We start from the raw sequence: 56,993 nt of genomic DNA, 5'->3' as shown, positions 1-56,993 counted from the left end.
CGAGCGTGATAGCGTAGACGATGCCGAGCCATTCGACATAGTTCTCGAACGTCTTGCCGGCGCATTCGGCGACATAGCGATGCTCGACGGGGAAGGGCGGCACGATCGTCGTCGGCACCAGCAGGAGGTCGTAGGTCTTGAAGAACTCGACGGCGCGCGCGGTCATGCCGACGCGCTGGGCCTCGGCGCGCTCAAGCTGCTCGACGGTGAGCTTGAGGCCTTCCTCGATGTTCCAGATCACCTCGGGCTTGAGCAGGTCACGCTTGGTCCGGAGAAGTTGCGCCTTGCTGATCGCGAAATCGAAAGCGCGCAGCACGTGGAAGCATTCATGCGCCTCGCGCCAGTCCGGATGCGCCTCCTCGACGATGACGCCGGCCTCGGCGAAACGTTCAGCTGCCTTGCGCGTGGTCGCCTTGACCTCGGGATCGACCGGCGTGATGCCGAGATCGGGCGAATAGGCGATGCGCTTCGGCTTCTTGCCGGACTGCGCCGCCGAGAGAAACGAAGTCAAAGGCGCCGGCAGCGACAGCGGATCGGCGGCATAGTCGCCGCTCATGGCATCCAGCAGCAGCGCGAGATCCTCGACGTTGCGCGCCATCGGACCCTGCACGCCCAGATTGCGGTCGATGCCTGCCTTCGGCGTATGCGCGACACGGCCGATGCTCGGCCGCATGCCGACGATGCCGCAGAAGCTCGCCGGGCTGCGCAGGCTGCCGCCCATGTCTGAGCCCTGCGCGAGCCAGGCCATGCCGGTGGCGAGCGCAACTGCTGCGCCGCCGGAGGACCCGGCCGCAGATTTCGAAGTATCCCAGGGATTGAGGGTCGCGCCGAATACCTCGTTGAAGGTGTTGGCGCCGGCGCCGAATTCCGGTGTGTTGGATTTGGCGTAGACGACCGCGCCGTTGGCCTCGAGGTTCTCGACCATGAGGTCGGATTTCGCCGGGATGTTGTCCTTGAAGATCGGCGAGCCCTGGGTGTTCAGCACGCCCGCAACGTCGGTCAGATCCTTGATCGGCACCGGCAGGCCCGCGAGCAGCCCGCGTGCGCCGGCCGGCTTCTGCATCAGCGCCTTGGCGTGATCCCGGGCGCGATCGAAGCACAGCGTCGGCAGCGCGTTGACCTTGCTGTCGACTTCACTGATGCGCTTCTCCAGCACATCCAGCAGCTCGAGCGGGGAGATGTCGCCGGACCGCAATTTGTCGACGACGGTGCACGCGGTTTCGCGAATCAGCTCTTGAGACAATTAGTTTACTCCTGTGCTTCTTCTAGGCTCCCTCGTTGCGAGGAGCGAAGCGACCAAGCAATCCAGACCTTTTGCGTAGAGGCATTCTGGATTGCTTCGCTGCGCTCGCAATGAGGAGGGATAGACCTACCCCCACCCGGCGCTGATGCCGCCATCGACGGTATAGATCACGCCCGACGTATAGCCCGAGCGAGCCGACGCCAGGAACGCCATGAGGTCGCCGATCTCGCGCGCATGCGCAGGGCGCCCGAGCGGCAGACTCTTCTGGAATTCGCTGTAGCGGCTCTCGTCGCCAAATTGGTGCTTTGCCCGCGTCTTGAGCAGGGTGACGTGGCGGTCGGTGCCGACAGGGCCGGGATTGATGCCAACCACACGGATGTTGTCGGCGAGACTTTTTCCACCGAGGGCACGGGTGAACGCCATCAGCGCAGCATTGCCGGCGCTGCCGCAGATGTAATTGCCATCAAACTTCTCGCCGGCCGCGCCGATGTCGTTGACGATCACGCCGCCACCCTTGGCTTTCATCTGCGCGTAGATCTGCCGGGTGAGGTTGATGTACCCGAACACCTTCAATTCCCAGGCGTGCCGCCAGGTCGCCTCGTCGATCTTGTCGATGGACCCGCCGGGGATGTCGCCGGCATTGTTGACGAGGATGTCGATGCCGGCGGCCTCCTTGGCGAGCCGCGCAATGTCCTCGGCTTTGCGCAGATCGACGACACTCGTCGCGGCGTCGATCTGGTGCGCGGAACGCAACCGCTCGGCCAGCGCCTTGAGCTGCTCGCCGCTGCGGGCGGCAAGCAGCAGATGCGCGCCTTCCTCGGCAAACGCCTCGGCGGCGGCCGCGCCGATGCCCTTGGATGCGCCCGTGATCAGGACGCGCTTACCGCGCAGATGCAGATCCATGAGGGGTACTCGCAGGATGGGAACAGGATCAGATCAGTAGGCGCTCGGTCGCGCCACGGTCAACATTGCAGTGCAGCGTTGCACTGCCGCCGCGTTTGGTCCATTGCAGTGCAATCAAAAGGCGGCTGCCGAAACCAACCAAGGACGTTCTCGATGAGCAAGAAACAATACCGGATCGCAGTCATTCCCGGCGACGGCATCGGCAAGGAAGTGATGCCTGAGGGCCTGCGCGTTCTGGAAGCGGCGGCGAAGAAGCACGGCGTGTCCCTGCAATTCGACCATTTCGACTTCTCGTCCTGGGATTATTACGAGAAGCACGGCCAGATGATGCCGGATGACTGGAAGGAGAAGATCGGTAAGCACGATGCGATCTATTTCGGCGCGGTCGGCTGGCCGGCCAAGATTCCGGACCACGTCTCGCTGTGGGGCTCGCTGATCAAATTCCGCCGCGAGTTCGACCAGTATGTGAACCTGCGTCCCGTGCGGCTGATGCCCGGCGTGCCGTCGCCGCTGGCGAATCGCAAGCCCGGCGACATCGATTTCTGGGTGGTGCGCGAGAACACGGAAGGTGAATATTCCTCCGTCGGTGGCCGCATGTTCCCGGACACCGAGCGCGAGTTCGTGACGCAGCAGACGGTGATGACTCGCACCGGCGTTGACCGCATCCTGAAGTTCGCCTTCGAGCTCGCGCAGTCGCGGCCGAAGAAGCACCTGACCTCGGCGACGAAGTCGAACGGCATCTCCATCACCATGCCCTATTGGGACGAACGCGTGGAGGCGATGGCCAAGAAGTTCCCGGGCGTGAAATGGGACAAGTACCACATCGATATTCTCACCGCGAACTTCGTGCTGCATCCGGACTGGTTCGACGTCGTGGTCGGCTCCAATCTGTTCGGTGACATCCTCTCCGATCTCGGCCCGGCCTGCACCGGCACCATCGGCATCGCGCCGTCTGGTAACATCAATCCCGAGCGCAATTTCCCATCGGTGTTCGAGCCGGTGCACGGCTCGGCTCCCGATATCGCGGGGCAGGGCATCGCCAACCCGATCGGCATGATTTGGTCGGGCGCGATGATGCTCGAGCATCTCGGCGAGAAGGAAGCCGGCAAGTCGATCGTCGACGCGATCGAGCGCACGCTCGCCGAACGCACGCTGCGGACGAAGGATCTCGGCGGCAATGCCGACACCACCGCCTGCGGCAAGGCGGTGGCGGAGATGGTAGACTAGTTCGCTGTTTTACCCTCTCCCCTCGTGGGAGAGGGTGGCTTCGATGCGAAGCATCGAAGACGGGTGAGGAGGAGTCTATCTCCGCAGAAGCAGACCTCTCATTGTGGGTTTTTGCTCGCTGCGAGAACCCCTCATCCGGCGCTTCGCGCCACCTTCTCCCACAAGGGGAGAAGGGAAGACAAGCGTGCCTCGCTCTGCTTAGCCCGCAATCTTCTCAATCGTCGCCTGATCGAGCCCGAACCGCTTTCCGGCGTCCAGAATCTCCTGCCAGGTATTCGGATCCACAGGAATGCCCTCGGCCAGCCGCTTCTTCTTGGTCTCGCGCTCGGGCTCGCCGGCGATCTTCACCTTGTCGACACCCGGGGCGGGGGGCGAGCCGGTGTGCCAGGCGACGAAGCTCTCGACTTCGCGCGCGAGGTTCTCGCCGGTGCCGAGCTTGTTCGGATCGATGATGATCGAGAGCATGCCGTTGAGGACGCGGCGCTTGCTGTCGGCCGGGCCTTTGACGACCTGCCCGCCCGAAAGTGCGCCGCCGAGAATTTCGCACACCAACGCCAACCCAGAACCCTTATGCTCGCCGAACGGCAGGATGGCGCCGTGCGGCGCGATCACGGTGTAGCGCGGGTTCGTGGTTGGCCTGCCTTCGTTATCGATGATGGTGCCGGGATCGAGCGCGACCCCCTTGTTGTAGGCGACGCGGGTCTTGCCCTGCGCAATCTTGCTGGTGGCGAAGTCGAGCACGATCGGCTCGTGGCCTGCGCGCGGGATGCCGACGCAGAACGGATTGGTGCCGTGGCGCGCATCGCTGCCACCCCAGGGTGCCACTATCGGACGCGAGATCACGTTGACGAAGTGGATCGACACCAGCCCGTGCTCAATGCACTGCTCGGCCCAATGGCCGATGCGCCCGATATGGTGCGAGTTGGAGAGGCCGACGACGCACACGCCGTTGCGCTTGGCGCGCTCGGCGCCCAGCTCCATCGCCTCCTGGCCCATCACCTGGCCATAGCCGGTGAGGCCGTCGAGGGTGAGCAGGGGGCCAGTGTCCATCACGATCTTGACGTGCTGGTTGACCGCGAGGCCGCCCTCGGCGACCGCCTCGGCATAGCGCGGAATCATGCCGACGCCGTGCGAGTCGTGGCCTTTCAGGTTCGCCTCGACGAGGTTGGTGGAGACCAATTCGGCTTCGCGATCGGTGGATCCGCCCGCCTTGGCGATGGCATGGATGACGCTGGTGAGCTTCTCTGCCTTGATGGTGCGGTAATCGGCCATTGTTGTTGCTGTTATCCCTTCACGATCCGGCGGCAGTGCTCCCACGCCGCGCCAATCAGGTTCTCGCTCGCCTCCGGCGTGCGGAAGGCGGAATGCGCCGACAGCGTCACATTCGGCAATTTTGTCAGCGGATGGCCGCCGGGCAGCGGCTCGATGTTGAAGACGTCGAGGCCGGCATGCCGGATGTGGCCCGATTTCAGGGCATCGATCATGGCGGCTTCGTCCACGATCGCGGCGCGAGCGGTGTTGATGAGGATGACACCGCGTTTCATCGCAAAGATCTTCTCGCGCGTGATCATGCCGCGCGTCTCGTCACTGAGCAGCAGATGCAGCGACACGACGTCGCTCCTTGCCAGCACGGTATCGAGATCGGTGAATTCTACGCCAGGATGGCTCTTCGGCGAGCGGTTCCAGGCGATCACCTTCATGCCGCTGCCGGACGCAATGCGCGCCACTTCCGCGGCGATGCCGCCGAAGCCGATCAGCCCGAGCGTCTTGCCGGTGAGCTGCATACCGTCCTCGCGCAGCCAATTGCCGCCGCGCATCTCGCGATCCATCATCGCGATGACGCGGGCCGAGGCCCACATCAGCGCGATCGCGGATTCCGCCACCGCCGTGTCGCCGTAGCCCTTGATCAGATGCACGGAGATGCCGAGCTCGGCCAGTTCCTCCGGGTTCATGTAGCTGCGCGCGCCGGTGCCCAGGAACACGACGTGCTTGAGGCCGGTGCACTTCTTTGCGACGTCGGTCGGAAGCGAAGTGTGATCAATGATCGCGATTTCGGCGCCGTCGAGAATCTCCGGATATTGCTCCGGCTTGATATCAGGATTCCTGTGGATCCGCACTTTGGGATCGCCGGGCTTCTCCAGCCGCTCCATGATCACCGCCAGCGTTTCATTGGCGTCGACGAAAACTCCGCGCATGGTTCTCTCCGGTCAGGACGCGACGCCGGCGATCGCCAGCACGGTGTGCATGAGCACGTTGGTCCCCGCGGCACAGTCCGCTTGCGTGGCATCCTCCAATTCGTTGTGGCTGATGCCGTCCTTGCAGGGCACGAACACCATAGCCGCCGGCATGACGGTGTTGAGGTTGCAGGCGTCGTGGCCAGCCCCGGAGGTGATGCGGCGAGAGGAATAGCCGAGCATCTTCGCCGCGTTCTCGACCGTCGCAATCAGCTTGGGATCGAAATGCGTCGGCGGCTTGCGCCAGACCAGGTCGACCTTGACCTCGACCTTGCGGCGCGCAGCGATCTCGGCAATCGCGGCGCGCAAATCGCGATCGAGCGCGTCCATAATGGCGCCATCCGCGCTGCGGCAATCCATGGTGAAGGCGATCTCGCCGGGAATGACGTTGCGCGAGGGATTTGCGATCACGGCCTCGCCGATGGTGCCGACCGCGTTCGGACCATGTTTCTTCGCAATCGCCTCCATCGCCAGCACGATCTCCGACAGTGTCGCCAGCGCGTCGCGCCGCAGCGGCATCGGTGTCGAGCCTGCATGGCTCTCGAAGCCGGAAATCTTGCCGTCGTACCACAGCACGCCCTGGCCGGAATCGACCACGCCGATGGTCTTGCCTTCGGCCTCCAGGATCGGGCCCTGCTCGATGTGCAATTCGACGAAGCAGCGGAGCTTCTGGAAACCGACCGGCTTGTCGCCGCGATAACCGATGCCGTCGAGCGCCTGCCTGACGGTCATGCCTTCAGCGTCCTTGCGCGACAAAATGTCATCGGTGGTGAAATCGCCGACATAGGCGCCAGACGCCATCATCGCCGGTGCGAAGCGCGAGCCTTCCTCGTTGGTCCAGTTGACGATGCAGATCGGCGCTTCCGTCTCAATGCCGGCATCGTTCAGCGTGCGGATCACTTCCAGTGCGCCGAGCGTACCCAAAATGCCGTCATACTTGCCGCCGGTCGGCTGGGTGTCGAGATGCGAGCCGATGCCGACGGGCGGCTTTGTCATGTCGCGCCCCTTGCGCAGGCCGAACATCGAGCCGAGCGCATCGACATGCACCTCCAGGCCCGCGTCTTCGCAGGCCTTGCGGAACCAATCGCGGACCTGCTTGTCCTCGGAGCTGAGCGTCAGCCGCCGCACGCCACCCTTGGCCGTCGCGCCGAACTGCGCGGTCTCGTGGATGGAGCCCCAGAGGCGGACGGGATCGATCTGCAGGTTGGTGGCGGCTCGGCTCATGCGGTCAGTCTCTCAATTGTCCGGCGCCTTTTTCAATGACGCGCCAGCGCGGGCGCGTCAACCGCGAGGCTGCTCTGCGCAATCTGCCGCGCCAGCTCCGCGACGCGCTCGATAGCCACGACGTCGGGCGAGGCGAGCCAGCTCGCGGTGAAGGTCAGCGGCGCGATCGCGAGATCGGTGTCGAGCAGTTGCAGCCTCCCGTCGGCGAGTTCGTTCTCGACGATGGCGTCGGGGATCACGGCGATGCCGAGCCCTTCGACCGCCATGTGGATGACCGTGGCCAGCGAGGCGGAGGCATGCAGTCGGATTGGCGGCAGCTCGGGCCGGTCGAACACCTCGCGCACGACCTCGTAAGGCTTGGTCTTGCGCGGGAAGGTAATGATCGGAAATCGCGCGAGCTCCGCCGGCGTCACCGGCCCCTTGCCGAGGCCGAGCGAGGGGCTGGCGAGGAAACCGATCGGATAATCGGCGAGCACGCGGTTGTGCACGCCGGAAGCGGACAGCGGTCCCACGACGAACGCCAGCTCAATCTCCTGTGCGAGCAGACGCGCGGTGAGGTTCGGCGTGATGTCGACCTCGATCTCCAGCGACAGGTTCGGATAGACCTCGTTCATGCTCTTCACCAGGCGGGGCAGCCAAGTGTGCACGATGGTCTCGGCGACGCCGAGTCGCATCACGCCGCGCATCGCCGAACGGTCGCCGATCTCCGCCATCATCGCGGCGCGCAGCCCGATCAGCTTCTCCGCATAGACCATCATCTGCCGGCCGCTCGGGGTCGGCGAGGCCACGCGATGATCGCGGTTGAGGAGCTTTACGCCCATCTCGCGCTCGAGCTGGGCGATGCGCTGGGAGATCGCCGGCTGGGTCGTGTTGAGCCGTTGCGCGGCGCCCCGAAAGCTGCCGAGCTTCACAACCCAGAGAAATGTCTCGATCGATCTGAAGTCCAGCATTGGAAGGATCTTCCCATTCGATAAAGAAAATTTATCGAGTTTGATTAGAAACGACGATTAGACTTTATAGCATGCTTGGTGTTGGCTTGTCTTTGTCGAGTTTATAGGCAGGTCGATCCCATGACTGTTTTGGTGGCAGCGCAGCAAACTGAAACGCCCGACACGCTCCCGAGCCGCAAGGCGCGGCTTGCCTATCGCGAAGGGCAGGTCGCCTCCACCGCCGGCGTTGCGCCCGGCTTCGTCCAGGGCAATCTGGCAATCCTCCCGGCGGAATGTGCCAGCGCCTTTCACCGCTTCTGCCAGCTCAATCCGAAGCCGTGCCCGATCATCGGCATGTCCGACGTCGGCAGCCCGCACATCCCCTCGCTCGGCGTCGATCTCGACATCCGCACCGACGTGCCGCGCTACCGCGTCTGGCGTGACGGCGAGATCGTCGACGAGCCGACCGACGTGAAGAGCTACTGGCGCGACGATCTCGTGACCTTCGTGCTTGGCTGCTCCTTCTCGTTCGAAGAGGCGCTGCTCGAGGAGGGAATGCCGATCCGTCACATCGAACAGAACGTGCGCGTGCCGATGTACCGCACCAACATCGCTTGCGGCGAGGCTGGCCCCTTTGCCGGCCCGATGGTGGTGTCGATGCGTCCGTTCAAGCCGGCGGACGTGATCCGCGCGGTGCAGATCACCTCGCGATATCCCGCCGTGCACGGTGCGCCGGTGCATCTCGGCCATCCGCATCTGATCGGCATCAAGGACATTGCCAAGCCTGACTACGGTGATCCCGTTCCGGTCGCCGATGACGAGATCCCGGTGTTCTGGGCTTGCGGCGTGACGCCGCAATCGGTGATCAATGCCGCCAAACTGCCGTTCGCGATCACGCATTCGCCCGGCCTGATGCTGGTGACGGATCTCAAGAACAGGACCATGGCCGTGATTTAATGGGCAGCGTATGCTGCTTGTTCAGGCTTTACCGCATCCATCAATCACTTCATTCGATCAGTCGAAATTCAGTACAGGGAACTTTGCCATGACGATCTCTCGCCGCGACGTGTTGTTAGGAGCTACCGCTACGGCCGCGCTGGTGCCGCTGGCAGCGCGCGCACAGACCTCGGAAGTCGTGATCGGCGTGATCTATCCGTTCTCCGGCGGCAGCGCGCAGCAGGGCGTCGATGCGCAGAAGGCCTATGAAACCGCGCTCGAAGTCATCAACAAGGACACCGATTTCGACCTGCCGCTGGCGAAAGGTGAAGGCCTGCCGGGCCTCGGCGGCGCCAAGGTCCGCCTCGTGTTCGCCGACCACCAGGCCGATCCGCAGAAGGGGCGTGCCGAGGCCGAGCGCCTGATCACGCAGGAAAAGGTCGCCGCCATCATCGGCACCTATCAGAGCGCGGTCGCCGTCACTGTCAGCCAGATCTGCGAGCGCTACCAGATCCCGTTCGTCTCCGCCGACAATTCCTCGCCGAGCCTGCATCGCCGCGGCTTGAAATATTACTTCCGTGCCGCGCCGCATGACGAGATGTACTCGGCCGCGATGTTCGACTTCTTCGATGCCATGAAGAAGAAGGGCACCAAGATCGAGACGCTTTCGCTGTTCCACGAGGACACCATCTTCGGCACCGACTCCGGCAACGCCCAGGCCAAGATCGCCGGCGAGCGCGGCTACAAAATCGTCACCGACATCAAGTACCGTGCCAACTCGCCCTCGCTCTCGGCCGAGGTGCAGCAGCTCAAGACCGCCAATGCCGACGTGCTGATGCCGTCGAGCTACACCACCGACGGCATCCTCTTGGTCAAGACCATGGCCGAGCTCGGTTACAAGCCGAACGCGATCGTGGCGCAGGATGCCGGCTTCTCCGAGAAGGCGCTTTATGATGCCGTCGGCGACAAAGTCGAAGGCGTGATCTCGCGCGGCACCTTCTCGCTCGACCTCGCGCAGAAGCGCCCGATGGTCGGCAAGATCAACGAGATGTTCAAGGCGAAGTCGGGCAAGGACTTCAACGACCTCACCTCGCGCCAGTTCATGGGCCTGATCATCCTCGCCGATGCCATCAGCCGCGCCAAGTCGACCGACGGCGAGAAGATTCGCGATGCGCTGGCGGCGACCGACATCCCGGGCGAGCAGACCATCATGCCCTGGAAGCGGGTCAAGTTCGACGAGATGGGCCAGAACAACGACGCCGACCCGGTGCTGCTGCAATATGTTGGCGGCAAGTTCGTCACCATCTTCCCGCCGCAGGCCGCGATCGCCGAGGCGATCTGGCCGATGAAGTAAGACGCTGCTGAAGCAGGACAGAAGATCGAGGTCGTCGTGAATGCCTCGTCATTGCGAGGAGCGTAGCGACGAAGCAATCCAGACTGCCTCGGCGGTGAGATTCTGGATTGCTTCGCTTCGCTCGCAATGACGGAGCAAACGATGACGTTTCGAACGGGGGATCAGAGGTGACAGCCCAAGCCATTATCCAAAGTCTCGCGAGCGGCCTGCTCATGGGCCTGCTCTATGGACTGATCGCGGTCGGCCTCGCGCTGATCTTCGGCCTGATGGACGTCGTGAACTTCGCTCATGGCGAGTTCCTGATGATCGCGATGTATGTGAGCTTCTTCCTGTTCGCGTTCTTCGCCATCGATCCCCTTTTGTCGGCGCCGCTGGTCGCCGCGGCGCTGTTCGTGTTCGGAGCGGTGGTCTATCTATTGATTGTCCGCTTCGCCATGCGGGCCAAAGCCAATGCCGGCATGGTGCAGATCTTCTCCACCTTCGGCCTTGCCATCGTGATGCGCGGCCTGGCGCAGTTCTTCTTCACGCCGGATTATCGCAGCATTCCGCAGTCTTGGCTCGGCGGCAAGACCATCTCGGTCGCCGGCATCTTCCTGCCGGAGCCGCAGCTGATCGGCGCGCTGGTCTCGATTCTCGCTTTCGCCGGACTCTATTTCTTCATCAATCGGACCGATTTCGGCCGCGCGCTGGAAGCGACGCGTGAGGATCCCGGCGCGGTGGCTCTCGTCGGCATCGACAAGAACCGCGTGTTTGCGCTGGGCTGGGGCCTTGGCGCCGCGCTGGTCGGTCTTGCCGGCGCCATCATGGCGGTGTTCTTCTACATCTACCCCGATGTCGGCGCGTCCTTCGCGCTGATCGCCTATGTTACGGTGGCGCTGGGCGGCTTCGGCAGCGTGTTTGGGGCCTTTGCCGGCGGGATCATTGTCGGCCTCGTGGAGGCCGTCACCGCCTTGGTGCTGCCGCCCTCGCTGAAGTCGGTCGGCATCTACGCCGTCTACCTGCTCGTCGTCTTCATCCGGCCGCGTGGCCTGTTCGGGTCGATGTGATGGACAATAAATTTGCCGCGCGGCGCCGCCGCGACCTCATCATTGCCGCAGTATTGGCCGGGCTCGCAGCGCTGGCGCCGTTGCTCGTCAAGGACGTCTACGTTCAGAACATCCTCATCCTGACCTTGATGTATGCGGCGCTGTCGCAGAGTTGGAACATCCTCTCCGGCTATTGCGGACAGATCTCGCTGGGACACGCGCTCTATTTCGGCATCGGCGCCTACACCACCGAACTCTTGTTCACCAAGTTCGGCGTGCTGCCCTGGTTCGGCATGCTCGGCGGCGGCGTGATTGCCGCCCTGATCGCGATGGGGCTCGGCTATCCCTTCTTTCGCCTGCGCGGCCATTACTTCGTGATCGCGACCATCGTCATTGCCGAGATCGGCCTGTTGCTGTTCCAGAACTGGGAGTGGGCGGGAGCGGCGATGGGGATCACCATTCCGATCCGCGGCGACAGCTGGCTGAAATTCCAGTTTCTGCGCACCAAACTGCCATACTTTTATTTCGCGCTGGCATTGTGCTGCCTCGCCTGGTTCGTCACCTGGTGGCTGGAGGACTCCAAATGGGGCTTTTGGTGGCGCGCGGTGAAGGACAACCCGGAGGCGGCCGAAAGCCTCGGCGTCGTCGTGTTCAACTCCAAGATGGGCGCGGCAGCCGTCTCCGCCTTCCTCGTCGCCATCGGCGGCGCATTCTATGCGCAGTTCCTTGCCTATATCGATCCTGAGAGCGTGATGGGCTTCCAGTTCTCGCTGCTGATGGCACTGCCGGCCGTGCTCGGTGGCATCGGTACCCTCTGGGGGCCGGTGTTGGGGGCCGCCATCCTGATCCCGATGACGGAGCTGACGCGCTCCTATATCGGCGGTTCCGGGCGCGGCGTCGACCTCATCGTCTACGGCACCCTGATCGTGCTGATCTCGCTGGCGTTGCCGCAGGGTCTGGTGAGCCTGCTCTCACGTACCAAGGCGAAGGGGGCCACACGATGACCGCGCTCCTCGAAACCCGTGGCGTCTGGCAGCGTTTTGGCGGGCTCGTCGCCAACAGCGATGTCTCGATCTCGGTCGGCCGCGGCGAGATCGTCGGCCTGATCGGCCCGAACGGCGCCGGCAAGTCGACGCTGTTCAATCTCATCGCGGGGGTGCTGCCGCCGACGCAAGGCTCGATCTGGTTCGACGGCGAGGATGTTACCCGCATGCCGGCGGCCGAGCGCTGCCAGCGCGGCATCGGGCGCACCTTCCAGGTGGTCAAGAGCTTTGAGACCATGACGGTCATCGACAACGTCATCGTCGGCGCCTTGGTTCGCAACACCGTGATGCGTGAGGCGCGCCGCAAGGCGCATGAGGTGCTCGAATTCACCGGCCTTGCCGCGCGCGCCGATGTGCTCGCAAGCGACCTCGTGCCGGCCGAGAAGCGCCGCCTCGAAGTCGCGCGTGCGCTGGCAACCGAGCCAAAGCTGCTGCTGCTCGACGAAGTCCTCACCGGCCTCACGCCGACCGAGGCGCAGACTGGCGTCGCCTTGGTGCGCAAGGTGCGCGATGCCGGCATCACCGTGCTGATGGTCGAGCACGTCATGGAGATCGTGATGCCTTTGGTCGATCGCGCCATCGTGCTCGACCTCGGCAAGGTGCTGGTCGAAGGCAAGCCTGCTGAGGTCGTCCGCGATCCCAAGGTGATCAGCGCATATCTGGGAGATCGTCATGCTGTCGGTGCGTGAAGTCACGACCGCCTACCAGGGCCTGGTCGCGATCTCCGCGGTCTCGATCGAGGTTCAGAAGGGCGAGATCGTCTGCGTTGCCGGTGCCAATGGCGCGGGCAAGTCGACGCTGCTCAAGTCCATTGCCGGCGCCGAGCGGCCGCGTTCGGGCACGGTGACATTCGACGGCAAGCGTCTCGATGGCATGGCGCAGCATCACATCACGGCCACCGGCATTGCCTATGTGCCCGAGAACCGCCGCTTGTTCCCCCGTCTGTCGGTGCGCGACAATCTGCGCCTCGGCAGCTATCTCTATCGCGGCGAGGCGAACCGTGAGGAGCCGCTCGATCTCGTCTTCCAGCTTTTCCCGCGTCTGGCCGAACGCCTGGAGCAGCGCGCCGAGACGCTCTCCGGTGGCGAACAGCAGATGCTCGCGATCGGCCGCGCTCTGATGACGCGTCCGCGGCTGTTGATGCTGGACGAGCCTTCGCAGGGTATCATGCCGAAGCTGGTCGACGAGATCTTTCAGGCCGTGAAGCGCATCCGCGATGCCGGCATGACCGTGCTGATCGTCGAGCAGCGCATGGCCGAGTGCCTCGAGATCGCCGATCGCGCCTACATCCTGCAAACCGGCCGCGTGCTGATGCAGGGTGCGGCCGCGGAGATCAAAGGCAATCCGGCCGTCCGCAAGGCGTATCTGGGGCTGTAACTGTGGCGTGTGCGGCATTCACGCTCCGCACACTCGGTGTCATCGCCCGCGAAGGCGGGCGATCCAGTATTCCAGAGGCGTCAGTGAAATACGGACAAGCCGCGGCGTACTGGATTCCCCGCCTTCGCGGGGAATGACAGCGCTGGGTGAGGCGGCGTTAGGGCGCCGATGACCGCACGACACTAATGCCCATCCCTATGCTCCGGCAGCGTCACTCCAAACACCTTCACCAGATCCGTCACCTGATCCGGCGAGAGGTATCGTGGGTTCATCCCGCGCAGCAACAGATACAGCTTCGCCGTCTCCTCCAGCTCCTCGGTCGCAAACACGGCCGCTTCCAGCGTGTCGCCGGCGACGACCGGGCCGTGATTGGCGAGCAGCACCGATGAATATTTCCCCGCCAGCCCTTTGATCGCATCCGCGACCGCACGATCGCCAGGGCGATAATACGGCACGAGCGCGGTGGCGCCGCATTTCATTAGATAATAGGCCGTCATCGGCGGCAGCGCGGCGCGCGGGTCGATGTCGGGCAGCATCGAGAGCGCAACCGAATGGGTCGAGTGCAGGTGCACGATCGCGCGCGCGCTCCCGCGCGTGTCGTAGAGCGCAGTGTGCAGCGGAACTTCCTTGGTCGGCGCATCGCCCGAAACCAGCCGGCCCTGATCGTCGAGCCGCGACAGCCGCGCCGGATCGAGGAAGCCAAGCGAGGCGTTGGTCGGCGTCACCAGCCAACCGCCGCCGTCCAGCCTGACGCTGATATTGCCGGAGGAGCCCGGCGTCAGCCCGCGCTCGAACAGCGACCGCCCGAAGCGGCAGATATCCTCGCGCAGCCGTGTCTCGTTGCTCATGGCCGTCATGCCTGCTTGTCTCACGCTTTGGCAGCGCGGCCAAGCCGTGTTATCGGTTCGCCGAGCCGCCGCAAAGGGCGGCGGTCCGGGAAACGTTCGCAAGGGTCAGTTGCATGTCCGCCTCCACGTCACAAAATCAGCGCATCGTCGTGATCGGGCTCGGCTCGATGGGCTTTGGCATGGCGACCTCGCTGAAACGCGCCGGCCATGCCGTCACCGGGTGCGACGTCTCCGACGATGCCGTCGCGCGTTTCGTGGAGGACGGCGGCGCGGGCGCCAAGACGCCGGCTGACGCTGCCAAGGACGCCGACATCGTCGTCAGCGTCGTGGTCAACGCTGCCCAGACCGAAGCCATCCTGTTCGGCAAGGATGGCGCCGCCGAGACCATGCCGAAGGGCAGCGTCTTCATATCCTCGGCCACCATGGACCCGGATGTCGCGCGGCGTCTTGCCAAGCAGTTTGAGGCGACCGGCCGGCATTATCTGGATGCGCCGATCTCCGGTGGGGCGCAGCGCGCCGCGCAAGGCGAGCTGACCATCCTCGCGTCCGGTAGCTCCACCGCTTTTGCCAAGGCGCGTCCAGCTCTCGATGCCATGGCCGCAAAGGTCTATGAGCTCGGTGACGCCGCAGGGCAGGGCGCCGCGTTCAAGATGATCAACCAGCTCCTCGCTGGCGTGCACATTGCCGCCGCCAGCGAAGCGATGGCGTTCGCGGCCAAGCAGGGCCTCGACATTCGCAAAGTCTATGAGGTGATCACAGCCTCCGCCGGCAATTCCTGGATGTTCGAGAACCGGATGCCGCACGTGCTCGATGGCGACTACACGCCGCGCAGCGCGGTCGAGATCTTCGTCAAAGACCTCGGCATCATCCAGGACATGGCGCGCAGCGCCAGATTCCCGGTGCCGGTCTCCGCCGCCGCGCTCCAGATGTTTCTGATGACGTCAGCCGCGGGCATGGGCCGTGACGACGACGCTTCGGTGGCGCGGATGTATGCGCAGGTCACCGGCGTCAAGCTGCCCGGCGACAAGTAGAGCTGAGAGGATTCCGATGCCCCGTTTTGCCGCCAATCTCTCGATGATGTTCACCGAGGTGCCGTTCCTCGACCGCTTCGATGCCGCCGCGCAAGCGGGCTTCACCGCAGTCGAGTTTCTCTTTCCCTATGAGCATCCGGCCGAGGCGGTCGGCGAGCGGCTCAAGCGCAACGGTCTGACCCAGGCGCTGTTCAACCTGCCGCCGGGCGACTGGAATGCCGGCGACAAGGGTTTTGCCGCGTTACCGGCGCGGTTCTCCGATCTGAAGGCGAGCCTGGGGAGGGCATTGCCGTACGCCCAGGCGACTGGCGTCAAGCGCCTGCACCTGATGGCCGGCATCGCCAATCGGGGCGAGCGCGTCGCGATCGAGGCCTTCTACAAATCGGTGACGTGGGCCGCGGAGTTCTTCGCGCCGCACGGCATCGATATCGTGATCGAACCGATCAATGCACGCAACGTGCCCGGCTACTTCCTCAACGATTTCGGCTTCGCCCGCGACCTGATCCAGGAGTTGAGGCTGCCGAACCTAAAACTCCAGTTCGACATCTATCACTGCCAGATCATCCACGGCGACGTCACCATGCGGCTGCGCGAGATGATGCCGATCATCGGCCACATCCAGATCGCCAGCATCCCCTCGCGCAACGAGCCTGACGGCGAGGAGCTGAACTATCCGTTCCTGTTCACTGAGCTCGACCGGCTCGGCTATGCCGGCTTCGTCGGCTGCGAATACAATCCGCGCGGCAAGACAACGGATGGGCTCGCCTGGTTCGAGCCTTACGCGGGAGTGAAGCCGTGATACTTGCGTTGGGCTGCATCGCCGACGACTACACCGGCGCCTCCGACCTCGCCAATACGCTGACGCGAGCGGGCCTGCGTACCGTGCAGACGATCGGTGTGCCCGCGAACGATCTCGCGCTGCCCGAGGTCGACGCCGTCGTGGTGTCACTGAAGAGCCGTTCGATCGACGCCAGCGTTGCCGTGTCGCGCTCACGCGCGGCGGAGACATGGTTGCGCGGCCGCGGCGCGGGCCACGTGCTGTTCAAGATCTGTTCGACCTTCGATTCCACCGATGCCGGCAATATCGGGCCGGTGATGGACGCCTTGCGCGCCGAATGCGGCGAAAGCGCCGTGCTGGTGACGCCGGCCTTTCCGGAAACAGGACGCACCGTCTACCAGGGCAACCTCTTCGTCGGCGCCGTGCCGCTGAACGAGAGCCCGCTGAAGGACCATCCGCTCAACCCGATGCACGATTCCAACCTGGTGCGCGTCTTGGCGCGCCAGAGCAAGACGCAAATCGGCCTCGTCGATCTCGCCACAGTCTCGCGCGGTGCAGACGCCGTGCGGGCGCGCCTGGCCGAACTCGCGGACAAGGGCATCGGTGCCGCGATCATCGACGCCGTGTTCGACCGCGACCTCGAGACGATCGGCCTCGTCGCCGCCGAACATCGGCTCTCGGTCGGCGCCTCCGGCATCGGCCTTGGCCTCGCTCGTGCGCTGGTGTCGACAGGCAAGGTCAAGTCGACGGCGGCAGGCGGGACGGGCGCCGCGGTTGGCGGGCCGGCGGCCTGCCTTGCCGGAAGCTGCTCCCAGGCAACGCTTCAGCAGATCGCCAATGCCGAGCGTGTCATGCCGGTGTTACATCTTGATCCCGAGCAGATCGTCGCGGGGGGCGGCGAAGCGCAGCGGGCGCTGGCCTGGGCGAGACCGCGGCTGGCGGATGGCCCTGTCCTGATCGCCTCGAGCGCGACACCGGAAGCCGTTGCCGCCGTTCAGGCGCGTCACGGCCGCGATGCGGCCGGGCATGCCATCGAGCAGGCCATGGCCGACATTGCCGAAGGCCTGGTGCAGGCGGGCGTTCGGCGCTTGATCGTCGCGGGTGGCGAGACGTCAGGCTCCGTGGTCGACCGGTTGAGGATTCCCGGATTTCTCGTAGGAGTGGAAATCGCGGCGGGTGTCCCGGTGTTGCGCGCGGTCGGTGCAGAGACAGGCGAGATGCTGCTTGCGCTAAAGTCCGGAAATTTCGGTGGCCCGGAGTTTTTCACGGACGCGCTTAAGCTCATGCGCTGAGCGCAGAGCATTGTTAGCTGCCTGTTCATTTCTTTCGGCTTTCCGTACTCGTACGGAGTCGTAGTTAACATCTGCGCAGGTGCTCTGGTGTCGGATGTCGGTGCTGCTCCTTTTGTTTGATTCGTAGTTCCCGGACGCGCACCGGCCAGCACAAAGAGACCCAGTTCATGTTCGCCACTATTTCCATCCGCGCCAAGATCATCAGTGTCGTGGCATTCCTGCTGGTCGCAATGACCGGCATGGGTCTGCTCGCCGTCATGAAGATGCGGTCGATGAATGCCAACACCGTCGACATCACCACGAACTGGATGCCCAGCGTGCGCGTGCTGGGCGAACTGCGCGCCGGCGTGATCACCTATCGCAACGTGATCCGCGAGCACATGCTGTCCGAAACGTTGGAAGAGAAGCTGGCGGCGGAAAAAACGCTTGGGACCGTGATCGAGGCGAATACCAAGCTTCGGCAGTCGTATGAAGCCATGATCACGTCGCTTGAGGAACGGGCGCTCTACAGCGAGTGGTCCAAGCTGTGGGAAGACTACAAGAAGGGCACACAGGAGGTGATGGCCCTGTCGCGCAAGGAGGCCGGCAAGATTCCGCACGAAGCGCACGAGTTGAACAGCAAGACGGTCAACAAGATCGGGCTGCAGGCGGACGAGATTTTGAGGCGGGACATCGAGCTCAACACCAAGGGCGCGGATCAGGCCGCGCGAGACGCTGACGACAGCTATGATCATGCCTTCATGCTGGTCTCACTCATTCTCGGTGCGGCGGTCGTCATTGGTATCGGCGTCAGTTTTTATCTTGTTCGTGACGTCTCCCGGGGCATCAGCTCCATCACCGATCCCATGCAGGCGCTGGGCAAGGGTGACCTCAGTGCCGAAGTCCCGCATCGCGGCGAGAAGACCGAGATCGGCGCCATGGCCGATGTGCTCCAGGTCTTCAAGGAGGCGCTGATCGCCAAGAGGGCGGCGGACGAAGCTGCCGCGGCCGACGCCGAAGCCAAGATCGAGCGCGGCCGCCGCGTCGACAGCATCACCCGCGAATTCGAAACGATGATCGGCGAGATCGTCCAGACCGTCTCGTCGGCCTCGACCCAGCTCGAAGCCTCCGCCTCGACGCTGACCTCGACGGCCGACCGCTCGCAGCGGCTGGCGACCACAGTTGCCGGAGCTTCGGAGGAAGCCTCGACCAACGTGCAGTCGGTGGCCTCGGCGACCGAGGAGATGGCCTCGTCAGTCGGTGAGATCAGCCGTCAGGTGCAGGAATCGGCGCGGATGGCGGGCGACGCCGTCGGCCAGGCGCGCGCGACCACCGAGCGCGTCAGCGAACTGTCCAAAGCGGCGTCCCGCATCGGCGACGTCGTCGAGCTCATCAACACCATCGCCGGCCAGACCAATCTCTTGGCGCTGAACGCCACTATCGAGGCCGCGCGCGCCGGTGAAGCCGGCCGCGGCTTTGCGGTGGTCGCCTCCGAGGTGAAGGCGCTGGCCGAGCAGACAGCGAAGGCGACCGGCGAGATCGGCCAGCAGATATCCGGCATCCAGGCGGCGACGAACGATTCAGTCGGCGCCATCAAGGAGATCTCCTCGACCATCGAGCGCCTGTCGGAGATCTCGTCGGCGATCGCGGCGGCCGTGGAAGAGCAGGGCGCGGCAACCCAGGAGATCGCGCGCAACGTGCAGCAGGCGGCGCAGGGCACCCAGCAGGTCTCCGCCAACATCACCGACGTGCAGCGCGGCGCGACCGAGACCGGCACGGCCTCCTCGCAGGTGCTCTCGGCGGCGCAGATGCTGTCGAACGATTCGAACCGGCTGAAGAATGAAGTCGGCAAGTTCCTGTCCGACGTGCGCGCCGCCTGAGGCACGCGGCCGCATGGCTGCGATGTAGATTTCGCAGTGCGGTAGCAGGGAAGTGAATGCGCGAAGGCCGCCGGAGGTTAGCGTTTCCGGCGGCGCTCGGGTAAAGGGAGATGGGGGTCGCCCCGGGGGCGGATTTCCACATTCTTGCTTGACCTGGAATTGCCTGGCGCATGATTGCTCTGGTCCGTATTGCCCTGAGCCGGCCCTATACTTTCGTCGTGCTCGCGCTGCTGCTGCTGATCATTGGGCCGCTGGCGGCGCTGCGGACACCGACTGATATCTTCCCGGACATTCGCATTCCCGTGATCGGCGTGGTCTGGCAGTACACCGGCCTGCCGCCCGACCAGATGTCCGGCCGCATTACGACGCCGTTCCAGCGCGCGCTGACGACGACGGTCAACGATATCGAGCACATCACTGCCAATTCCTATAACGGTTTCGGCATCATCAAGATCTTCTTCCAGCCCAACGTCGATATCCGTACCGCGAACGCGCAAGTCACCGCCATCTCGCAGACGCTGCTCAAGCAGATGCCGCCTGGCGCGACGCCGCCCTTGATCCTGAACTACTCCGCCTCCACCGTTCCGATCATCCAGGTGGCGCTGTCGGGTGAAGGCCTCACCGAGCAGAACCTCGCCGATATCGGCATCAATCAGCTTCGCACGCCGCTGGTCACTGTGCCCGGGGGGGCGATCCCGTACCCGTTCGGCGGCAAGCAGCGCCAGGTTCAGATCGACCTCGATCCGACCGCGCTCCAGGCCCGCGGCCTCTCGGGCCAGGACGTTGCCAACGCGCTCGCCGCCCAGAACCTCATCACGCCGGTCGGCACCCAGAAGATCGGCCAGTTCGAATACAACATCCAGCTCAACAACTCGCCGCTCCGGATCGACGAGCTCGGCAATCTGCCGATCAGGACCGTCAACGGCGCGATGGTCTACGTCCGCGACGTCGCGAGCGTGCGCGATGGCAATCCGCCGCAGACCAACATCGTCCATGTCGACGGCAACCGCTCGGTGCTGATGATGGTGCTGAAGGCGGGCGCGACCTCGACACTCGATATCATCGCCGGCATCAAGCAGAAGGTCATCGAGGTCAAGGACCAGCTGCCCGACGCACTGAAGATCGGCTTCATCGGTGATCAATCGGTGTTCGTCCGCGGCGCGATCCAGGGCGTTGCCTTCGAAGGTGTGATCGCGGCGCTGCTCACCAGCGTCATGATCCTGTTGTTCCTCGGCAGCTGGCGCTCGACCATCATCATCGCGGTCTCCATCCCGCTGTCGGTGCTGGGTGCCATCATCATGCTGTCGGCGATCGGCGAGACGCTGAACATCATGACACTCGGCGGCCTTGCGCTCGCCGTCGGCATTCTCGTCGACGACGCGACGGTCACGATCGAGAACATCAATTACCATCTGGAGCAGGGCAAGCCGGTCGAACAGTCGATCCTCGATGGTGCCAACCAGATCGTGACGCCGGCCTTTGTGTCGCTGCTCTGCATCTGCATCGTGTTCGTGCCGATGTTCTTCCTCACCGGCGTCGCGCGCTTCCTGTTCGTGCCGATGGCCGAAGCCGTGATGTTCGCGATGATCTGGTCGTTCATCCTGTCGCGCACGCTGGTGCCGACCATGGCGAACTACCTGCTGCATGCGCATGTCCATCACGAGGGCGGGCCGCCGAAGTCGCGCAATCCCTTCGTCTGGTTCCAGCGCGGCTTCGAGGCGCGGTTCGAGCGCATTCGCAGCTTCTATCGTGGTTTGCTCGGCCTCGCGTTGGTGCAGCGTGCGGTGTTCGTGATCGGCTTCCTCTGCGTGGTCGGCGCGTCCTTTGCCCTGGTGCCGTTCCTCGGGCGCAACTTCTTCCCCGCGGTCGATGCCGGCAACATCCTGATGCATGTCCGCATCCAGGTCGGCACCCGCGTCGAGGAGACCGCCAACCAGCTCGCCGACGTGCAGAAGGCGGTCCGCAAGTTGATCCCGGGCGAGATCGAGACCATGACCGACAACATCGGCATGCCGATCTCCGGCATCAACATGACCTACAACAACACCGGCGTGATCGGCCCGCAGGACGGCGACATCCAGATCAAGCTGAAAGAAGGCCATAAGCCGACCGAAGAGCATGTACGCGTGCTGCGTGAGCAGCTGCCGCGATTGTTCCCCGGCGTCAGCTTCGCGTTCCTGCCCGCCGACATCGTCAGCCAGATCCTGAACTTTGGCGCGCCGGCGCCGATCGACCTCCAGATTCGCGGCGCCAATGTCAGCGCCAATTTCGTTTACGCCAATAATCTGCTGGCCAAGGTCCGCAAGATTCCCGGCGTTGCCGATGCGCGCATCCAGCAATCGCCAAACAATCCGACATTCAATATCGATGTTGATCGCACCCGCGCGCAATATGTCGGTCTGACGGAACGTGACGTCACCAACAGCCTCGTCGTCAATCTCGCCGGCTCCTCGCAGGTCGCGCCGACCTACTACCTCAACCCCGACAACGGCGTGTCGTACTCGATCGTGATGCAGACGCCGCAATACCAGATCGACTCGCTCAGCGCGCTTCAGACGCTGCCGATCACCGCGACCGGCAATGCGCAATCGCCGATCCTCGGCGGCATCGCCGACATCAAGCGCTCGACCTCGAGCGCGGTGGTCTCGCAGTACGACATTCAGTCGATGGTGCAGATCTTCGCGACCACGTCGGGCCGCGATCTCGGGGCGGTCGCCGCCGACATCCGTCAGCTGATCGCGGACACCGCAAAGGAGGTGCCGAAGGGCTCGTCCGTGGTGCTGCTCGGTCAGGTGCAGACCATGAACAGCGCCTTTACTGGTCTCCTGTTCGGCCTGCTTGGCGCCGTCGTGCTGATCTATTTCCTGATCGTCGTGAACTTCCAGTCCTGGTCCGATCCCTTCGTCATCATCACGGCGTTGCCGGCCGCGCTCGCGGGCATCGTCTGGATGCTGTTCATGACGGAGACCACGCTGTCGGTGCCGGCGCTCACCGGTGCCATCATGTGCATGGGCGTTGCCACCGCCAACAGCGTGCTCGTGATCTCCTTCGCGCGTGAACGCTACGAGGAGCTCGGCGATCCCGTCGCCGCTGCGCTGGAAGCCGGTTTCGTCCGATTCCGCCCCGTCCTGATGACCGCGCTCGCCATGATCATCGGCATGGCACCCATGGCCTTGGGCCTCGGCGAGGGCGGTGAGCAGAATGCGCCGCTCGGCCGCGCCGTGATCGGCGGCCTGATCTTTGCAACCTTCGCCACGCTGATGTTTGTTCCCGTGGTGTTCAGCATGGTACACAAGAAACAAGGCGCCAAAGCCGCCGCCCCATTGGAGACTGCGCATGTCGCCCACTGAGACCCGCTCCCCGGTGTCGCACCGGAAATTGGGCATCTTCGGCGTGGTGGCGCTGATTGCGGCAGGCCTCGTCGTGGGCACGGGCATCCGTGCCCGCGAGGAGCAGGGCTCCAAGCTGAAGGAATGGACCGATGATCAGGCCATTCCGAGCGTTGCGGTGACCCAGCCCAACGCCAAGGCCCTCAACGCCACCATCGATCTGCCGGGCCGGCTGGAGGCCTATTACCGCGCGCCGATCTTCGCGCGCGTGTCGGGTTACCTGAAGAGCTGGAGCGCCGATATCGGCGCCCGCGTCAAGGCAGGGCAGGTGATTGCCGAGATCGAGGCGCCAGACCTCGATCAGCAGCTCTTGCAGGCCCGCGCCGACCTCGCTAGCCAGCAGGCCAGCGCCAGGCTGTCCGAAGCGACGCTGAACCGCCGCAAGACGCTGGTCGCCTCGAACTTCGTCTCGGCACAGGAGATCGACGAGCGCACTGCCGATCTCTCCAACAAGAACGCTGCCGTGCATTCGGGCCAGGCCAACGTGGAGCGGCTCGAAGCGCTGGCCGGCTACAAGAAGATCACCGCGCCGTTCGACGGCGTCGTCACCGCCCGCGACACCGACGTCGGCGCGCTGATCAATGCCGGCGGCGGGGCGGGTCCGGCTATGTTCGTGGTTTCTGACATCACCAAGCTGCGTGTTTACGTCAACGTGCCCCAGAACTATGTGCCGGCGGTCAAGATCGGCGCCAAGGCCACCATCACGCTCCCGGAATATCCGAATCGGTCGTTCCAGGCGACCGTGGAAGCCTCCTCCCAGTCCGTCGACGTCGCCTCGGGCACCACGCGGATGCAGCTCGGGCTCGACAATTCCAGCGGCGAGCTGATGCCCGGCGGTTATGCCAGCGTGAAGCTCAACTTGCAGCGCGACTCCGCGCCGCTCAGCATCCCCGCCAGTGCGTTGATCTTCAACAGCAATGGCCTGCGCGTTGCGACGGTCAGCCCGGACGACAAGGTACAGTTCAAGACCGTGACCATCGCGCGCGACCTCGGCCGCGAGATCGAACTTGCTTCGGGCATTACAGCGGACGACCGCGTCATCACGGCACCGCCGGACGGCCTGTCGGATGGGGATGCGGTGCGCGTGGTTGGCGCCAAGGCCAAGCCGGCGACTGCGTCGGAGAAGCAGGCACCGAAGAGCTAGGGCGCCTCGTGCCCCGGACGCAGCGCAGCATGAAGTGATGCGCTGCTGAGCCGGCCTCGTCTCGCCTCAAAGCACCGTGTTTCTTGCCGGATCCCGGCTCTGCGGAGCGGCCTTGCATGCCGCACCGCGTCCGGGACACGAGAGCTACGTCACCCGCCACTCCGGCACGCCGTCGGCCGCCATCGTGACCTCGCCGACTGATCCCACCGGCGTGCGATCCATGTTGAGCAGATGTGTCAGCGTCGCCGTGTCGCTCGCTGGAATCCGCGCTAGCGTGCGGCGAGCGTCTGCCGTCCGCAACATCACCACGCCATGCTCGATCTCGCCGCCGCGGCCGTAGAGCACGGTAAAGCTCTCGACCTTGCCCTTGCCAGTTGCCTCCGCGACGAATTCCGGCACGGCCCGCTTGTTGCGGTCGGCTTCCGCCTGCACGCTCGTCTCCTGCACCAGCGCCTCGCGCGGTGGCGTTTTCGACACCACCAGCGCGTGGTGCTTGGTGACAAAGCCGCCCTGGCCGTAGAGCAGACCGAGCTTGGCGCCGTCGCGCACGCGCCGCACCATCGCGCAGGCCGCGTGCGTCATGTAGGTATTGAGCGGGGCGCCGAAGAAGGTGAGGCCGCCGGTCACGGTCGGCTGCACGTCGGCATCCAGGCCAAGCGTGCGCCGCGCCATCTTCGGGACGCACGGGAAGCAGCTGTAGAGCTCGATGGCGTCGAACCTCTTGCCGTCGCCGCCTGCGAGATCCATCACGGCCTTCAGAACCGCGTTCTGCGGATGGCTCTCGTAGAACTGGTCGCGCAGGAGATAGTCGCGCGGCTCCTCCGCCGAGGCGCCGCCGAGCGGATAGACCAGCTTGCCCTCGGCAATGCCCGCCGTACGCGCCTTGGCAACGCTCGTCAGCAGCAGCGCGCCGCCCATGTTGACGCTGGGATTGGCGACCATGAGCTTATTGTAAGGCCATGCGATCAGGCGGTTGTCCGCGGTCGGCGTCGTGATTTCGTCAGGCGCATAGCGCCGCTTCAGCCAGGCATTGGGATTTTGCGCCGCGGCTTCGGAGTAGCGCGACCATAGTGTCCCGGATTCCGCCATCGCCTCGCGCGGCGTCTGGCCCCAATGAGCGGACGAAGCCGCCTCATAGAACGGATAGACGGTGACGGGGCGGAACACGCCGAGTCTCACTGCCAGCGGTTTCTGGAACGCTGCCCCGCGCTTGGGCTCCTCGACGTCGTGCGCGAATGGTGTCCATGGCAGCTTTGTCCCGGCGCGCTCAGCCTTGGTCGCGGTCGATTGCGCCTCGGCGCCGCAGATGGCCGCCACGGTGCATTCGCCCCGCGCGATGCGCTTCGCAGCCTCGTGGATATAGCGGATCGGGCTCTCGCCGCCGACCGGGCCGTAGTAACAATGCGAAGGCGAGATGCCGAGCCGCTGTGCCAGCAGCGCTTCCGGATCGCGATAGCGCCAGCTCAGAAAGTTCACGACGTCAAGCGACTGCACCTCGCCCAGCAGCTTTGCGCCGGCGTCTGCTTCCGCGCGCCGCAGCGCCTGTTCGAGCAGATCGAGCGGCTCGAGGCCATCAGTGATCTCCCTGGGACGGTCGACAATCTCGCCGACGCCGACGATGACGGGGATGCGGTCTGGGGAAACAGTCGTCATTGTTCTTGCTTCTTCACTCTCTGAGATCTCCGACCTCATCCTGAGGAGCCTGCGAAGCAGGCGTCTCGAAGGATAGGCCACGGGCGCTCATGGTTCGAGACGGCGCTTGCGCGCCTCCTCAGCATGAGGGTCCATCATTCCGCCACCAGCGCATTCATGTGCTCGACGGCCTCCGCAAACTCTTGCTTGAACTCCTGCACCACGGCGCCGGCCGACTTCACGCTGTCGATCAGCCCGACGCCCTGGCCGACGAAATAGCTGACGAGATCACGCGCCTTGGCATTGCCGCTCGCCGCCGCGCGGTCGATGGAGTTGAAGGCGTCGCGACTGATGATGCTCTGGAGCGGCATCGGCAGCGCGCCCGGGCTCTCCGGCGCGCGGTCCCAGGCATCGGTCCAGACCGAGCGGAGCTGTCGCGCCGGCTTGCCGGTACGGCCCTTCGAGCGCACCGCGTCGCGTGAGGACGCCGCGATCATCTTCTCGCGAAAAATCTCCGTGGTCTCGGCCTCGACGGTCGCAAGCCACACCGATCCGGTCCAGGCGCCGGCCGCGCCCATCGCCATGCAGGCCGCCATCTGCCGGCCCGTCATGATGCCGCCGGCGGCCAGCACCGGCACCTCGCGGATCGGCTTGATCGCCTTAATCACCTCCGGCACCAGCACCATGGTCGAGACCTCGCCGCAATGGCCGCCGGCTTCCGTGCCCTGCACCACGAGAATGTCGACGCCGGCTGCGACCTGGCGCAGCGCGTGCTCCTTGGCGCCGACAAGCGCAGCAACGGGCACGCCGTGGGTCTTGCCCATCTCGATCATGGCCTTCGGCGGCACGCCGAGTGCATTGGCGATGAGCCGGATCGGATGGCGGAACGAAACTTCGAGCAGCTCCAGCGCCGTCTTGGCGTCGAACGGCTGCGGCTGGTCGGCGGCGACCTCAGTGGTCGTCAGTTCAATGTCGTACTTCTTCAGGAGATCGCGCGCGTAGTTGCGGTGCTCTTGCGGCACGCGCGTTTCCAGGCTCTTCCAGGTGACGTTCTTCTCGCCCGCGGTGGAGATGTTTTCGGGGATCAGCACGTCGATGCCGTAGGGCTTGCCATCGACGTGATCGTCGATCCATCTCAGCTCGCGTTCGAGCGTATCAGGCGTGTGCACGGTGGCACCTAACACGCCAAAGCCGCCGGCGCGGCTGACGGCCGCAATGACGTCGCGGCAATGGCTGAAGGCGAGCAGCGGGAACTCGATCCCCAGCATGTCGCAAATTGGCGATTTCATGGCTCTCTCCCGGCGGTCTTCGCGTTCTCGTTGCTGTCGCGGCGAAGCAAAGCGACGCTAGCGGATCGTCGCTGGCGATGCCATGCCGGATTCGACGGCGCATCTTGCGTGGACACGCCGCGCGATGCTCCACTCGCAGGCTAACTCCTGGTGCATGGAGGGCTTCGGGATGGAGTCCGAAGCGCCGGCGCAGGCGGCAGCCAGGCGAGGTCGCATGACGCCAGCCTGAGGCCCGCGCCGGGCGCAGATCGAGCAGCCCTTGTCATCTGCCATTTGCGGGCTAATTAATGCAGGCGCATCTTTCCGCCGGAGCCTCTCGCATGACCGATACCCCTGCCTACGTGCCGCCCAAAGTCTGGACCTGGAACAAGGAAAATGGCGGGCAGTTCGCCAACATCAACCGCCCGATCGCCGGCCCCACCCACGACAAGGAGCTACCGGTCGGCCGCCATCCGCTCCAGCTCTATTCGTTGGCGACGCCGAACGGGGTGAAGGTGACGGTGATGCTGGAAGAGTTGCTGGCGCTCGGCCATAAGGGCGCCGAATACGACGCCTGGTTGATCAGGATCGGCAACGGTGACCAGTTCGGCAGCGGTTTTGTCGACATCAATCCGAACTCCAAGATCCCGGCGCTGATGGACCGCTCCGGGCCCGAGCCGATCCGGGTGTTCGAGTCCGGCTCGATCCTGTTCTACCTCGCCGAGAAGTTCGGCGCCTTCCTGCCGAAGGACGTCAAGACCCGCACTGAGGCGATGTCCTGGCTGTTCTGGCAGATGGGCAGCGCGCCCTATCTCGGCGGCGGCTTCGGCCATTTCTACGCCTACGCGCCGACCAAGATCGAATACGCCATCGATCGCTTCGCGATGGAGACCAAGCGCCAGCTCGATGTGCTCGACCGGCGGCTCGCCGACAACGAATATCTCGCGGGCAGCGAGTACACCATCGCCGATATGGCGGTGTGGCCCTGGTACGGCGCCCTCGCCAAGGGCTTGGTCTATGGCGCCGGCGAATTCCTCTCGGTGCAGGACTACAAGAACGTGCAGCGCTGGACCGATCAGATCGCCAAGCGCCCGGCCGTGAAGCGCGGCCGCATGGTCAATCGTGTCTCCGGCGATCCCGCCAGCCAGCTCCACGAGCGCCACGACGCGAGCGATTTCGAGACCAAGACGCAGGACAAGCTCTCGCCGGCGATGTAGCGCTTCTTCACCTCTCCCCGCCTGCGGGGAGAGGTCGGATCGCTCTTGCGATCCGGGTGAGGGGGAGTCTCCGCGAGAAGGTGCAGCGTCGACTCCTCTCATCGCGAGCGGCAGGCGCGATCGCATATGACTTTTGGCGGCGTCCGAGCGCGCGCCTCGTCCTTCGAGACGACCGCTTCGCGGTCTCCTCAGGATGAGGCTAAGCGGCACTTGCCCGTTGAAGCTGCTGCCGCGCACTCGGTCCTTCATCCTGAGGGCCCGCCAACGGCGGGCGTCTCGAAGGATGGCCACAAAGAAGGGCTCTCCCAAATGCGACTACCCTGCCGCAAGCGAGGGAGGGAACAGAGAGTGCGGATCACGCCATGCTCAGCTCGTGGCGTCCCACCACCATCCAGTGCACCTCGTCCGGACCGTCCGCAAAGCGGAGGTGACGCACGTCCTGATACATCTCGGCCAGCGGCGTCCAGTGCGAGATGCCGGTGGCGCCGTGCATCTGGATAGCCTGGTCGATGATCTTGCAGGCGCGCTCCGGCACCATGGCCTTGACCATGGAGACCCAGACGCGGGCCTCCTTGTTGCCGAGCACGTCCATCGCCTTCGCGGCCTTCAGCACCATCAGCCGCATCGCCTCGATCTCGCAGCGGGCCTGCGCGATGATTTGCATGTTGCCGCCGAGATGGGCGATCTTCTTGCCGAAGGCTTCGCGGGTGAGGCCGCGCTGCACCATGAGGTCGAGCGCCTTCTCGGCCTTGCCGATGGTGCGCATGCAGTGATGGATGCGGCCGGGGCCAAGGCGGAGCTGCGAGATCTCGAAGCCGCGGCCCTCGCCGAGCAGGATGTTCTCCTTGGGCACCCGGACATTATTGAAGCGCATATGCATGTGGCCGCGCGGAGCGTGGTCCTGGCCGAACACGTACATCGGCCCGAGCACCTCGACGCCGGGCGTATCGCGCGGCACGAGGATCTGCGACTGCTGCTTGCTCGGTGCCGCATCCGGATTGGTCTTCACCATCACGATGAGGATCTTGCAGCGGGGGTCCCCTAAGCCTGAGATGTAGTACTTCTCGCCGTTGATGACCCATTCGTCGCCGACGAGTTTGGCCGTGGTCGAGATGTTCTTTGCGTCGGAGGAGGCGACGTTCGGCTCGGTCATGACGTAAGCCGAGCGGATCTCGCCGTTGAGCAGCGGCTTCAGCCATTTCTCCTTCTGCTCCTTGGTGCCGACGCGCTCCAGAACTTCCATGTTGCCGGTGTCGGGCGCCGAGCAATTCATGGTTTCGGATGCCAGCGGGCTCTTGCCGAGCTCGGAGGCGATATAGGCGTAGTCGAGATTCTTCAGGCCCTGGCCGGTCTCGTCATCGGGCAGGAAGAAGTTCCAGAGGCCTTCCTGCTTGGCCTTGTTCTTGGCCTTCTCGAGCACCTCGAGCTGCTTCGGCGTAAAGCTCCAGCGATCCTCCTTGTTCTCGCCGGCCTTGGCAAACTCGATCGACATCGGCTCGACGGTGTCGCGGATGAACTTCTTGACGTGGTCGTAGAGCGGGCGGACCTGGTCCGACATGCGCAAGTCGTTGAGCTCGTCGCCGGGATTGAGGGTGTAGTTGGTGGTGCGGGGAATGTAGGTGTGCTTTGTCATTGTTCCTCCCGGAGCGCTAGGATTCCGCTGAGCGCAAGAATAGTCGCAGCGCCGCCAAAGTGCGAGCGCGCATTTTTCACGCAGAGCCATGCCACGCGATGGAATATCGCCAAGGCGTTTGAAATGTTGTTTGAATGGTGATGAGGTTTCGCTGCGCTCGCGACAACCTCCGCTGTCATCGCCCGATTCAATCGGGCGATCCAGTATTCCAGAGACGACGGTGATTGAACCGAAAAGCCGCGGCGTACCGGATGCCCCGGTCCCGGCTCCGCTAATAGGCTACGCCGGGCCTACAAGCGCTCTCGGCCGGCGAAGCTTCAGCGGAGACGGCAAGCCGGGGCATGGCCCAGACCTAGTTCGGCATCCGATGCATCGCGCAGATCTTGTTGCCGTCGAGGTCGCGCAAATAAGCGAGATAGAGCTTGCCGCCTGGGCCCTGGCGGACACCGGGCGGATCCTCAATCGAGGTCGCACCGGCCGCGACTCCGGCCGCGTGCCAAGCCTCGACCTGCTCCGGCGAATTGCAGGCAAAGCCGATCGTGCCGCCATTCGCGCAGGTCGCCGGTTCGCCGTTGATCGGCTTCGACACCGAGAACACACCGGTCTTGGTGATGTAGAAGATGCGATGGCCGTCGACCCTGGCCGGCCGCACCTCGAGCGTGCCGAGCAGCTTGTCGTAGAACGCCTTGGCCTTGTCGAGATCGTTGGTGCCGATCATCACGTGCGAGAACATTTGCCCATTCCCTCCGAGTTTGGAGCCCGGATGGAGCGCAGCGAAATCCGGGTCTGTTTGCTTTTGGCTGTCCCGGATTACGCTGCGCTCCATCCGGGTTAACGAGATCAAAACGCCGTATAGCCGCCGTCGATCACGAATGTATCGGCGGTGTGATACGACGACGCCTTGCTCATCAGATACACTGCAATGCCGCCGAAATCGGATGCCTCACCGAAGCGCCGCACCGGAATGCGCGGCATCACGTTGGCGACGAACTTGTCGTTGGCCATGAGCCCCGCGGTCATGTCGCTCTTGATCCAGCCCGGCAGGATCGCGTTCGCGGTGACCCCGTAACGCGCGAGCTCGACGCCGAGCGCACGCACCAGCGCGTTGATGGCGGCCTTGGTCGCCGCATAATGCTCGTTGCGCGCGGTGCCGAAGATCGAGGCGAGGCTCGAGGTCGCAACCAGCCGGCCGAAGGGGTCGCCGGCATTGGCACGCTCGGTCATGTGCTTTGCCGCGGCCTGGAACGCGTGGAATACGCCGTCGAGATTGGTCGAAAACATCGTGCGCCATTCCTGTTCGGTGCGCTCGATGAACGAGCGCCGCCCGCCGCCACCGATGCCTGCGTTGGCAAAGCAGCCGTCAACCCGACCGAACGCGTCGAGCGTCGCCTTCATCGCAGCATCGACCGAGGCCGGATCGGTGACGTCGCAGACGCGGGTGTCAACTTTGCCGGCAAGGCCGGCCAGGCTCGCGGCAGCAGCCTTGTTCTTGTCAGCATTGCGGCCCCAGATCGAGACGTTGCAGCCCTGGCCGGCGAGCGCCTGCGCAATGCCGAGCCCGATGCCGCCATTGCCGCCGGTGATCACGGCGACGCGGCCGGAAAGGTCGAAAAGGTTCATGGCGAGTTTCCTGTTTTGGCCTGCGGCGGATCAGCCGCTGCGCGCAAGATTGCTTGCTATGCTCTGATCACCATGGACAAGACCGCGCCAAAAATCAAATATGCGCCCGGAAAAACAAATTCCGGTCTGCGAAACTGACGCAGGCGGCAAGCTGACGAGGAAACCATGCAGTTCAAACACGTCACGCTCGATCTCGATGGTTCGGTCGCGATCCTCAAGCTCGACCATCAGGAGGTGATGAACGCAGTCTCCTTGGACATGCTGGGCGGCCTTGCCGAAGCTCTGGATGCGATCGAGGAGAAGAAGGATGAGGTGCGCTGCGTCGTTTTGACCGGCGCTGGGCGGGCGTTCTGCACCGGGGCAAATCTCCAGGGCCGCAACAACCAGCCGAAGAAGACCAAGGCCGGCCTGACGCTGGAGACCGGCTTTCATCCGTTCCTGCGCCGCATCCGCAACCTGCATTGCCCGATCGTGACCGCGGTCAACGGTCCCGCCGCCGGCGCCGGCATGAGCTTCGCGCTGCTCGGTGACATGATCCTGTGCGCGCGCTCGTCCTATTTCCTGCAAGCCTTCCGCCGCATCGGTCTTGTGCCGGATTGCGGCTCCACCTGGCTCTTGCCGCGCCTGATCGGTCGGGCGCGCTCGATCGAATTGTCGCTGATGGGCGAGCGGCTGCCGGCCGAGAAGGCATTGGAATGGGGCCTCGTCAACCGCGTCTATGATGACGGCGTGCTGATGGAGGAGGCGATGAAGCTCGCACGCGAGCTCGCCAGCGGCCCGACGGTGGCGCTGTCGCTGATCCGCAAACTCTACTGGGACAGCCCGGAAAATTCTTTCGAGGATCAGCTTAACCTCGAATTCCAGTGCCAGCTTCGAGCGGGCGACACCGATGACTTCCGCGAAGGCGTCGGCGCGTTCCTGGAGAAGCGCCCCGCGCAGTTCAAAGGCAAATGATCGAGGCGGAGCTTTCCCGCAGCGTCGCGCGCTGGTGTCCCGGTGCGACCGGCGTCGCCGGCGCGGCCAAGCTCTCTGGCGGCGCCAGTCAGGAAACGTGGCGCTTCGATATCGTGCATCCCGATGGGCTGATAGGCGCAATCCTGCGCCGCTCGCCGAAGGGCTATGGCGCCGCGCCAACGCGCGCGGCAGGCCTCGCCGCTGAAGCGCAGCTGATGCAGCTCGCCTATGAGGCTGGCGTGCCGTCGCCGCGCGTGATGCATGTGCTCACGCCGGAGGACGATCTCGGCACGGGCTTCATCATGCAGCGGATCGAGGGCGAGACTATCGCCCGCAAGATCCTTCGCGATGAGGAGTTCGCAGCCGCACGGCCGCTGCTGGCGCGGCAGATCGGCGACGTGCTCGCCGGTTTGCACAAGCTGCCGCTGCACAAGCTGCCGGAGCTGCGCCGCATGACCGCGGCGAAGGAGGTCGATGAGTTCGAGCGCGACTATCGCAGCCTGAACTGGCCCAAGCCCGTGTTCGAGCTGGCGCTGCGCTGGCTGCGCGACCACGATCCCGGTCCCTCGGCGGAGGAGACGTTGGTACATGGCGATTTCCGCAACGGCAATCTTATCATCGGCGCCGACGGTATCCGTGCCGTGCTGGACTGGGAGCTCGCCCATCTCGGCGATCCCATGGAGGATCTCGGTTGGGTCTGCGTCAACTCGTGGCGTTTCGGCGAGATCGACAAGCCGGTTGGCGGCTTCGGCTCGCGCGAGGAGCTGTTTGCGGGCTATGAGGCCGCGGGCCGCAAGGTCGATCCGCCGCGCGTGAAATTCTGGGAAGTAATGGGCACGCTGCGCTGGGGCATCATGTGCGGCGGCATGATGCAGCGGTTTCGCGAGGGGCCTGACCATTCCATGGAGCGCGCCATGATCGGACGCCGCGCCTCCGAGACCGAGATCGATCTGTTGCGGCTGCTGGCGCCGCGCGGGAGCTGATGCATGCAGGACGAACCCACGCCGATCGAGCTGACAAAGTCAGTCGCCGATTTCTTGCGCAACGAGATCACGCCGCTGATCTCCGGCCACCAGGCTTTCAAGCTGCGCGTCGCCATCAACATCCTCGATCTCGTGACGCGGCAGCTGACGCGGGAGGAGGGCAGCGATGCGGCGGAGGTGGAGCGGCTGCGCGCGCTGCTGGGCATGGACGGTTCATTGATCGAGCTCAACCGCACGCTCGCGATGCGCATTGCCAAAGGCGAGATCGATCTCGCAACGCCGGGCCTTGCCGAGCACCTCTGGCAGACCACGATGGACAAGCTCGCAGTCGATCAGCCGAATTACGCGTCATACAAGCGAGAGCTGTCGCGAGGCGGGTAGCTCTCTCCCCGTCATTGCGAGCGCAGCGAAGCAATCCAGAGTCTTTCCACGGAGGCGGTCTGGATTGCTTCGTCGCAAGAGCTCCTCGCAATGACGGGGGGAAAGACTCGTTTACTTCCCCACCCATTTCGGTGGTCGCTTCTCCGCAAACGCCTTCGGGCCCTCGATGTAATCCTGCGACGCCACCATCGCCTTCACCGCCGGATACTCCCGCTGCTGCTCGATCGCCTGTTCCAGCGAGACGCCAAGCCCTTTCTGGATTGCCTGCTTCGAGGCCCGTATGGACATCGGCGAGTTCTTGGTGATCATCTCCGCCCAGCGCAGCGCGGCGTCGAGCGCCTCGCCTCGCGGCACCACCTCGTTGACGAAGCCGAGCTCGAGGCCTTCCTTGGCACTGACATGCCGCGCGGTAAGGATCATGCCCATGGCGCGTTTGAGGCCGATCTGCCGTGGCAGGCGGTGCAGGCCACCGGCGAGCGCGGCCAGGCCAACGCGCGGCTCGGGCAGCGCGAAGGTGGCATTCTCCGAGGCAATGATGAGGTCGCAGGCCAGCGCGATCTCGAAGCCGCCGCCCATCGCGACGCCGTTCACGGCGGCGATGATCGGCTTGTCGCAGTCGAACCGCGAGGTCAGGCCCGCAAACCCACCCTTGTCCCAGCCGCGTTTGCCGCCCGCGGCCTGCCACTTCAGATCGTTGCCGGCGCAGAACGCCTTGTCACCGCTGCCGGTGACGATCGCGATCCATTGCTCGGGATCGGCCGAGAAATCGTCGAAGACCTTGTTGAGCTCGAAATGCGCGTCCGTGTGCAGCGCGTTATAGACCTCGGGCCGCGACAGTGTGACGATCGTGATCGGGCCCTTGCGTTCCACCTTGGAAAATTTCAGCTCCATGATCGCTCCCGCATTTTCTCGTGAAGGAATATTGTCGTCATACTAGCGCGCGGGTGCGCTTGAGCACCACCGAAATGCGCAAGCGCGCCTTGCGTGCCTCACACGTCTCGGCTTGCTTGACTTGGATGCGCTCTTCTCCGCTTAATCGTGCGAAGCAAGAATGCGCTTAGCGCCTTAACGCAAAACGAAAAATCATTGAGGGAGAGACCCTTGGATTTCTCATTGCCTGACGATCTCGTCGCCTATCTCGGAGAGCTCGACCGTTTCATCGAGCGCGAGATCAAGCCGCTGGAGGAGGCCGATGACAACATCCGCTTCTTCGATCACCGCCGCGAATGGGCGCGCACCGATTTCGAGAATGGCGGCCTGCCGCGCCACGAATGGGAGGCGCTGCTGCGCAAGGCCAAGGACCTGGCGGACGCCGCGGGTCATCTGCGTTTTCCGGTGCCGAAGCAATTTGGCGGCAAGGACGGCTCCAATCTCTGGATGGCCGTGATCCGCGAGCATTTTGCCGCCAAGGGACTCGGCCTGCACAACGATCTCCAGAACGAGCATTCCATCGTCGGCAATTTCCCCGTTGTCACCATGCTCGACCGCTACGGCCGCGACGATCAGAAGGCGATGATCGACGGCTCGATCAAAGGCAAGTACCGCATCACCTTTGGCCTAACCGAGCCGCATCACGGCTCGGACGCCACCCATATGGAGACGCGCGCGGTGCCGGCGACCCGCGACAACGTCAAGGGCTGGATCATCAACGGCGACAAGATGTGGACGACAGGCATGCATGTTGCCACGCATTGCGCGCTGTTTGCGCGCACGAGCGGCAATCACGGCGATGCGCGCGGCATCACCTGTTTCCTGGTGCCGGCGAAGAGCGACGGCGTCAAGGTCGAGGAGTACATGTGGACCTTCAACATGCCGACCGACCATCCCCGCGTCAGCTTCACGGACGTGTTCGTGCCCGAGGATGCGCTGTTCGGCGAGGTGGGCCGCGGCCTGTCGCTGGCGCAGTGCTTCGTGCACCAGAACCGCATCCGCCAGGCCGCGAGCTCGCTCGGCGCCGCGGTTTACTGCATCAACGAGAGCGTGAAATATGCCCGCGAGCGCAAGCCGTTCGGCAAGGCGCTCGCCGAGAATCAGGCGATCCAGTTCCCGCTGGTCGAGCTCGCCACGCAGGCCGAGATGCTGCGTCTTCTGATCCGCAAGACTGCCTGGGAGATGGACCAGCTCACCGAAGAGCAGATTGAGCGCACGCTCTCTGATCGCGTCTCCATGTGCAATTACTGGGCAAACCGCCTCTGCTGCGAATCCGCCGACCGCGCCATGCAGGTCCATGGCGGCATGGGCTACTCACGCCACAAGCCGTTCGAGCACATCTACCGCCACCACCGGCGCTATCGCATCACCGAGGGCAGTGAGGAGATCCAGATGCGGAAGGTGGCCGGGTTCTTGTTCGGCTATATGGGGCCGGGGAAGCATTAGCGCTAGCACCGTAGGGTGGGCAAAGCGAAGCGTGCCCACCACCTCTCCCGCAATCGTCGAAGAATGGAGGGCGCGGCGCTTTGCGCCTTTGCCCATCCTACGGCACTACGCGGTCAATTCACCCGTCGCTCTTTCCCGGCCCAATACGGCTCACGCAATTGGCGCCGCAAAATCTTGCCGCTCGGATTCCTCGGCAGCGCCGGCAGAAACTCCACGGTCTTGGGCGTCTTGTAGCCAGCGATGCGCTCGCGGGTGAAGTTGATGATGTCGGTGGCTGTGGCCTGCTTGCCAGGCTTCATGACCACCATGGCCTTCACCGCCTCGCCCCATTTGTCGTCAGGCACGCCGATCACGGCGGCCTCCGCGACATCAGGATGATCGCACAACGCACTCTCGACCTCGGCCGGGTAGATGTTCTCGCCGCCCGAGATGATCATGTCCTTGATGCGATCGTGGATATAGAGATACCCGTCCTCGTCCATGTAGCCGGCATCGCCGGTGCGCAGCCAGCCGTCGGAACGAAGCGCAGCGGCGGTCGCCTCGGGCAGGTTCCAATACCCGGCCATGTTGGAGCCCGAGCGCGTCGCGATCTCGCCGACCTGGCGCGGCGGCAGCGGCTTGCCGTCGACGTCCAGGATCGCGATCTCGACGCCCGGCAGTGCCTTGCCGGCCGAGCGCATCCGCTCCAGTCCCTCGATGTGGTCTTCCGGCGGCAGCGCGACGATGGTGCCGGTGGTCTCGGTCATGCCGTACATTTGCACGAAACCGCATTTGAAGACCTCGATGCACTCCTTCAGCAGCGCCGCCGGAATTGGCGAGGCGCCATACAGCATGTATTTCAGCCGCGAGAAATCGACCGTCTTCGCGCGCGGCTGCCGCACCACGAACTGCATTGCCGCCGGCACCATGAACAGCTTCGTGATCCCGGACTGCTCGAAGAAGTCCAGAACCTTGGTCGGATCGAACTCGCGCGCGATCACGCCGCGGGCGCCGTGATAGAGCCCCATCACGCCCCAGCCCGAGCCGCCGATGTGGAAGATCGGCATCGCCACCAGCGAGACATCATCGGTCGACCACCGGTTCCACTCCGGCTTGTCCTCGGCATTACCGGTCTGTACCAGATTGAGGAAGTTCGCGTGCGAGAGCATTGCGCCCTTCGGCTTGCCGGTCGTACCCGACGTATAGAGCTGGATCGCGATATCCTTGGTGTCGATCGGGACCCTCGGATCGTCACCGCTCTGCGTGTCCCGCCAAGCCGCAAAATCCTGCCATTCCGGCGCGCCGCCTTCGGTGGTGATGATTGTACGCAGGCCCGGCAACTGGTCCTTGATTTGGCGAACGAGCGCGATGAACTCCGGCCCGACGAACAGCACCGGCGCCTTGCAGTCCTCGACGATGAAGGCGACCTCGGGTCCCGCGAGCCGCCAATTCACTGGCGCCATCACCACACCGGCCTTCATGGCGCCCATCAACAGCTCGAAATAGATGTCGCTGTTCTTGCCGAGATAGGCGATGCGGTCGCCTTTCTTCACGCCCATTGCGATCAACGCGTGGGCGACCTTGTTGGTGTTGACGTCGAATTCGGCGAAGCTGGTGAGTCGGCCCTCGAACTCGTAGGCAATGGCGCTGCCGCGGCTTTTCGCGCGCTCGCGCACCATGTCGGCGAGATTGGCCAGAGGCTGTGTGGGCATGTTTCTGCCGTCGTCTTGTTCTTATGCCGCAGAGTGTGGCGTCATCCGCGGGTGAAGACAAGACGGGACAAATCAGCCGCGGTTTCGTGTCCCCGAACGCGACGCATCACGAAGTGATGCGCTGCTCAGCCGGGACCCAGCATCCGGCGAGATGGGCCCCGGCGCTCAGCAGCGCACCAGGCCGAAGGCGGCGCGCTGCGCTGCGTCCGGGGCACGGGGGAGATCATCCCCGTTTGGCCCGGTCCTTCTCGTTCTGCGCCATGATGCTCTCGCGCGCGGCTTTCCAGTCGTCGTCGCTCCAGTCCCGGAGCTGGTAGAAATTGCCGCCCATGGCGAGCGCCTGCGCGCCGTCCATGGCGATGGTCTCGCCGTTGATCCAGTCGCAGCCGCCGGAGATCAGGAACACCGCGAGGTTCTGCAGTTCCTCCATGGTGCCGACTCGGCCCATCGGGTTCATCGCCTTGGTGCGCGCGCCGGCCTCGTCGCCGGGCTTGATCCGCTTGCTCATGCCTTCGGTCGGGATTTCGCCCGGCGCGATGGTGTTGAGGCGGATGCCGTAGCGGCCCCATTCGGTGGCGAGCGACATCGTCATGGCGTGGATCGCCGACTTGCTCATCGCCGATGGCACCACGTAAGGCGAGCCGTTGCGCACCCAGGTCACGGTGATCGAGACGACGTTGCCGGGCTGCTTCAAGGCGATCCAGCGCTTGCCGACCGCCTGCGTGACGTAGAACGTGCCGTGCATGACGATGCTGGCGACGGCATCGAAGCCGCGCGGCGAGAGCTCCTCGCTGCGCGAGATGAAATTGCCGGCAGCATTGTTGATGAGATCGGTGAGGGGACCGTCGCGAAAGATGGTCTCGATCATCTCCTCCACCGCGAGAGCGTTGCGGATGTCGACACCATGGCTGGTGACGCGGCCGCCATAGAGATCCATCAATTCGGTCGCGGTCTCGTCGCACACGATCTTACGCCGGCCGCAGATGTGCACCTCGGCGCCGAGCTGGAGGAAGCGCGCCGCCATCGACTTGCCGAGCCCGGTGCCGCCGCCGGTCACGAGAATGCGGCGTCCGGCCAGAAGATTTTCCTTGAACATGGGTGTTTCCCCCGTAGGGATTGTCAGTTAATTGGTCGATTGACTAAATCCGGCCGCCAGCGTCCTGTAAAGCGGCACTGAACAAGAACAGGGGAGAATTCATCCATGGAAGAGCGCGTCTCGATTTTGATCTCGGACGGCGTCGCCGACGTGCGCCTGATGCGCGCCGACAAGATGAATGCGCTGGATCAGGCCATGTTCGAGGCCCTTGTCGCTGCGACCGAGCGGCTTTCGAAGGAAAAGGGCGTGCGCGTCGTCGTGCTGTCCGGCGAGGGCCGCGCTTTCTGCGCCGGCCTCGACATGGGGCGTTTTGCCGCCATGAAGGAGAAGGGTGGCAACGGAATTCCGGGTGGCGAAAATCGTGACCTCACCAAGCGCACGCATGGGCAGGCGAACTTTCCGCAGGCCGCGGTGTGGGGCTGGCGTCAGCTTCCGGTGCCTGTGATTGCGGCCGTCCACGGCGTTGCTTTCGGCGGCGGCTTCCAGCTCTCGCTCGGCGCCGACATGCGCTTCCTCGCACCCGATACGCGGATGTCGATCATGGAGATCAAATGGGGCCTCGTGCCCGACATGGCGGGCACGCCGATCCTGGCAAGCCTGGTGCGCGACGACATCCTGCGCGATCTCACCTACACCGGCCGCATCTTCTCCGCGCAGGAGGCGATGACTTACGGCCTCGCCACCCGCATCTGCGACGATCCGCGCGCAGCGGCCCTGGAAGCCGCGCGCGAGATCGCTGGCAAGAGTCCCGACGCGATCCGTGCGGCAAAACGCCTGCTCAACAATCTCTCGGTCGATCCGGGCCCCGCGCTGCTCGCCGAATCCGTCGAGCAGCAGAAGCTGATCGGCAGCGCGAACCAGACCGAGGCGGTGCGGGCCAATCTGGAGAAGCGCGCGCCGAAGTTTGCGGATTAACACAGACCTCATCCCGACGAGCCGCGCAGCGGCGTCTCGAGGGATGGGCCACGGGCTCTCATGGTTCGAGACGGCGCTTTGCGCCTCCTCACCATGAGGGCGACTTTGAACAAGAAGAAGAACAAATGAGCGAAACGTCTCAATTCCTGGGCATCGTCTCCGGCAACCGTCGCCGCTCTCACGCCGAGGTCGCTGACCGTGCCGACCGCATCGCGAGTGGCCTTGCCGAGCTCGGCGTCAAGCCAGGTGATTGCGTCTGCATGCTGATGCGCAACGACATCGCCTTCCTGGAGGCCGCCTATGCTGCGATGCGGCTCGGCGCCTATGGCGTGCCCATCAACTGGCACTTCAAGCCGGAGGAGATCAATTACATCCTGGAGGATACCGGCACCTCCGTGCTGATCGGACATGCCGACATGCTGCATGCCTTGCGCGGTGCCATATCGAACGGCGTCACCGTGCTCAGCGTGCCGACGCCGCCGGAAATCCTGTCCAATTACAAGATCGATCCGGATCATCTGAAGATTCCGGAGTTCGCGATCGATTTTGAGTCTTGGCTCGCCCAGCAACAACCCTATGACGGCCCGGTCGTGCCGCAGCCGATGAGCATGATCTACACCTCGGGGACGACAGGCCATCCCAAGGGCGTCCGCCGCAATGCGCCGACGCCGGAGCAGCAGGCTGCCGGCGAGCGCATGCGCGCGATGATCTACGGCCTCAAGCCCGGCGCCCGCGCGCTGTTGCCGGGCCCGCTCTATCATTCCGCGCCCAACTCCTTCGGCATCCGCGCCGGCAAGCTCGGGGGCGCACTGGTGCTGATGCCGCGCTTCGAGGCCGAAGAATTTCTCGAACTCATCGAACGATACAGGATCGACACCATCTTCATGGTGCCGACCATGTTCATCCGCCTGATGAAGCTGCCGGAAGAGGTGCGCAGGAAATATGACGTCTCCTCGCTGCGCCACGTCATCCATGCCGCCGCGCCATGTCCGGCCGACGTCAAGCGCGCCATGATCGAATGGTGGGGACCGGTGATCTACGAATTCTACGGCTCGACTGAGTCCAGCGCGGTCACCTTCGCAACCTCGGAGGATGCGCTGAAGAAGCCCGGCACGGTCGGCAGGATCTCGCCCGGCGCGGAACTGCGCTTCATCGGGGATGACGGCCGCGTGCTTCCGGTGGGCGAAGTCGGCGAGATCTATTCCTGCATGGCCGGGATGGCCGATTTCACCTACCACAACAAGCCGGAGAAGCGCGCCGAGATCGACCGCGATGGCTTCATCACCTCCGGCGATGTCGGCTACATCGACGAGGACGGTTACGTCTTCATCTGCGACCGTAAGCGCGACATGGTGATCTCAGGCGGCGTCAACATCTATCCGGCCGAGATCGAATCCGTGCTGCACGCAGTGCCTGGCGTGCATGATTGCGCCGTGTTCGGCATCCCCGATGCCGAGTTCGGGGAGGCGCTGATGGCGGTGGTCGAGCCGCAGGCCGGCATCACGCTCGAGGCCGCCGAGGTCCGGGCGCGATTGAAGGCTTCGCTCGCCGACTACAAGGTGCCGAAGCACATCGAGATCCGCAGCGGGCTGCCGCGCGAAGATTCCGGAAAAATCTTCAAGCGCCGCCTGCGCGATCCCTATTGGGAGCAGGCCGGACGCAAGATCTAGCCGGGTGCGCAAGGCGATACCCGGGACAGTGAGAGCCAAGGTCCCGGATGTCGCCTCGCGCAGCCGGGCTTCGTTTTGTGGGTATCGAGCCGTCTTCGCAGAGACAGATTTCGAACCTATATAGATGGCGTCATCCACCTTCGGATCATCCCATGGCTCCCGTTTCCATCCTGCTCAACCTGCTCTGGATCCTCATCGGCGGCGCCTGGATGGCGTTCGGCTGGCTGATCGCCGCGGTCATCATGGCCATCACTATCATCGGCCTGCCCTGGGCGCGGGCGGCCTTCAACATCGCCGTCTACACGCTGCTGCCATTCGGCTCGAAGGCGGTGCGGCGCGACGAGGTCACCGGGATGAGCGATATCGGCACCGGCCCGCTCGGGGTGATCGGCAATATCATCTGGTTCGTGCTCGCCGGCTGGTGGCTGGCCCTCGGCCATCTCCTCACCGCCCTGGTTCTCGCCGTGACCATCATCGGCATCCCCTTCGCCTGGGCGCATTTGAAGCTCGCAGGCATCGCGCTGTGGCCGATCGGCAAGGTGGTCGTGCCGGCTTAGGCATGGACCTGTCAACGACGGCCTCCGGCGGCAGAGCGGAAGTGGCCCAGCTTGCGGGCCTCGTCGGTTGATGACGCAACTCGGACGTGAACCAAGATGGGAAGCTGTTCGCTCCGCATCGACGCTGGCGATACGGCGCGTCATCTCGTCCGCGCGGGCCGCCACGGCAAGGAGCAATCACTCTCGTCGCTCTCAGGACCGAGCGAGTTGGCTAGGGCGCCACGTCGCACTCAGTTCGTCAATATTTCTTACGGTAATTCCCCGGAGTTGCTGTTTTGTCAAACCCGGTCTGGGATGTGGCATTCGACGCCTCCGCTGTGGGCAACACCCGCGCTGCAATCGAATCGTACATTGAGTTGGAGACGATCATGCGCAACATCGTACTGGTGATGGTATTCGTGGTCTCGCTGGCGGCTCCGGCTTTGGCTCAGAAGCCCGAGATTGAAGCGATCAACACCAAATTTATTGAATTCTTCAACAAGGGCGATTTCTCTGGTATCGGCTCGCTCTATACCGCTGATGCGATCGCGATGCCGCCCGGCTCCTCGTTGGTGCAGGGCCGAGCAGCCATCGAAGTAATGTGGAAAGGCATGGCGGATCAAGTCGGCGACCCGAAGCTCACAACTGTTGACGTGAAGTCGCTCGGCCCTTCGGCGGCACGCGAGATCGGCACGTTTGCTCTGAAGACCAAAGGGCCGACACCGCAGGAAGTGACTGGGAAGTACGTCGTTGTTTGGGAAAAGGTCGGAAATGACTGGAAGCTCGCCACCGACATATGGAACGAGGGCAAGTAGGCCGCCCGTAGGCGTACGTGTCCGTTATTGGGCGAAGTCACGGCTCGTGTCATGGAGGTCCGGCTTTTGCGGCAGAGCGGACCAGATTTTCTCATCCTGAGTTTCGCAGTTTGACCCAGGGCGGACCTCGCTCCGTTGCAGCGCGGTCAACTCCGCAATTGAAATCGAGCCTGCGCGGGCTCGGAACGTAACTCAAGCGGGTATGAGATTAATGACTCGCATTGCTATCTGCGCACGAGACCGAGAAAGTCTCGGCGCGGGTCCACAACGGGGCCGGTCCATGTGGCCGGAATTACATCGAGAAGTTCAACGTCCTGTTCCTATTTCGGCGATAAGGCCACGGCAGCGGAGTATCGTGCCGGCCTCAAGTTCGCGATCGAGCGAGGCTGGCTCGAGTTGCACGAGAGTGACACCTACGTGAAGTTCACCCCAGCCGGCGCCGGTCTGTTCGCTTAAGCTCGGCGCTTCCGCCAGCGGCTTTGCTTCAGCCAGCGGCTTTCGCGTCACATCATCTTCAGACGCTGGACGGCACGTCGTTAGAACAAACGCCGACCTGCTACATTGCCATTCACTGCCGAGGGCGGCACTCGAGACAGGCCGGGGAGCAGCGGCCACGACCAATAAAGCAGCCGCAGCGGCCAGGGAATTTGCGATGACGAGCTTGCGTCCTTTGCGATTCCAAGTTGCGCCGATCATGGCCGTCGCTCCTTTTGCAGGTCAGTGAGGACGCTAGGCCGAGTTTGTTTCGGGATGGCTTCGTGGCCGCGCAAATCGGTCTCGTTCACGCGGCAGTGATGGTTTGGGCGGAGCGGGTCTCTTACTACGCTCCTGGGTGTACAGGTTGCGATCAGCTGCTTCGACGGACGGTGGAACCGCCGGTATGAAATGCCTGCCTCGGACGACCTCAAGGCATCGGGCTTGAAATCTCGGAAATAGTCCGCCCATTCCGTTCGCTCGCCGGCAAGGAGCGCAGCGATATCACGAAGTGCGACTGCCGCGCGGTGGCTGCTGGAGATCAGCCACCACGCGACAGCGCGATCTACCGCGTGGGGTCGATCGCAACAACGGGAGAGAGGGCCAGCGCTGTAATCGCGCGTCCTCCGCTGCTGGCGGTCCGCTCATCGCGTGCCCCTTGGCGCGGCATCAGGACCGGCGCGGATATGCCAGCCGCAGGCGTTTCCTGTTGCGCGTTGGCCGGTCCCAATATCACGAACTGGTGCGGCGTAATCGAAAAGCCCAGGACTTCATACGTCGGTAGTTCTGCAGCATTGGCTCCGACTGTTCCCATCACGAGGGCTGCGGCGGCGGCAAGCGACAAGCGATTCCACATCGTAATCTCCATCGGTAATGGTGGCCCTGACCTCGCGAGTAGACTACCGACCCGCCGCAATGGACCTGTCGGCGCGCGCGTGATAAATTCGCAAAATCGTCGGACCGGGTCTTTTTGCACCCTGAGTACAGGGCCGGCGGATATGGCGAAGGCAAACCTCGCACTTCTTGGCAGTTTCCGGCTCCAAACGGACACCGGAGAGCCCATCCCGTTGGCCACCAAGAAGACGACAGCCCTGCTGGCCTATCTGGCACTGCACCCGGACGACCCGCAGGCGCGACCAAAGCTTGCGGCGCTGTTGTGGGGCGACCACGATGAGGCGCAGGCCCGCGACAGTCTGCGACAGGCGCTGAGCCTTTTGCGCAAGGCTTTGTCGCACATCTGTCCTACCGCATTGGTCGCTCAGGAGGACACCATCCGCCTTGAGCCGGCCGCCCTCGAAATCGATGCAAGGGTGTTCGAGGAGCTTATCGCGGAGCCGGGCGTGGCAAACCTGGAGCGGGCCATCGGACTCTATCGTGGCGAATTCCTCGACGGCTTTCAGGTGTCGGCACCAGAATTTGAAAGCTGGGCAGCGGCGGAACGTCAGCGATTCCGTGAACTCGCCTTGGAAGGCATGGCGAAGCTGCTCGATCATCACCTGTCCGCAGGAGTGATCGAACGTGGCATTCACATTGCGACCCGCCTGCTTGCCGCAGATCCCCTGCAAGAGCGTGTTCATCGCACCCTGATGGGGCTGTATGCCCGGCAGGGCAGACAGGGCGCGGCGCTCCGCCAGTATCGAACCTGCGCCGAACTGCTCTCCAGGGAATTGGGAATTGAGCCCGACGCGCAGACCAAGACATTGCAGCGCCATCTCTTGCGAGAGTGGAACCGTACGCAGCCCAAAGCCTCAGCGATATGTAGTTCGGTGCCACAGGGTGCGGTCGGCTGGATCGATCAAGTGCCCGACACGGAAGGCCTGAGCAGAAGCATTCCGCCATCGGTGCATGCGAATGCCGCGCCGGGTAATCTCCCCGTCCAGGCAACAAGCTTTCTGGGCCGCGACAGAGATGTCGCCAGAGCCGGCCGGATACTTTCCAGCGCGCGGCTGGTCACGCTGACCGGCCCCGGCGGGATCGGCAAGACACGGCTCGCCCTCCAGCTTGCGGCGACGATGCGTGACAACTATCCGGATGGCACGTGGCTGGTGGAGCTTGCCGCTTTCGATGATCCCAATGCGACCGGTCACGCCGTCGCCGACGTCTTCGGCATCACACAACAACCCGGCAAGACGATCGAGCAAAGCGTCGCCAATGCGCTTGCCGGACGGAGCCTGCTTCTCATTCTCGACAACTGCGAGCACTTGATCGATGCGATAGCCGGCCTTGCACGGGAGATCCTGTCAACATGCCCGCATGTCAGCCTGCTGGCGACCAGCCGGGAGACGCTGATGGTCCACGGCGAGCGGACCTACCCGGTGCTTCCCCTCGAGTGCGGCGACGGAATCGATGCGCCAGCGGTGGAGCTGTTCGTGGAGCGCGCGCGATTCGTGGAGCCACACTTCGAACTCAATGGTGACGCCGACACGATCTGTGAAATATGCCGCCGCCTTGATGGCATTCCGCTGGCCATCGAGCTCGCAGCAGCCCGAACGCGGGCAATGAGTCCCACTCAGATCCGCGATCGCCTGCATGAACGCTTCCGTCTGCTCACCAGCGGGTCGCGACACGTCTTGAAGCGACATCAGACGCTGCGCCACGCCGTCGAATGGTCGTATGACCTGTTGTCGCCATCCGAGAAGGCCGTGCTTTCGCGCGCATCGGTATTTTCCGGAGGTTTCGGGCTGGAGGCTGCCGAGCGCATCTGTAGCGGCGGCGACATCGCGGCCGCCGATGTTCTCTATCTCCTGGACTCACTGGTACGAAAATCGCTGCTCAGCGCCAAACGGGTCGGGAATGCAGTTCGCTACAGCCAGCTCGAAACCATCAGACAGTTTGCCGAGGAGCGGCTCGCGATGCTGGGTGAAACAGAGGTCTTTCGGGGCCGCCATGCGCAATTTTTCGCGGAGGATGCTGAGACGCACCATAGGATTTGGCGAAGCCCGCAGCAATTGATGGCTTATGTCTGGCTCGATCAGGAAGTGGACAATTTGCGCGCGGCGTTTCGGTGGGCGAGCAGCCAAGATGATATCGATGTTGCGGCCCGGATCGCATCCAGGGTCCCGAGCATGGCGGTCCTCCGCGTGCGCAGCGAACCGCTCAATTGGCCGACGGAGATCGTCGATGCGGCACGACGCGCCGGCCATCGCCGGCTCGGCGCCCTGCTGACTTATGCAGCAAAAAGGGCCTGGAACCTGGGACGTGTTCAAGAGGCGACGCTCTACGCCGAGGAAGCGACAGCGCTGATAGGCAATGCCAACTTCGACCCGCCAGTCTGGGCGTTCTCTGTTCTGGCCATGATTGCGTCCCGACAGGGCAATGCCGAAAGCGCTGTCAAGTTTGCGCGTGCCGGCGCCGAGCACCCGGCGGACCGACGCGAGCGGCAATGCCTGGCGACGCTTCCTTTTTACCTGGCGATGGCCGGCGCGCATGACGAGGCGATGGCGATCGCCGACGACATCGTTGACAAGGTTGCGGCCGCGCGAACGCCAAGTTCGCTCATCGCGGCGCTGTTTTCCAAGGGAAGAGCCTTTAGCGAGGCCAACCCAAGGTGTGCCCTGGATGCGTTGGAGATGGCCCTTGCTCATGCAAGGACATCCGGTAATCGCTACTGGGAGATCGTCATCATCCCCGCCGTCGCGGAGTTGCAGGTGCGGAGCGGCGATCCGGTCAAGACGTTGCGAACCCTGCCGCGAATGCTCGAGATCTGGGGCCAGTCAACAGAGATAGGTCTTGCGACCCTCACGACCGCCACCCTTATTTTGCTGTTTGAGCGGCTCGGCCACCCGACGGTCGCGGCCACGCTTAGCGGAGCCCTTTCCCAAATGATCCCGTCCACCAGCTTCTTCCAGGAGTTGCCCGACACTCTCGCCCGCGTTCGCGATGTGATGGGCGAGGCCGCCTTCGCGGAGGCCAAGCGGCATGGTGCGGCGATGGCTCACCGCGAGATGGTCGATTATGCGGCAAACCAGGTCCAGCACGCGCTGGCCGCGAGGGGTGCATCCAATGCCGAATGTCGATAAGTCTATCGGCGGATTGGTCAGGAATGAATGGCCGCTGATGGCCCTTAGCTGCCTCGCCCGACCATCCAACGACCGTCTGCTTTCAGCTGGAGAGCGGATTAGGGCCGTGAAGTCTCTTCGCTTCAGCATGTGACCCCAGAGCGGACCTGCCAGTGTGGCGCAGAATGCGAGAGCTGTATGAGACTGTCGCAGTCCCGTTGCGCCCAGAGGTCGCGACCCCCATCACTGGAGTAGGGCGGTACTCCCACGGCAGATGTTGACCCGAAGCCTGACTTGGAAGCCCTCCTACACCGCCATCATCCGCTGGCCAAGACTATGTCGAAATCCGCGACCATCGCGTGCTTCTCGAGGTGGGATGGCGGCTCTTGCAAGTTGACGATCAGTCGGTCGGGGTGCGGAGCCGCGTTGAGCCAGCGGTCGGTCAGGTTTTCGGCTTCGCCAGCGAAATAGAGCTGGGTTACCAGGCGATCGAACTGGCCGTCGACGGTGAGGTGAATGTGCGGCGGCCTGATTTCGCCTTCTGCCGTCGGATAGCGGCCCGGTTTTATCGTACGAAAACTGTAGCAGCCGGACGCGTCTGCGGTCAGGCGCGCGAAACCCTTGAAATTGGGGTCGACCGGCGCTGGGTTCATATCGCTCGGATGACGATATTTCCCTGCAGCGTTTGCTTGCCAGATTTCGATGAGTGCATGCGACACCGGCTCTCCAGAAGGAGTGAGCACGCGCCCCCTGACATAGATGAGCTGGCCCTGCGCCTCGGCGGCGCTGCCCATTGGGCGCGCCAGATTGGTTGCCAGGTCGGGACGTTCCCGAATTGGATAGAACGGGCCGACGATCTGCGGCGGCGTGATCGCAAATGCTGCTTCATCGCGGCGGCCCGTCCGGCCTTTGGGTCCGGCATCGCTCATTAGGGTAGCTTGATGTCCGCGTCCTTGACGATCTTGGCCCAATGGGCAACATCGGACCGGATTCCATCGCCAAATTCTGCGGCGGTGCCGCCGACGGGCACGGCTCCTATCTTGTCGAGCGAAGCGCGGATTTTAGGCTCAGCAAGAACCTTGTTGATCGCTTTGTTGAGCTGCAAGGTGATCTCCGCGGGCGTGCCTCGCCTGGCGGCAAAGCCGATCCAATCGGCCGTCACGAGATCTGGAAAGCCTGCTTCGGCCACCGAGGGAACGCTCTTGAGGGCGGCGATCCGCGCAGGCGCGGCGACGGCGAGGGCGCGCAGCTTGCCGGTCTCGATGAGGTCGATGACCGGAAGCGTGGTCACGAACATGTATTCAACGTTGCCGCCGATCAGATCGGCGATAGCCTGCGAAAACTGCTGATAGGGTACGTGGGTGGCGTGCACGCCGGCCTGCAATGCGAACATCTCGCCAATCAGGTGCGAAGGTGTGCCGAAGCCAGCGGACGCGAAGTTGAGTTTTCCGGGCTTGCTCTTGAGCAGCGCGACCAGTTCGGGCAGGGAATTGACGGGCAACGATGGCGTGGTGACGAGCACCGTGTAGGACGTCGATATCTTGACGACCGGATCGAAATCCGCGTCGGGTCGTGTCTCTGCCTTCGGAAGCAGGGTCGGAGTAACCATCATTGGCAAGCTCATGGTGAGCAGCGTGTAGCCGTCCGCCGGACGGCCGCTTACGTCATTCATTGCGATGGTTTGCAAAGCGCCCGGCCGATCTTCCACGACGAGCCGCCAACCTTCGTTGGCCGCAAGTCCATCGGCCACCAGGCGACTGATGATGTCGGGCGGCGTGCCGGCACTCGTCGGGACGACAATTCGAATGAGGTTGGATGGATAGGTTTGCGCGGCGACCTGACGGGCCGACAACGATGCTGCAAGGGCCCCCAGCAGGAACGTGCGACGGGGCAGGCGGAAGTACGGTATCTCCGACATGGTGCTGCTCCAAAGCTCGCAAGTGAGAAGTCACTATCGATTTGCAGCTTGTTCCTGATACCTATATATGGAAAGTTCTATTTTCCGATCCTTCTATTCCGTTTCGGAAAGGGTCGCATGTTCGACGCATCCCAGATTAGTCAGCGTATCAAGCTGCGGCAGCTGAATGTCTTCATCGCTGTCGTCGAGCACGGGAGCATGGCGAAGGCGGCCGAGCACCTTGCCATTTCGCAGCCCGTCATTTCCAAGATGATCGCGAGCCTCGAGCAAACGCTTGGCCTTCCGCTCCTCGAGCGAAGCCGTCTCGGGGTGGCGCCCACGCTCTATGGCGAGGCGTTGCTCAAACGTAGCATCGCCCTGAGCAACGATTTGCGAAGTGGCGTGGACGAGCTGCAAGCGCTGGCTGATCCGACAACCGGCGAATTGCGCATCGGCAGTACGGAACCTGTGATGGCTGGCCTGCTGCCTGCCATCATCGATCGGCTATCCCGCCAATATCCGAGGCTCGCGCTTCATATCATCGAGGGCGAACCGCCGGAGCTTCAGGACCGGCATCTGCGCAACCACGATATCGATCTGATGATCGGACGGCTGCCGAGCCCGGCGCCGGCTGCTGACACCGATGTGCGGGAGCTGTTGCACGAAAGCGGCGTCGTCGTTGCAGGCTTGAACAATCCGTGGGTGCGGCGGCGCAAGATCCGCCTCGCCGAGTTGGTCAACGAGCGCTGGTGCCTGCCACCGCGCGAAAGTTTTCCGGGCGGCTGGATTGCTAATGCATTTCACGCGTCCGCACTCGAGGTGCCGCGGCCCAGCGTGACCGTGTACTCGATTCTGATGCAGTCGGCATTGCTGTCATCGGAGCGCTTCCTGAGCTTTCTTCCGGCATCGATGCTGCATTTCAGCGCCAAGCGGCTGTCGATGAAAATCTTGCCTGTCGAAATGCCTGCGCAGATGTGGCCGATCGGAATCATCACGCTGAAGGGCCGAACTCCCAATCCAGCGCGGCGGCTATTCATAGACTGCGCGCTGGAGATAGCCAAGCCGCTCGCTGGCAAGCGAACACCCTGACCGGTAAATTCAGGCGATGCACTTCCTAATGGCCCCACAGCGGACTTTACCAGTCGCCATCAAACGCGCAGCGCAAGCACAAATTTGCATCTCGACAGGCCGATTCGAAGCTGCGAAGGGAAAGGGATTGAATTCATTATCTTAGTCGGGGGCGAACGATGATTAGGATCATTCTTTCTGGCGTCGCCTCAGTCCTGTTCATCCAAGCAGCCATTGGTCAACAGTACGGCACCGCAAGTGAGGCGCGCGCCATGCTCGAAAGGGTCGTCTCCGGCATTAAGGCCGACCCGGCTGCAACAATCGAAAAAATCAATAAGAGCGACCCGAGCTTCAGCGACCGGGACTTGTATCCGACCTGCGCGGGCTCGGACGGCAAGATGGTGGCCAATCCCAACCGTGCGCGCCTCGGCCTTGTTCAGAAGGATAGTAAAGACGCCTCGGGCAAGCCGTATGGGGAAGAACTGGCTCGCGCCCAAGAGGGAGTTTTTTCAGAAGTCAGCTATCTATCGCCACGTCCCGGTGCTGACAAAACACCCGTTTCGAAGGTCGCTTTCGTTACCAAAATCGCGGGATACATTTGTCTTGTAGGGTACTCACCATAGGTCGAGTGCCGTCTGGATTTTGCGCTGAGGGTCCTGCCTTCCAAGAAGATTATCCTGCAATCCATTTTGAGGTGTCGGAAATGCGTCGGTCTATTGCCATTGCAACCACGTTGCTCAGCCTTCAGTCAGCCTCGGCGGGTCCAATGCCTCCGGATAAAGCTGAGGCGGTTAAGGCAATGGGCGCTGTGATAAATGCTCCCGAAACGGGAAAGTTGTACGCGCCGCTGCAAGCGAAAGAGCCGTATGAAAACGTAACAGTCGATCGAAACATCAAGTACGGCCAACACGAGCGAAATCTGCTGGACGTGTTTCGGGCAACGACCGCCGAGGCTCGTCCCGTTCTCATCTTCGTTCACGGCGGCGGATATGAGAGGGGCGACAAGCGCGCCGGCTCAAGCCCCTACTATGACAATGTCATGTTGTGGGCGACGAAGAATGGGATGGTCGGAGTCAACATGACCTACCGGCTCGCGCCCGACTATCCCTGGCCCGCGGCGGCGGACGATGTCGCGTCGGCAGTGGCATGGACAAAGGAGAAAATCCGGGACTACGGGGGCGATCCAAACCGCATTTTTCTGATGGGGCACTCTGCCGGGGCATCGCACGTCGGCAGTTACCTAGCGCGCGCAGCCGTGCCCGTGGTCGTCGGTGCAATACTTGTGTCCGGCACATATGACCTTCGCCCCCAAATCGAAGTGGCGGGGCAGAAATCTTATTTCGGCGCGGATACCGAATTGTGGCGGGAGCGATCCTCGCTAAATGGCTTGGCCCAATCAAAGCTGCCATTGTTAGTCGTGCGCGGAGAAATTGATGTTCCGTACTACATCGACCAAGCAGAAACTCTGAAGGCTGCGATGTGCGCTAACAATCACTGCCAAACGTTTGCGGTGCTGAAAGGCCATAGCCACATGTCGGAAATTTACTCAGTGAATACGGAAGACACGACTCTTACAGATACAATCCTCGCGTTTGTAAAGGGACTGAAATAGTCGCGTCTAATTAACGATCATCGGCGGCGGACGAATTCATTTCGCGCGCCGTTCGCGCATTGTCGTGCGGGACTGCGGCACGCCGCGTAAACTTCGGGCATCCTTTCGGTTAACGATGATGGCCGCTACTGGCCCTGAGGCGATCATGCTGCCCGGTGCAACCACAACGGTTCACCGTCACGCCGGACCAGAGCTGATTCACGTCGTACAAGGCGAAGGATGCATGGAGACGCCAGAGGGCAGGCAAATCGGCCGACCGGGAGGCAGCCAGTCATTGTGCGCGCGAACGTCCCGCACAAGCCGACCGCCACGGGCACTGTCGAACGGCGTGCATTGGCGCTCGTCCTGCACGATACGCGGGAACCTTGGGTCAATCGGGCACACGATCACGGCTGGCAAGAAAAAGGACTGTGCAAGGCCGTGGAATAGCTATCGGCACCGAAATTGGAATGACGAAGTCCGCAAGTTGCCCCGTGCCGACCTCAGCTGAGCGCGCCGCGAGGTCCGCTTACTAAAGGTGACCCGAACAAGGCGATCCGAGCGGGCCAAGGCAGCCTTTGACCCAAACCGGACCTCGCGCCTCATCGTGGCTCGCGATTATTGTCGCTACCTTCATCCCAGAGCCATTTTCCGGCAATCACCGCCGTAGCCATCCCGGCTAACTGCGCCGCGATGAAGGCGACCACACCTGCGGGAGCAATTCCCGCGAACGTGTTAGACGTAGCCCGCGCAATAGTAACGGCAGGATTGGCAAATGAAGTCGAGGCCGTGAACCAGTAAGCCGAGGTGATGTAGAGACCGACAGCGTAGGGTATCGCCGACGACGCTCGCGCAACACAACCGAAAATCGTAAGAAGAAGTCCGAAGGTCGCGACCGCCTCCGCAAACCATTGCCCGCCTCCCGAGCGCACAGTCGTCGAGAATTGCCATACCGGCAGGTCAAACATCAGATGCGCGGCCCAGACGCCCGCCATTCCGCCGATGACTTGCATGGCGATGTAAAGCGCTGCGTCAGGCCACGACAGTTCCCTACGCAGGCCGAAAGCAATTGAGACAGCGGGATTGAAATGTGCGCCTGAGATCGGTCCGAAGATTAGGATCAATACAACGAGGATTGCGCCGGTCGGTATAGTGTTGCAGAGAAGCGCGAGCGCGACGTTCCCGCCCGCGAGGTTTTGAGCCATAATGCCCGAGCCGACCACGGCCGCTAACAGGAACGCCGTGCCTAACCATTCGGCGAAGGCGCGCTGTGCAAGCGTCGGCATCAGGTTGCCGAAGATCGTTGACCGCCGCGTTGGGCCGGGAGAAGGTCAAGGACGGCTTCCGAAGGCCTGCATAGGCGCACCGCCTTCGGCGTAACCACGATTGGACGATTTATCAAGATCGGATGCGCCATCATCGCATCAAGCAACTGATCATCAGTAAGGTTCGGCTTGTTTAAACCGAGATCATTGAACGGCGTGCCTTTCTCGCGAAGTACCGACCGCACGGGCACACCCATGCGCTCGATCAGTTGTTTGAGCAGCGCACGTGCCGGAGGTGTTTTCAGGTACTCGATCACGTGCGGCTCGATCCCCGCATTGCGGATCATGCCAAGCGTGTTGCGCGAGGTTCCGCAATCCAGGTTGTGGTAGATAATGACATCCATGATTAGCAGCACGCCGACGCTTTAGCCGTTGGCTGGGGCGCACAGCGCGCGCCGCTCTGCTTCTCGTGCGCGATGCGGGCTTCTTTCTCGCCCGAGCCATCTCCGTAGTTGATGCTTTCGCCGGTCGTCAGAAACGTTTCCCAAGCAATGCCAGCCGGGTCATCGATCCATGACTTCTCAGATTTGGCATAGCAGCATGCCGTCTGGCCTTGCTCAATTACATTGCCGCCTGCGGTGCGCAGGCGGGTATAGACCTCCTGCAATTCCTCGGCGTCCTCGACTTGAATGCCAAGATGATCAAGGCCAGCTTCCCGGCCTCGTGCAGAGATCGCGAAGTTTACGCGCGGATCGTCGAGCATCCACTTTGCATAATCGGATTTGACGACAGCGGGTTGGGCGGCGAACAGCGCCGAATAGAAGCCGATCGATTGGCTGAGATCATCAACGGCGACGTGAACATGCAGGCGTTTCATGGGATCACTCCTTCTAGGCTGGGACCTTCGCGCGCTTGCGCGCAGGCTTACAGGCGACGGCGGGCGTGCATTCGATGGTGCCGCCACAGCAGTTTTCGGTGAGATAGCCGAGCAGTTCATTCATGGTCTCGAATTGTGCAGCGTAGATCATCGAGCGGCCATCGCGGCGCACGGTGACAAGCCCCGCCATCCTTAGCCGATCCAAATGGAAGGTCAGCGTATTTGGCGCGAGGTCGAGAGCCGTTGACACCGCACCGGCCGACATTCCCTCTGGCCCGGCCTGCACCAACAACCGGAATACATCAAGCCGGTTATCTTGAGCGAGAGCAGCTAGGGCTGCTACAACATCCTTCTTTTTCATATTTCAACGAATATGGAAATGATTGGTTAATGTCAAGGATATTTCAGTAATTGCTGAAATACTGCGAGGGCCGCTACTGGCCCGAGGCTGCCGTTCAACAACGAGAGGTGAATGTCGGGTGTCGGAAGGCAACAGACGATTGCCGGGCTGCCACGGCAGAGGTTGACCCAAAGCGGTCATCTCACGTCGCGAAAGCGGGCCTCAAAGTACCCAGTGCTGGGCGATGGCTCATGTCCACTGCAGACATGGGCATTCGAGAGCGAAATGAAGTAGCAATGCACTGAACTTAGTGATTTTAGACTAGCTGAGAAGGCAAAAGAAGGGAAACGGGGCCGTGCATGTACTTTCCACGCTGGGCGGCCTGCTTGCTGGCCTAGTCCTTGGCGTTTTCACCGCATTCTTTCAGCTGATCGGACCGGCTGCACTCGCGCTCGGTGCCCAGCATTTGATGAATTACTCTCTCTCTCCTGAACCTGGCGGTCTATGCGATCCTGCTGTTTCTCGTGTTCTTCCGTGCGCTTGTCGGCAATGACAAGGCAACTCCAACGCAGTTGTTCGATCGATCTTTTGCCCGGCATTTGGCTCATGTATGCGTGGCCAACGTACGGAAGCTAGAGCTTTCCCACCGACGCCCATCTCTTGCTTTTTGCCCAAAGCCGACTTCGTCAACGTGTGCGCATCCGTCATCCGCGTCCTCTGGCCATTAAGGGAGTCTCGACCGCATCGCCGCTGATCGGTAGCGATGGCAGTGTTCTAGGCTTGCTAGCAGATGGTCAATCTGCGCTGTCCGCGAGTTGGTTCAAGGCGTTGGACGGCATGATCCACCGCCGCCACTCGAGGTTCTCCGTCGCACCGAGACCGTGGTAGAATGATTGCGCCAACCATTGTCGTTCAGCACGAACCAGCAGAAGCACTTGTGCCCTGTTGTACGCGCATGTAGCGCCATTTGGCGCATGAGCCTTTGACCGACGCGGCCGCCTCGGCACTCGGGTTCAACATAGAGCCACTTCAGCATCAAAAGCGGTCGCAGAGTATGCATGAACGGGATTTCGTAGTGGACCGCCTTTCCAGCAAGCCACCCTAGCCCCGTATCCGCGACGTAAGCGCCAAACTCAGGGCGCTCGCCGAAGCCACGGCGAAGCAGCTCCGCTTCGGTGAGGCTGAAGTTCTCACCGCGCTCAAAGCTGACGATCCCTCGCATTAGCCGAAGGAACTCCGGGACGTTGCCCTCGTTCATCGGCCGTATCGTGATTGCGGCAGTCGTTGGTTGCTGGAAGTTTGACGTTCGTGATCGGTCGCGGGACGGCTTTCACCTATAAGAATAAGCAGGTCGATTTGAAGACGCTCGGCAAGGACCTTGGTATCCGATGGGCGGTACAGGGCGCGGTGCAGCGGCCCGGAGATCGGGTCCGTATGAACGTATCACTTTCCGACCTGTCGACTGGTCGCGACGTCTGGTCGGACCGCTTTGACGGCGATCGGTCAAATCTTACGGCCCTACAGGAGCAGGTCACGGCTCGGCTCGCCCGCTCTCTCAACGTCGAACTCATCCAAGCCGAAAGCCGGCGCAGCCAAATGGACAGACCAACCAATCCAGACGCTGTGGATTTCAGCATGCGCGGCTGGGCGAAGCGCTATGGCCCACGGACCAAGTTGACGAATGCAGAGGCAAACGACTTGTTCGACAGCGCACTGCGCCTCGATCCGGACAACATAGATGCAATGATCGGCAAGACGTTGTGCATAGCGGATGGCGTGATCTACGGATGGTCATCATCGGTAGTCGAGGACAAGAAGAGGGCGATCAAGCTAATAGATCAAGCTCTTGCAAAACGCCCAGCGATCGCAAATGCGCACGTAGCCAAGGGAAACATTCTGAACTACGGGAATCCTGAGGAAGCTTTACCTGAATACGACGCAGCTTTGGAAATAGATCCTAATTCGCCCGTCGCGTATGCATCCAAGGGGATCGTACTTGTTACGGCGGGACGCGCGGCCGAAGCGTTTTCTCCGATTCAGATCGCTTTGCGCCTAAGCCCCAAAGATCCGCCTGCTGGGACTTGGCGTTTTTTCCTCTGTCACGCTGATGTTCGTCTAGGCCAATACAAGGAAGGTACGTCATGATGGTTGCTTTCCCAACGCCAGCGTCCTTGCCATCGCTATGCCGGGATTCCTTGCTGGTCGACGACCGGCGGCCGGCAGCCTTCCGGCCGATGCGAAGGCGGTTGTGACGATGCGTTCATCCTTCTTCCATCTGCCAAGGCGGACGCGCTCCAACGCCTTCGCATAATTACTCGCTTTGCCGGGCGGGCAAATCACGCCACATGTAAGTCAAGGGGCAGAGCGGAAAAATTCTGATTGACCGAATTCGTATTTTCGGGTAAATCGCAAAACATCCCGGCCCGTCAAAGGGGCGTTTCGCGATCGTCACGATACGTCGGCCGGGATGCGATGGACGCGGCAGCGCCGGCGCGTGACGAGGTGGCAGGGCGGGCTAAGCCTGTGAGCCATCGCGATCCGCGGGATCGACACGGCGCGGTCACAGCGTTTCCTTTCGAGTTCGGGGGCGAGCACGCGCGAGCTTCCGAATGGGTGGGAGGGACGTCCGCGGACGGCAAAAGCGTGTGGTCCTGACGCCCGGGGTCTGTGCGTCAAGTCTTGCGGTGATGTGAGCGGCCCAACCGGACCGCGGCATCAGCCATCGGCAAGGCGACGGGGGCAATAGTGCATCGCTCCCCGGGGAGCAACTGTGTTGAAGTAGACCGGTGATCGAGCGGGCTCAAGGCTGGCGCTGCGCGCCCCCGCCTCCGGCGGCTGACGGCCTTGACCCCGCCCGCTC

At 63.1% G+C, this 56,993-nt stretch carries 50 protein-coding genes (1 of these 50 running past the window's edge); 27 read left to right on the top strand and 23 right to left on the bottom strand.

Going from position 1 to position 56,993, the window contains the following annotated elements; genetic code table 11:
• Together IVA91_RS01570 and IVA91_RS01565 are read right to left on the bottom strand one after the other, a co-directional pair.
• Positions 1-1,243 carry the 5' portion of an amidase family protein gene (locus tag IVA91_RS01570; RefSeq protein WP_247279803.1) on the bottom strand. It extends 176 nt beyond the left edge of the window, so only the first 1,243 of its 1,419 coding nucleotides appear in the window; it begins with the start codon at positions 1,241-1,243; the stop codon falls past the left edge of the window.
• Positions 1,244-1,369: 126 nt separating this feature from the next.
• Complete coding sequence (locus IVA91_RS01565) at positions 1,370-2,146, bottom strand: SDR family oxidoreductase (protein ID WP_247279802.1); 777 nt, start codon at positions 2,144-2,146, stop codon at positions 1,370-1,372.
• Positions 2,147-2,299: 153 nt separating this feature from the next.
• On the opposite strand from IVA91_RS01565, the gene IVA91_RS01560 reads away from it, so the two are divergent.
• Positions 2,300-3,373 carry a tartrate dehydrogenase gene (locus tag IVA91_RS01560; RefSeq protein ID WP_247449733.1) on the top strand — a complete coding sequence of 358 codons (1,074 nt, stop codon included), beginning with the start codon at positions 2,300-2,302 and terminating at the stop codon, positions 3,371-3,373.
• Between the two features lie 198 nt (positions 3,374-3,571).
• Here the strand turns inward: IVA91_RS01560 and IVA91_RS01555 are convergent, their stop codons facing one another.
• The 4 genes from IVA91_RS01555 to IVA91_RS01540 are packed head-to-tail and all read right to left on the bottom strand — an operon-like array spanning position 3,572 to position 7,781.
• Positions 3,572-4,645 (bottom strand): malate/lactate/ureidoglycolate dehydrogenase, encoded by a 1,074-nt coding sequence (locus IVA91_RS01555; RefSeq protein WP_247279800.1) that lies wholly within the window; start codon positions 4,643-4,645, stop codon positions 3,572-3,574.
• Positions 4,646-4,656: 11 nt separating this feature from the next.
• Positions 4,657-5,568, bottom strand: a complete 912-nt coding sequence (locus IVA91_RS01550; protein WP_247279799.1) for an NAD(P)-dependent oxidoreductase — start codon at positions 5,566-5,568, stop codon at positions 4,657-4,659.
• 12 nt (positions 5,569-5,580) lie between these two features.
• Positions 5,581-6,831 carry a Zn-dependent hydrolase gene (locus tag IVA91_RS01545; RefSeq protein ID WP_247279798.1) on the bottom strand — a complete coding sequence of 417 codons (1,251 nt, stop codon included), beginning with the start codon at positions 6,829-6,831 and terminating at the stop codon, positions 5,581-5,583.
• Positions 6,832-6,863: 32 nt separating this feature from the next.
• On the bottom strand, positions 6,864-7,781 hold the full coding sequence (locus IVA91_RS01540; protein ID WP_247279797.1) for a LysR family transcriptional regulator: 918 nt from the start codon (positions 7,779-7,781) through the stop codon (positions 6,864-6,866).
• 120 nt (positions 7,782-7,901) lie between these two features.
• Between IVA91_RS01540 and IVA91_RS01535 the strand changes: the two genes are divergently transcribed.
• From IVA91_RS01535 to IVA91_RS01510, 6 genes are all read left to right on the top strand, one after another.
• A complete protein-coding gene (locus tag IVA91_RS01535) occupies positions 7,902-8,717 on the top strand; it encodes a putative hydro-lyase (RefSeq protein WP_247279796.1) in 816 nt (271 codons plus the stop codon).
• 88 nt (positions 8,718-8,805) lie between these two features.
• Complete coding sequence (locus tag IVA91_RS01530; protein WP_247279795.1) at positions 8,806-10,050, top strand: ABC transporter substrate-binding protein; 1,245 nt, start codon at positions 8,806-8,808, stop codon at positions 10,048-10,050.
• Between the two features lie 167 nt (positions 10,051-10,217).
• Positions 10,218-11,096, top strand: coding sequence for a branched-chain amino acid ABC transporter permease (locus tag IVA91_RS01525; RefSeq protein WP_346015458.1), 879 nt, complete (start codon positions 10,218-10,220; stop codon positions 11,094-11,096).
• The gene (locus IVA91_RS01520) at positions 11,096-12,079 is read left to right on the top strand and encodes a branched-chain amino acid ABC transporter permease (RefSeq protein ID WP_247279794.1); all 984 of its coding nucleotides are present in this window, start codon (positions 11,096-11,098) and stop codon (positions 12,077-12,079) included. Before IVA91_RS01525 ends, IVA91_RS01520 begins: the two co-directional genes overlap by 1 nt.
• Positions 12,076-12,807 (top strand): ABC transporter ATP-binding protein, encoded by a 732-nt coding sequence (locus IVA91_RS01515; RefSeq protein ID WP_247279793.1) that lies wholly within the window; start codon positions 12,076-12,078, stop codon positions 12,805-12,807. The genes IVA91_RS01520 and IVA91_RS01515 overlap by 4 nt, the downstream gene beginning before the upstream one ends.
• Positions 12,791-13,495, top strand: coding sequence for an ABC transporter ATP-binding protein (locus tag IVA91_RS01510; RefSeq protein ID WP_247420781.1), 705 nt, complete (start codon positions 12,791-12,793; stop codon positions 13,493-13,495). Before IVA91_RS01515 ends, IVA91_RS01510 begins: the two co-directional genes overlap by 17 nt.
• 182 nt (positions 13,496-13,677) lie before the next feature.
• Here the strand turns inward: IVA91_RS01510 and IVA91_RS01505 are convergent, their stop codons facing one another.
• Positions 13,678-14,352, bottom strand: a complete 675-nt coding sequence (locus IVA91_RS01505) for an aldolase (protein ID WP_247279791.1) — start codon at positions 14,350-14,352, stop codon at positions 13,678-13,680.
• Between the two features lie 104 nt (positions 14,353-14,456).
• Between IVA91_RS01505 and ltnD the strand changes: the two genes are divergently transcribed.
• The 6 genes from ltnD (at position 14,457) to IVA91_RS01475 (ending at position 23,836) form a co-directional block, all read left to right on the top strand.
• Entirely contained in the window at positions 14,457-15,374 is a 918-nt protein-coding gene (gene ltnD, locus IVA91_RS01500) for an L-threonate dehydrogenase (protein ID WP_247279790.1), read from the top strand.
• 16 nt (positions 15,375-15,390) lie between these two features.
• Positions 15,391-16,173 carry a 2-oxo-tetronate isomerase gene (otnI, locus tag IVA91_RS01495; RefSeq protein ID WP_247279789.1) on the top strand — a complete coding sequence of 261 codons (783 nt, stop codon included), beginning with the start codon at positions 15,391-15,393 and terminating at the stop codon, positions 16,171-16,173.
• A complete protein-coding gene (gene otnK, locus IVA91_RS01490; RefSeq protein ID WP_247279788.1) occupies positions 16,170-17,444 on the top strand; it encodes a 3-oxo-tetronate kinase in 1,275 nt (424 codons plus the stop codon). The genes otnI and otnK overlap by 4 nt, the downstream gene beginning before the upstream one ends.
• A gap of 167 nt (positions 17,445-17,611) precedes the next feature.
• A complete protein-coding gene (locus IVA91_RS01485; protein WP_247279787.1) occupies positions 17,612-19,303 on the top strand; it encodes a methyl-accepting chemotaxis protein in 1,692 nt (563 codons plus the stop codon).
• A gap of 170 nt (positions 19,304-19,473) precedes the next feature.
• On the top strand, positions 19,474-22,653 hold the full coding sequence (locus tag IVA91_RS01480) for an efflux RND transporter permease subunit (RefSeq protein WP_247279786.1): 3,180 nt from the start codon (positions 19,474-19,476) through the stop codon (positions 22,651-22,653).
• Positions 22,640-23,836 (top strand): efflux RND transporter periplasmic adaptor subunit, encoded by a 1,197-nt coding sequence (locus IVA91_RS01475; protein ID WP_247279785.1) that lies wholly within the window; start codon positions 22,640-22,642, stop codon positions 23,834-23,836. The genes IVA91_RS01480 and IVA91_RS01475 overlap by 14 nt, the downstream gene beginning before the upstream one ends.
• A gap of 144 nt (positions 23,837-23,980) precedes the next feature.
• Here the strand turns inward: IVA91_RS01475 and IVA91_RS01470 are convergent, their stop codons facing one another.
• Together IVA91_RS01470 and IVA91_RS01465 are read right to left on the bottom strand one after the other, a co-directional pair.
• Complete coding sequence (locus tag IVA91_RS01470) at positions 23,981-25,489, bottom strand: acetyl-CoA acetyltransferase (protein ID WP_247279784.1); 1,509 nt, start codon at positions 25,487-25,489, stop codon at positions 23,981-23,983.
• 134 nt (positions 25,490-25,623) lie between these two features.
• On the bottom strand, positions 25,624-26,757 hold the full coding sequence (locus IVA91_RS01465) for a nitronate monooxygenase (protein ID WP_247279783.1): 1,134 nt from the start codon (positions 26,755-26,757) through the stop codon (positions 25,624-25,626).
• Positions 26,758-27,077: 320 nt separating this feature from the next.
• On the opposite strand from IVA91_RS01465, the gene yghU reads away from it, so the two are divergent.
• Positions 27,078-27,953: a glutathione-dependent disulfide-bond oxidoreductase gene (gene yghU, locus IVA91_RS01460; protein ID WP_247279782.1), complete on the top strand. Its 876-nt coding sequence runs from the start codon at positions 27,078-27,080 to the stop codon at positions 27,951-27,953.
• A 355-nt stretch (positions 27,954-28,308) separates the two neighbouring features.
• Here the strand turns inward: yghU and IVA91_RS01455 are convergent, their stop codons facing one another.
• The 3 genes from IVA91_RS01455 to IVA91_RS01445 form a co-directional block, all read right to left on the bottom strand.
• Positions 28,309-29,586, bottom strand: coding sequence for an acyl-CoA dehydrogenase family protein (locus tag IVA91_RS01455; RefSeq protein WP_247279781.1), 1,278 nt, complete (start codon positions 29,584-29,586; stop codon positions 28,309-28,311).
• Positions 29,587-29,938: 352 nt separating this feature from the next.
• Entirely contained in the window at positions 29,939-30,319 is a 381-nt protein-coding gene (locus IVA91_RS01450; protein ID WP_247279780.1) for a VOC family protein, read from the bottom strand.
• A gap of 107 nt (positions 30,320-30,426) precedes the next feature.
• Positions 30,427-31,206, bottom strand: a complete 780-nt coding sequence (locus IVA91_RS01445; protein WP_247279779.1) for an SDR family oxidoreductase — start codon at positions 31,204-31,206, stop codon at positions 30,427-30,429.
• 165 nt (positions 31,207-31,371) lie between these two features.
• Between IVA91_RS01445 and IVA91_RS01440 the strand changes: the two genes are divergently transcribed.
• Genes IVA91_RS01440 through IVA91_RS01430 form a run of 3 tightly spaced genes read left to right on the top strand, consistent with a single transcriptional unit; the run spans position 31,372 to position 33,524 of the window.
• Complete coding sequence (locus tag IVA91_RS01440; RefSeq protein WP_247279778.1) at positions 31,372-32,160, top strand: enoyl-CoA hydratase/isomerase; 789 nt, start codon at positions 31,372-31,374, stop codon at positions 32,158-32,160.
• The gene (locus IVA91_RS01435) at positions 32,157-33,143 is read left to right on the top strand and encodes a phosphotransferase family protein (protein ID WP_247279777.1); all 987 of its coding nucleotides are present in this window, start codon (positions 32,157-32,159) and stop codon (positions 33,141-33,143) included. The genes IVA91_RS01440 and IVA91_RS01435 overlap by 4 nt, the downstream gene beginning before the upstream one ends.
• A gap of 3 nt (positions 33,144-33,146) precedes the next feature.
• A complete protein-coding gene (locus IVA91_RS01430; protein ID WP_247279776.1) occupies positions 33,147-33,524 on the top strand; it encodes a DUF6285 domain-containing protein in 378 nt (125 codons plus the stop codon).
• A 111-nt stretch (positions 33,525-33,635) separates the two neighbouring features.
• Here the strand turns inward: IVA91_RS01430 and IVA91_RS01425 are convergent, their stop codons facing one another.
• On the bottom strand, positions 33,636-34,415 hold the full coding sequence (locus IVA91_RS01425; protein WP_247279775.1) for an enoyl-CoA hydratase-related protein: 780 nt from the start codon (positions 34,413-34,415) through the stop codon (positions 33,636-33,638).
• 210 nt (positions 34,416-34,625) lie between these two features.
• Here IVA91_RS01425 and IVA91_RS01420 point away from each other — a divergent pair, with 210 nt between their 5' ends.
• Positions 34,626-35,900 (top strand): acyl-CoA dehydrogenase family protein, encoded by a 1,275-nt coding sequence (locus IVA91_RS01420; RefSeq protein ID WP_247279774.1) that lies wholly within the window; start codon positions 34,626-34,628, stop codon positions 35,898-35,900.
• A gap of 113 nt (positions 35,901-36,013) precedes the next feature.
• On the opposite strand, the gene IVA91_RS01415 is transcribed toward IVA91_RS01420, so the two are convergent.
• Both IVA91_RS01415 and IVA91_RS01410 read right to left on the bottom strand, forming a co-directional pair.
• On the bottom strand, positions 36,014-37,591 hold the full coding sequence (locus tag IVA91_RS01415) for a fatty acid--CoA ligase (RefSeq protein ID WP_247279773.1): 1,578 nt from the start codon (positions 37,589-37,591) through the stop codon (positions 36,014-36,016).
• A 223-nt stretch (positions 37,592-37,814) separates the two neighbouring features.
• Positions 37,815-38,687 carry an SDR family oxidoreductase gene (locus tag IVA91_RS01410; protein WP_247279772.1) on the bottom strand — a complete coding sequence of 291 codons (873 nt, stop codon included), beginning with the start codon at positions 38,685-38,687 and terminating at the stop codon, positions 37,815-37,817.
• 105 nt (positions 38,688-38,792) lie between these two features.
• Between IVA91_RS01410 and IVA91_RS01405 the strand changes: the two genes are divergently transcribed.
• The 4 genes from IVA91_RS01405 to IVA91_RS01390 all read left to right on the top strand — a co-directional run bounded on the left by IVA91_RS01405 (position 38,793) and on the right by IVA91_RS01390 (position 42,623).
• Complete coding sequence (locus IVA91_RS01405; RefSeq protein ID WP_247279771.1) at positions 38,793-39,602, top strand: crotonase/enoyl-CoA hydratase family protein; 810 nt, start codon at positions 38,793-38,795, stop codon at positions 39,600-39,602.
• 125 nt (positions 39,603-39,727) lie between these two features.
• A complete protein-coding gene (locus IVA91_RS01400; RefSeq protein ID WP_247279770.1) occupies positions 39,728-41,272 on the top strand; it encodes an acyl-CoA synthetase in 1,545 nt (514 codons plus the stop codon).
• A gap of 152 nt (positions 41,273-41,424) precedes the next feature.
• Entirely contained in the window at positions 41,425-41,829 is a 405-nt protein-coding gene (locus IVA91_RS01395; RefSeq protein WP_247279769.1) for a YccF domain-containing protein, read from the top strand.
• Between the two features lie 368 nt (positions 41,830-42,197).
• Positions 42,198-42,623, top strand: coding sequence for a DUF4440 domain-containing protein (locus tag IVA91_RS01390; protein ID WP_247279768.1), 426 nt, complete (start codon positions 42,198-42,200; stop codon positions 42,621-42,623).
• Positions 42,624-42,929: 306 nt separating this feature from the next.
• Here the strand turns inward: IVA91_RS01390 and IVA91_RS01385 are convergent, their stop codons facing one another.
• Together IVA91_RS01385 and IVA91_RS01380 are read right to left on the bottom strand one after the other, a co-directional pair.
• Positions 42,930-43,319, bottom strand: coding sequence for a hypothetical protein (locus IVA91_RS01385; protein ID WP_247449744.1), 390 nt, complete (start codon positions 43,317-43,319; stop codon positions 42,930-42,932).
• 343 nt (positions 43,320-43,662) lie between these two features.
• Complete coding sequence (locus IVA91_RS01380; RefSeq protein ID WP_247279766.1) at positions 43,663-43,953, bottom strand: hypothetical protein; 291 nt, start codon at positions 43,951-43,953, stop codon at positions 43,663-43,665.
• Positions 43,954-44,164: 211 nt separating this feature from the next.
• Here IVA91_RS01380 and IVA91_RS01375 point away from each other — a divergent pair, with 211 nt between their 5' ends.
• On the top strand, positions 44,165-47,116 hold the full coding sequence (locus IVA91_RS01375; protein ID WP_247279765.1) for a BTAD domain-containing putative transcriptional regulator: 2,952 nt from the start codon (positions 44,165-44,167) through the stop codon (positions 47,114-47,116).
• A gap of 296 nt (positions 47,117-47,412) precedes the next feature.
• Here the strand turns inward: IVA91_RS01375 and IVA91_RS01370 are convergent, their stop codons facing one another.
• Together IVA91_RS01370 and IVA91_RS01365 are read right to left on the bottom strand one after the other, a co-directional pair.
• A complete protein-coding gene (locus tag IVA91_RS01370; protein WP_247279764.1) occupies positions 47,413-48,024 on the bottom strand; it encodes a protocatechuate 3,4-dioxygenase in 612 nt (203 codons plus the stop codon).
• The gene (locus IVA91_RS01365; protein ID WP_247449747.1) at positions 48,024-49,013 is read right to left on the bottom strand and encodes a tripartite tricarboxylate transporter substrate-binding protein; all 990 of its coding nucleotides are present in this window, start codon (positions 49,011-49,013) and stop codon (positions 48,024-48,026) included. The genes IVA91_RS01370 and IVA91_RS01365 overlap by 1 nt, the downstream gene beginning before the upstream one ends.
• 117 nt (positions 49,014-49,130) lie before the next feature.
• Between IVA91_RS01365 and IVA91_RS01360 the strand changes: the two genes are divergently transcribed.
• From IVA91_RS01360 to IVA91_RS01350, 3 genes are all read left to right on the top strand, one after another.
• Entirely contained in the window at positions 49,131-50,081 is a 951-nt protein-coding gene (locus IVA91_RS01360; protein WP_247279762.1) for a LysR family transcriptional regulator, read from the top strand.
• A 158-nt stretch (positions 50,082-50,239) separates the two neighbouring features.
• Positions 50,240-50,683 carry a cache domain-containing protein gene (locus tag IVA91_RS01355; protein WP_247279761.1) on the top strand — a complete coding sequence of 148 codons (444 nt, stop codon included), beginning with the start codon at positions 50,240-50,242 and terminating at the stop codon, positions 50,681-50,683.
• Between the two features lie 143 nt (positions 50,684-50,826).
• A complete protein-coding gene (locus IVA91_RS01350; RefSeq protein WP_247279760.1) occupies positions 50,827-51,672 on the top strand; it encodes an alpha/beta hydrolase in 846 nt (281 codons plus the stop codon).
• Positions 51,673-52,253: 581 nt separating this feature from the next.
• Here IVA91_RS01350 and IVA91_RS01345 read toward each other — a convergent pair.
• Genes IVA91_RS01345 through IVA91_RS01330 form a run of 4 tightly spaced genes read right to left on the bottom strand, consistent with a single transcriptional unit; the run spans position 52,254 to position 54,154 of the window.
• Positions 52,254-52,937: an MIP/aquaporin family protein gene (locus IVA91_RS01345; protein WP_247279759.1), complete on the bottom strand. Its 684-nt coding sequence runs from the start codon at positions 52,935-52,937 to the stop codon at positions 52,254-52,256.
• Positions 52,937-53,320 (bottom strand): arsenate reductase (glutaredoxin), encoded by a 384-nt coding sequence (arsC, locus tag IVA91_RS01340; protein ID WP_247279758.1) that lies wholly within the window; start codon positions 53,318-53,320, stop codon positions 52,937-52,939. The genes IVA91_RS01345 and arsC overlap by 1 nt, the downstream gene beginning before the upstream one ends.
• 2 nt (positions 53,321-53,322) lie before the next feature.
• On the bottom strand, positions 53,323-53,793 hold the full coding sequence (locus IVA91_RS01335; protein WP_247279757.1) for an ArsI/CadI family heavy metal resistance metalloenzyme: 471 nt from the start codon (positions 53,791-53,793) through the stop codon (positions 53,323-53,325).
• A gap of 13 nt (positions 53,794-53,806) precedes the next feature.
• Positions 53,807-54,154, bottom strand: coding sequence for a helix-turn-helix transcriptional regulator (locus IVA91_RS01330; RefSeq protein ID WP_247279756.1), 348 nt, complete (start codon positions 54,152-54,154; stop codon positions 53,807-53,809).
• 1,287 nt (positions 54,155-55,441) lie between these two features.
• On the opposite strand from IVA91_RS01330, the gene IVA91_RS01325 reads away from it, so the two are divergent.
• Positions 55,442-56,278 (top strand): tetratricopeptide repeat protein, encoded by an 837-nt coding sequence (locus IVA91_RS01325; protein ID WP_247416722.1) that lies wholly within the window; start codon positions 55,442-55,444, stop codon positions 56,276-56,278.
• Positions 56,279-56,993: the final 715 nt, after the last annotated feature.

Source organism: Bradyrhizobium sp. 153 (assembly GCF_023073835.1).
GTDB lineage: Bacteria > Pseudomonadota > Alphaproteobacteria > Rhizobiales > Xanthobacteraceae > Bradyrhizobium.
The sequence above is the reverse complement of the archived record's forward strand: the minus strand, read 5'-3'. Positions and strand labels throughout refer to the sequence as shown.

Bases quoted from the DNA above. Each gene is read 5' to 3' on its own strand.
- IVA91_RS01565 (WP_247279802.1), bottom strand. From the start codon at position 2,146: ATGGATCTGCATCTGCGCGGTAAGCGCGTCCTGATCACGGGCGCATCC.
- IVA91_RS01560 (WP_247449733.1), top strand. From the start codon at position 2,300: ATGAGCAAGAAACAATACCGGATCGCAGTCATTCCCGGCGACGGCATC.
- IVA91_RS01555 (WP_247279800.1), bottom strand. From the start codon at position 4,645: ATGGCCGATTACCGCACCATCAAGGCAGAGAAGCTCACCAGCGTCATC.
- IVA91_RS01550 (WP_247279799.1), bottom strand. From the start codon at position 5,568: ATGCGCGGAGTTTTCGTCGACGCCAATGAAACGCTGGCGGTGATCATG.
- IVA91_RS01545 (WP_247279798.1), bottom strand. From the start codon at position 6,831: ATGAGCCGAGCCGCCACCAACCTGCAGATCGATCCCGTCCGCCTCTGG.
- IVA91_RS01540 (WP_247279797.1), bottom strand. From the start codon at position 7,781: ATGCTGGACTTCAGATCGATCGAGACATTTCTCTGGGTTGTGAAGCTC.
- IVA91_RS01535 (WP_247279796.1), top strand. From the start codon at position 7,902: ATGACTGTTTTGGTGGCAGCGCAGCAAACTGAAACGCCCGACACGCTC.
- IVA91_RS01530 (WP_247279795.1), top strand. From the start codon at position 8,806: ATGACGATCTCTCGCCGCGACGTGTTGTTAGGAGCTACCGCTACGGCC.
- IVA91_RS01520 (WP_247279794.1), top strand. From the start codon at position 11,096: ATGGACAATAAATTTGCCGCGCGGCGCCGCCGCGACCTCATCATTGCC.
- IVA91_RS01515 (WP_247279793.1), top strand. From the start codon at position 12,076: ATGACCGCGCTCCTCGAAACCCGTGGCGTCTGGCAGCGTTTTGGCGGG.
- IVA91_RS01510 (WP_247420781.1), top strand. From the start codon at position 12,791: ATGCTGTCGGTGCGTGAAGTCACGACCGCCTACCAGGGCCTGGTCGCG.
- IVA91_RS01505 (WP_247279791.1), bottom strand. From the start codon at position 14,352: ATGACGGCCATGAGCAACGAGACACGGCTGCGCGAGGATATCTGCCGC.
- ltnD (WP_247279790.1), top strand. From the start codon at position 14,457: ATGTCCGCCTCCACGTCACAAAATCAGCGCATCGTCGTGATCGGGCTC.
- otnI (WP_247279789.1), top strand. From the start codon at position 15,391: ATGCCCCGTTTTGCCGCCAATCTCTCGATGATGTTCACCGAGGTGCCG.
- IVA91_RS01485 (WP_247279787.1), top strand. From the start codon at position 17,612: ATGTTCGCCACTATTTCCATCCGCGCCAAGATCATCAGTGTCGTGGCA.
- IVA91_RS01480 (WP_247279786.1), top strand. From the start codon at position 19,474: ATGATTGCTCTGGTCCGTATTGCCCTGAGCCGGCCCTATACTTTCGTC.
- IVA91_RS01475 (WP_247279785.1), top strand. From the start codon at position 22,640: ATGTCGCCCACTGAGACCCGCTCCCCGGTGTCGCACCGGAAATTGGGC.
- IVA91_RS01470 (WP_247279784.1), bottom strand. From the start codon at position 25,489: ATGACGACTGTTTCCCCAGACCGCATCCCCGTCATCGTCGGCGTCGGC.
- IVA91_RS01465 (WP_247279783.1), bottom strand. From the start codon at position 26,757: ATGAAATCGCCAATTTGCGACATGCTGGGGATCGAGTTCCCGCTGCTC.
- yghU (WP_247279782.1), top strand. From the start codon at position 27,078: ATGACCGATACCCCTGCCTACGTGCCGCCCAAAGTCTGGACCTGGAAC.
- IVA91_RS01455 (WP_247279781.1), bottom strand. From the start codon at position 29,586: ATGACAAAGCACACCTACATTCCCCGCACCACCAACTACACCCTCAAT.
- IVA91_RS01450 (WP_247279780.1), bottom strand. From the start codon at position 30,319: ATGTTCTCGCACGTGATGATCGGCACCAACGATCTCGACAAGGCCAAG.
- IVA91_RS01445 (WP_247279779.1), bottom strand. From the start codon at position 31,206: ATGAACCTTTTCGACCTTTCCGGCCGCGTCGCCGTGATCACCGGCGGC.
- IVA91_RS01440 (WP_247279778.1), top strand. From the start codon at position 31,372: ATGCAGTTCAAACACGTCACGCTCGATCTCGATGGTTCGGTCGCGATC.
- IVA91_RS01435 (WP_247279777.1), top strand. From the start codon at position 32,157: ATGATCGAGGCGGAGCTTTCCCGCAGCGTCGCGCGCTGGTGTCCCGGT.
- IVA91_RS01430 (WP_247279776.1), top strand. From the start codon at position 33,147: ATGCAGGACGAACCCACGCCGATCGAGCTGACAAAGTCAGTCGCCGAT.
- IVA91_RS01425 (WP_247279775.1), bottom strand. From the start codon at position 34,415: ATGGAGCTGAAATTTTCCAAGGTGGAACGCAAGGGCCCGATCACGATC.
- IVA91_RS01415 (WP_247279773.1), bottom strand. From the start codon at position 37,591: ATGCCCACACAGCCTCTGGCCAATCTCGCCGACATGGTGCGCGAGCGC.
- IVA91_RS01410 (WP_247279772.1), bottom strand. From the start codon at position 38,687: ATGTTCAAGGAAAATCTTCTGGCCGGACGCCGCATTCTCGTGACCGGC.
- IVA91_RS01405 (WP_247279771.1), top strand. From the start codon at position 38,793: ATGGAAGAGCGCGTCTCGATTTTGATCTCGGACGGCGTCGCCGACGTG.
- IVA91_RS01400 (WP_247279770.1), top strand. From the start codon at position 39,728: ATGAGCGAAACGTCTCAATTCCTGGGCATCGTCTCCGGCAACCGTCGC.
- IVA91_RS01395 (WP_247279769.1), top strand. From the start codon at position 41,425: ATGGCTCCCGTTTCCATCCTGCTCAACCTGCTCTGGATCCTCATCGGC.
- IVA91_RS01390 (WP_247279768.1), top strand. From the start codon at position 42,198: ATGCGCAACATCGTACTGGTGATGGTATTCGTGGTCTCGCTGGCGGCT.
- IVA91_RS01385 (WP_247449744.1), bottom strand. From the start codon at position 43,319: ATGATCGGCGCAACTTGGAATCGCAAAGGACGCAAGCTCGTCATCGCA.
- IVA91_RS01380 (WP_247279766.1), bottom strand. From the start codon at position 43,953: ATGTGGAATCGCTTGTCGCTTGCCGCCGCCGCAGCCCTCGTGATGGGA.
- IVA91_RS01370 (WP_247279764.1), bottom strand. From the start codon at position 48,024: ATGAGCGATGCCGGACCCAAAGGCCGGACGGGCCGCCGCGATGAAGCA.
- IVA91_RS01365 (WP_247449747.1), bottom strand. From the start codon at position 49,013: ATGTCGGAGATACCGTACTTCCGCCTGCCCCGTCGCACGTTCCTGCTG.
- IVA91_RS01360 (WP_247279762.1), top strand. From the start codon at position 49,131: ATGTTCGACGCATCCCAGATTAGTCAGCGTATCAAGCTGCGGCAGCTG.
- IVA91_RS01355 (WP_247279761.1), top strand. From the start codon at position 50,240: ATGATTAGGATCATTCTTTCTGGCGTCGCCTCAGTCCTGTTCATCCAA.
- IVA91_RS01350 (WP_247279760.1), top strand. From the start codon at position 50,827: ATGCCTCCGGATAAAGCTGAGGCGGTTAAGGCAATGGGCGCTGTGATA.
- IVA91_RS01345 (WP_247279759.1), bottom strand. From the start codon at position 52,937: ATGCCGACGCTTGCACAGCGCGCCTTCGCCGAATGGTTAGGCACGGCG.
- arsC (WP_247279758.1), bottom strand. From the start codon at position 53,320: ATGGATGTCATTATCTACCACAACCTGGATTGCGGAACCTCGCGCAAC.
- IVA91_RS01335 (WP_247279757.1), bottom strand. From the start codon at position 53,793: ATGAAACGCCTGCATGTTCACGTCGCCGTTGATGATCTCAGCCAATCG.
- IVA91_RS01330 (WP_247279756.1), bottom strand. From the start codon at position 54,154: ATGAAAAAGAAGGATGTTGTAGCAGCCCTAGCTGCTCTCGCTCAAGAT.